Source organism: uncultured Williamsia sp. (assembly GCF_947494875.1).
Lineage (GTDB): Bacteria > Actinomycetota > Actinomycetes > Mycobacteriales > Mycobacteriaceae > Williamsia_A.
The window spans coordinates 1-57,131 of the sequence record NZ_CANLWM010000006.1; the positions used below are offsets into that span (position 1 = coordinate 1).

Annotated in this window: 52 protein-coding genes and 1 pseudogene (1 of these 53 running past the window's edge); 23 read left to right on the plus strand and 30 right to left on the minus strand. The window is 68.6% G+C overall.

Features of this window, described 5'->3' with window-relative positions; all coding sequences use genetic code 11:
- Together Q1A98_RS14275 and Q1A98_RS14280 are read left to right on the plus strand one after the other, a co-directional pair.
- A pseudogene (locus tag Q1A98_RS14275) lies at positions 1-968 on the plus strand (ferredoxin); the annotation flags it as partial.
- The gene (locus Q1A98_RS14280) at positions 965-2,074 is read left to right on the plus strand and encodes an NAD(P)-dependent oxidoreductase (protein ID WP_299574731.1); all 1,110 of its coding nucleotides are present in this window, start codon (positions 965-967) and stop codon (positions 2,072-2,074) included. The pseudogene Q1A98_RS14275 and the gene Q1A98_RS14280, both read left to right, overlap by 4 nt.
- On the opposite strand, the gene Q1A98_RS14285 is transcribed toward Q1A98_RS14280, so the two are convergent.
- The gene (locus Q1A98_RS14285; protein WP_299574734.1) at positions 2,050-2,631 is read right to left on the minus strand and encodes a TetR/AcrR family transcriptional regulator; all 582 of its coding nucleotides are present in this window, start codon (positions 2,629-2,631) and stop codon (positions 2,050-2,052) included. The two genes, Q1A98_RS14280 and Q1A98_RS14285, sit on opposite strands and share 25 nt — an antisense overlap.
- A gap of 212 nt (positions 2,632-2,843) precedes the next feature.
- Between Q1A98_RS14285 and Q1A98_RS14290 the strand changes: the two genes are divergently transcribed.
- Complete coding sequence (locus Q1A98_RS14290) at positions 2,844-4,145, plus strand: cytochrome P450 (RefSeq protein WP_299574737.1); 1,302 nt, start codon at positions 2,844-2,846, stop codon at positions 4,143-4,145.
- Positions 4,146-4,161: 16 nt separating this feature from the next.
- Here the strand turns inward: Q1A98_RS14290 and Q1A98_RS14295 are convergent, their stop codons facing one another.
- The 3 genes from Q1A98_RS14295 to Q1A98_RS14305 all read right to left on the minus strand — a co-directional run bounded on the left by Q1A98_RS14295 (position 4,162) and on the right by Q1A98_RS14305 (position 6,770).
- The gene (locus Q1A98_RS14295; protein WP_299575360.1) at positions 4,162-5,058 is read right to left on the minus strand and encodes an alpha/beta hydrolase; all 897 of its coding nucleotides are present in this window, start codon (positions 5,056-5,058) and stop codon (positions 4,162-4,164) included.
- The gene (locus Q1A98_RS14300) at positions 5,058-5,978 is read right to left on the minus strand and encodes an SDR family NAD(P)-dependent oxidoreductase (protein ID WP_299574739.1); all 921 of its coding nucleotides are present in this window, start codon (positions 5,976-5,978) and stop codon (positions 5,058-5,060) included. Before Q1A98_RS14300 ends, Q1A98_RS14295 begins: the two co-directional genes overlap by 1 nt.
- A gap of 216 nt (positions 5,979-6,194) precedes the next feature.
- Positions 6,195-6,770, minus strand: coding sequence for a DUF308 domain-containing protein (locus Q1A98_RS14305; protein WP_299574741.1), 576 nt, complete (start codon positions 6,768-6,770; stop codon positions 6,195-6,197).
- A gap of 193 nt (positions 6,771-6,963) precedes the next feature.
- Here Q1A98_RS14305 and Q1A98_RS14310 point away from each other — a divergent pair, with 193 nt between their 5' ends.
- Entirely contained in the window at positions 6,964-7,560 is a 597-nt protein-coding gene (locus Q1A98_RS14310) for a TetR/AcrR family transcriptional regulator (RefSeq protein WP_299574743.1), read from the plus strand.
- A gap of 24 nt (positions 7,561-7,584) precedes the next feature.
- Here Q1A98_RS14310 and Q1A98_RS14315 read toward each other — a convergent pair whose 3' ends face one another.
- Both Q1A98_RS14315 and Q1A98_RS14320 read right to left on the minus strand, forming a co-directional pair.
- Positions 7,585-9,570 (minus strand): OPT family oligopeptide transporter, encoded by a 1,986-nt coding sequence (locus Q1A98_RS14315; protein WP_299574746.1) that lies wholly within the window; start codon positions 9,568-9,570, stop codon positions 7,585-7,587.
- Positions 9,571-9,706: 136 nt separating this feature from the next.
- Positions 9,707-10,051, minus strand: a complete 345-nt coding sequence (locus Q1A98_RS14320) for a metalloregulator ArsR/SmtB family transcription factor (protein WP_299574748.1) — start codon at positions 10,049-10,051, stop codon at positions 9,707-9,709.
- Between the two features lie 177 nt (positions 10,052-10,228).
- On the opposite strand from Q1A98_RS14320, the gene Q1A98_RS14325 reads away from it, so the two are divergent.
- A complete protein-coding gene (locus Q1A98_RS14325) occupies positions 10,229-11,185 on the plus strand; it encodes an NmrA/HSCARG family protein (RefSeq protein WP_299574749.1) in 957 nt (318 codons plus the stop codon).
- A gap of 29 nt (positions 11,186-11,214) precedes the next feature.
- Here the strand turns inward: Q1A98_RS14325 and Q1A98_RS14330 are convergent, their stop codons facing one another.
- Positions 11,215-12,267 carry a low specificity L-threonine aldolase gene (locus Q1A98_RS14330; protein WP_299574750.1) on the minus strand — a complete coding sequence of 351 codons (1,053 nt, stop codon included), beginning with the start codon at positions 12,265-12,267 and terminating at the stop codon, positions 11,215-11,217.
- The gene (locus Q1A98_RS14335; protein WP_299574752.1) at positions 12,267-13,775 is read right to left on the minus strand and encodes a glutamate--cysteine ligase; all 1,509 of its coding nucleotides are present in this window, start codon (positions 13,773-13,775) and stop codon (positions 12,267-12,269) included. The genes Q1A98_RS14330 and Q1A98_RS14335 overlap by 1 nt, the downstream gene beginning before the upstream one ends.
- Positions 13,776-14,017: 242 nt before the next feature.
- On the opposite strand from Q1A98_RS14335, the gene Q1A98_RS14340 reads away from it, so the two are divergent.
- From Q1A98_RS14340 to purM, 3 genes are all read left to right on the plus strand, one after another.
- Positions 14,018-14,401, plus strand: coding sequence for a sterol carrier family protein (locus Q1A98_RS14340; protein ID WP_299574754.1), 384 nt, complete (start codon positions 14,018-14,020; stop codon positions 14,399-14,401).
- Between the two features lie 87 nt (positions 14,402-14,488).
- Entirely contained in the window at positions 14,489-16,066 is a 1,578-nt protein-coding gene (gene purF / locus Q1A98_RS14345) for an amidophosphoribosyltransferase (protein ID WP_299574755.1), read from the plus strand.
- A gap of 65 nt (positions 16,067-16,131) precedes the next feature.
- Positions 16,132-17,235 carry a phosphoribosylformylglycinamidine cyclo-ligase gene (purM, locus tag Q1A98_RS14350; RefSeq protein ID WP_299574757.1) on the plus strand — a complete coding sequence of 368 codons (1,104 nt, stop codon included), beginning with the start codon at positions 16,132-16,134 and terminating at the stop codon, positions 17,233-17,235.
- An 80-nt stretch (positions 17,236-17,315) separates the two neighbouring features.
- Here the strand turns inward: purM and Q1A98_RS14355 are convergent, their stop codons facing one another.
- From Q1A98_RS14355 to Q1A98_RS14365, 3 genes are all read right to left on the minus strand, one after another.
- Positions 17,316-17,495, minus strand: a complete 180-nt coding sequence (locus tag Q1A98_RS14355) for a DUF3073 domain-containing protein (RefSeq protein ID WP_299574760.1) — start codon at positions 17,493-17,495, stop codon at positions 17,316-17,318.
- Positions 17,496-17,645: 150 nt separating this feature from the next.
- A complete protein-coding gene (locus Q1A98_RS14360; protein WP_299574762.1) occupies positions 17,646-18,284 on the minus strand; it encodes an MOSC domain-containing protein in 639 nt (212 codons plus the stop codon).
- A complete protein-coding gene (locus Q1A98_RS14365) occupies positions 18,281-19,474 on the minus strand; it encodes a folate-binding protein (RefSeq protein WP_299574764.1) in 1,194 nt (397 codons plus the stop codon). Before Q1A98_RS14365 ends, Q1A98_RS14360 begins: the two co-directional genes overlap by 4 nt.
- Positions 19,475-19,511: 37 nt before the next feature.
- On the opposite strand from Q1A98_RS14365, the gene Q1A98_RS14370 reads away from it, so the two are divergent.
- The 5 genes from Q1A98_RS14370 to cydC all read left to right on the plus strand — a co-directional run bounded on the left by Q1A98_RS14370 (position 19,512) and on the right by cydC (position 27,454).
- Positions 19,512-20,429 (plus strand): aminodeoxychorismate lyase, encoded by a 918-nt coding sequence (locus tag Q1A98_RS14370; RefSeq protein WP_299574767.1) that lies wholly within the window; start codon positions 19,512-19,514, stop codon positions 20,427-20,429.
- A 974-nt stretch (positions 20,430-21,403) separates the two neighbouring features.
- Positions 21,404-22,909: a cytochrome ubiquinol oxidase subunit I gene (locus tag Q1A98_RS14375; protein ID WP_299574769.1), complete on the plus strand. Its 1,506-nt coding sequence runs from the start codon at positions 21,404-21,406 to the stop codon at positions 22,907-22,909.
- A 9-nt stretch (positions 22,910-22,918) separates the two neighbouring features.
- Entirely contained in the window at positions 22,919-23,998 is a 1,080-nt protein-coding gene (cydB, locus tag Q1A98_RS14380; protein ID WP_299574771.1) for a cytochrome d ubiquinol oxidase subunit II, read from the plus strand.
- Positions 23,995-25,683: a thiol reductant ABC exporter subunit CydD gene (cydD, locus tag Q1A98_RS14385; protein WP_299574774.1), complete on the plus strand. Its 1,689-nt coding sequence runs from the start codon at positions 23,995-23,997 to the stop codon at positions 25,681-25,683. Before cydB ends, cydD begins: the two co-directional genes overlap by 4 nt.
- A complete protein-coding gene (gene cydC / locus Q1A98_RS14390) occupies positions 25,676-27,454 on the plus strand; it encodes a thiol reductant ABC exporter subunit CydC (protein WP_299574777.1) in 1,779 nt (592 codons plus the stop codon). Before cydD ends, cydC begins: the two co-directional genes overlap by 8 nt.
- Before the next feature lie 212 nt (positions 27,455-27,666).
- Here the strand turns inward: cydC and Q1A98_RS14395 are convergent, their stop codons facing one another.
- Positions 27,667-28,212 carry a DinB family protein gene (locus tag Q1A98_RS14395; RefSeq protein WP_299574780.1) on the minus strand — a complete coding sequence of 182 codons (546 nt, stop codon included), beginning with the start codon at positions 28,210-28,212 and terminating at the stop codon, positions 27,667-27,669.
- Positions 28,213-28,270: 58 nt separating this feature from the next.
- Positions 28,271-28,933: an FABP family protein gene (locus Q1A98_RS14400; protein WP_299574782.1), complete on the minus strand. Its 663-nt coding sequence runs from the start codon at positions 28,931-28,933 to the stop codon at positions 28,271-28,273.
- A 155-nt stretch (positions 28,934-29,088) separates the two neighbouring features.
- Here Q1A98_RS14400 and Q1A98_RS14405 point away from each other — a divergent pair, with 155 nt between their 5' ends.
- Positions 29,089-29,466, plus strand: a complete 378-nt coding sequence (locus tag Q1A98_RS14405; RefSeq protein ID WP_299574784.1) for a nuclear transport factor 2 family protein — start codon at positions 29,089-29,091, stop codon at positions 29,464-29,466.
- Positions 29,467-29,535: 69 nt separating this feature from the next.
- Here the strand turns inward: Q1A98_RS14405 and Q1A98_RS14410 are convergent, their stop codons facing one another.
- The 3 genes from Q1A98_RS14410 to Q1A98_RS14420 all read right to left on the minus strand — a co-directional run bounded on the left by Q1A98_RS14410 (position 29,536) and on the right by Q1A98_RS14420 (position 31,874).
- A complete protein-coding gene (locus tag Q1A98_RS14410) occupies positions 29,536-29,847 on the minus strand; it encodes a DUF1416 domain-containing protein (RefSeq protein WP_299574785.1) in 312 nt (103 codons plus the stop codon).
- Positions 29,847-30,686 (minus strand): sulfurtransferase, encoded by an 840-nt coding sequence (locus Q1A98_RS14415; protein ID WP_299574788.1) that lies wholly within the window; start codon positions 30,684-30,686, stop codon positions 29,847-29,849. The genes Q1A98_RS14410 and Q1A98_RS14415 overlap by 1 nt, the downstream gene beginning before the upstream one ends.
- A 270-nt stretch (positions 30,687-30,956) precedes the next feature.
- On the minus strand, positions 30,957-31,874 hold the full coding sequence (locus Q1A98_RS14420) for a DUF2993 domain-containing protein (RefSeq protein ID WP_299574790.1): 918 nt from the start codon (positions 31,872-31,874) through the stop codon (positions 30,957-30,959).
- A 127-nt stretch (positions 31,875-32,001) separates the two neighbouring features.
- Here Q1A98_RS14420 and Q1A98_RS14425 point away from each other — a divergent pair, with 127 nt between their 5' ends.
- The 6 genes from Q1A98_RS14425 (at position 32,002) to pstB (ending at position 37,996) form a co-directional block, all read left to right on the plus strand.
- On the plus strand, positions 32,002-32,772 hold the full coding sequence (locus Q1A98_RS14425; protein WP_299574793.1) for a response regulator transcription factor: 771 nt from the start codon (positions 32,002-32,004) through the stop codon (positions 32,770-32,772).
- 25 nt (positions 32,773-32,797) lie between these two features.
- Complete coding sequence (gene mshD / locus Q1A98_RS14430) at positions 32,798-33,676, plus strand: mycothiol synthase (protein ID WP_299575362.1); 879 nt, start codon at positions 32,798-32,800, stop codon at positions 33,674-33,676.
- 293 nt (positions 33,677-33,969) lie between these two features.
- Positions 33,970-35,085 (plus strand): phosphate ABC transporter substrate-binding protein PstS, encoded by a 1,116-nt coding sequence (gene pstS, locus Q1A98_RS14435; protein WP_299574796.1) that lies wholly within the window; start codon positions 33,970-33,972, stop codon positions 35,083-35,085.
- Positions 35,086-35,174: 89 nt separating this feature from the next.
- Positions 35,175-36,263 (plus strand): phosphate ABC transporter permease subunit PstC, encoded by a 1,089-nt coding sequence (gene pstC / locus Q1A98_RS14440; protein WP_299574799.1) that lies wholly within the window; start codon positions 35,175-35,177, stop codon positions 36,261-36,263.
- The gene (gene pstA, locus Q1A98_RS14445; RefSeq protein WP_299574802.1) at positions 36,263-37,168 is read left to right on the plus strand and encodes a phosphate ABC transporter permease PstA; all 906 of its coding nucleotides are present in this window, start codon (positions 36,263-36,265) and stop codon (positions 37,166-37,168) included. Before pstC ends, pstA begins: the two co-directional genes overlap by 1 nt.
- 51 nt (positions 37,169-37,219) lie before the next feature.
- Positions 37,220-37,996: a phosphate ABC transporter ATP-binding protein PstB gene (pstB, locus tag Q1A98_RS14450; RefSeq protein WP_299574804.1), complete on the plus strand. Its 777-nt coding sequence runs from the start codon at positions 37,220-37,222 to the stop codon at positions 37,994-37,996.
- 206 nt (positions 37,997-38,202) lie between these two features.
- Here the strand turns inward: pstB and phoU are convergent, their stop codons facing one another.
- The 6 genes from phoU to Q1A98_RS14480 form a co-directional block, all read right to left on the minus strand.
- Positions 38,203-38,868 carry a phosphate signaling complex protein PhoU gene (gene phoU / locus Q1A98_RS14455; protein WP_299574806.1) on the minus strand — a complete coding sequence of 222 codons (666 nt, stop codon included), beginning with the start codon at positions 38,866-38,868 and terminating at the stop codon, positions 38,203-38,205.
- Between the two features lie 65 nt (positions 38,869-38,933).
- Positions 38,934-41,066, minus strand: coding sequence for an LCP family protein (locus tag Q1A98_RS14460; protein ID WP_299574808.1), 2,133 nt, complete (start codon positions 41,064-41,066; stop codon positions 38,934-38,936).
- A gap of 65 nt (positions 41,067-41,131) precedes the next feature.
- Positions 41,132-42,265 (minus strand): tRNA dihydrouridine synthase DusB, encoded by a 1,134-nt coding sequence (dusB, locus tag Q1A98_RS14465; protein WP_299575364.1) that lies wholly within the window; start codon positions 42,263-42,265, stop codon positions 41,132-41,134.
- Positions 42,266-42,353: 88 nt separating this feature from the next.
- Complete coding sequence (locus Q1A98_RS14470) at positions 42,354-43,346, minus strand: acyl-ACP desaturase (protein ID WP_299574811.1); 993 nt, start codon at positions 43,344-43,346, stop codon at positions 42,354-42,356.
- A gap of 132 nt (positions 43,347-43,478) precedes the next feature.
- Positions 43,479-43,982 carry a nuclear transport factor 2 family protein gene (locus Q1A98_RS14475; RefSeq protein ID WP_299574814.1) on the minus strand — a complete coding sequence of 168 codons (504 nt, stop codon included), beginning with the start codon at positions 43,980-43,982 and terminating at the stop codon, positions 43,479-43,481.
- 185 nt (positions 43,983-44,167) lie between these two features.
- Positions 44,168-45,598, minus strand: coding sequence for an ABC transporter substrate-binding protein/permease (locus Q1A98_RS14480; RefSeq protein WP_299574817.1), 1,431 nt, complete (start codon positions 45,596-45,598; stop codon positions 44,168-44,170).
- Between the two features lie 189 nt (positions 45,599-45,787).
- On the opposite strand from Q1A98_RS14480, the gene Q1A98_RS14485 reads away from it, so the two are divergent.
- Positions 45,788-46,948: an acyl-CoA dehydrogenase family protein gene (locus Q1A98_RS14485; RefSeq protein ID WP_299574820.1), complete on the plus strand. Its 1,161-nt coding sequence runs from the start codon at positions 45,788-45,790 to the stop codon at positions 46,946-46,948.
- 94 nt (positions 46,949-47,042) lie between these two features.
- Positions 47,043-48,356, plus strand: coding sequence for an FAD-dependent oxidoreductase (locus Q1A98_RS14490; RefSeq protein WP_299575365.1), 1,314 nt, complete (start codon positions 47,043-47,045; stop codon positions 48,354-48,356).
- 2 nt (positions 48,357-48,358) lie between these two features.
- Here Q1A98_RS14490 and Q1A98_RS14495 read toward each other — a convergent pair whose 3' ends face one another.
- Genes Q1A98_RS14495 through Q1A98_RS14530 form a run of 8 tightly spaced genes read right to left on the minus strand, consistent with a single transcriptional unit; the run spans position 48,359 to position 56,818 of the window.
- Positions 48,359-49,888 carry a carboxyl transferase domain-containing protein gene (locus Q1A98_RS14495; RefSeq protein ID WP_299574823.1) on the minus strand — a complete coding sequence of 510 codons (1,530 nt, stop codon included), beginning with the start codon at positions 49,886-49,888 and terminating at the stop codon, positions 48,359-48,361.
- A 17-nt stretch (positions 49,889-49,905) separates the two neighbouring features.
- A complete protein-coding gene (locus tag Q1A98_RS14500) occupies positions 49,906-51,063 on the minus strand; it encodes an acyl-CoA dehydrogenase family protein (protein ID WP_299574825.1) in 1,158 nt (385 codons plus the stop codon).
- A 34-nt stretch (positions 51,064-51,097) separates the two neighbouring features.
- A complete protein-coding gene (locus Q1A98_RS14505; protein ID WP_299574828.1) occupies positions 51,098-52,129 on the minus strand; it encodes an acyl dehydratase in 1,032 nt (343 codons plus the stop codon).
- Entirely contained in the window at positions 52,126-52,977 is an 852-nt protein-coding gene (locus Q1A98_RS14510; protein WP_299574831.1) for a CoA ester lyase, read from the minus strand. The genes Q1A98_RS14505 and Q1A98_RS14510 overlap by 4 nt, the downstream gene beginning before the upstream one ends.
- A 9-nt stretch (positions 52,978-52,986) precedes the next feature.
- Positions 52,987-54,135, minus strand: a complete 1,149-nt coding sequence (locus Q1A98_RS14515) for an acyl-CoA dehydrogenase family protein (RefSeq protein ID WP_299574834.1) — start codon at positions 54,133-54,135, stop codon at positions 52,987-52,989.
- The gene (locus tag Q1A98_RS14520) at positions 54,132-55,289 is read right to left on the minus strand and encodes an acetyl-CoA C-acetyltransferase (protein ID WP_299574837.1); all 1,158 of its coding nucleotides are present in this window, start codon (positions 55,287-55,289) and stop codon (positions 54,132-54,134) included. Before Q1A98_RS14520 ends, Q1A98_RS14515 begins: the two co-directional genes overlap by 4 nt.
- 46 nt (positions 55,290-55,335) lie before the next feature.
- Complete coding sequence (locus Q1A98_RS14525) at positions 55,336-56,004, minus strand: TetR/AcrR family transcriptional regulator (RefSeq protein WP_299574840.1); 669 nt, start codon at positions 56,002-56,004, stop codon at positions 55,336-55,338.
- A gap of 16 nt (positions 56,005-56,020) precedes the next feature.
- Entirely contained in the window at positions 56,021-56,818 is a 798-nt protein-coding gene (locus tag Q1A98_RS14530) for an SDR family oxidoreductase (protein ID WP_299574843.1), read from the minus strand.
- A gap of 146 nt (positions 56,819-56,964) precedes the next feature.
- On the opposite strand from Q1A98_RS14530, the gene fabG reads away from it, so the two are divergent.
- Positions 56,965-57,131, plus strand: partial view of a 3-oxoacyl-ACP reductase FabG gene (gene fabG / locus Q1A98_RS14535; RefSeq protein ID WP_299574846.1) — the 5' portion only. 595 nt of this gene lie beyond the right edge of the window; the window shows 167 of its 762 coding nt (coding positions 1-167); it begins with the start codon at positions 56,965-56,967; its stop codon lies beyond the right edge, outside the window.

The window sequence follows — 57,131 nt, forward strand, 5'->3', positions numbered from 1 at the left end:
ATGTGGATCTGACCGGTGAGCGGGCGGTGGTGGTGGGCAACGGCAACGTCGCCCTGGATGTGGCGCGGATCCTGCTCGCCGATCCCGACCACCTGGGAAAGACTGACATCGCCGATCATGCGATCGAGAAACTCCGCGCATCGAACGTCCGCGAGGTCGTGTTGCTGGGGCGCCGCGGCATCGCGCAGGCCGCCTACACCAATGGTGAGTTCCTCGCGATGGGCGACATCCCCGGGGTGGATGTGATCATCGATCCCGATGAGCTGATCCTGGATGCCGCCTCGGCCGAGGCCGAGTCGAGTGGGTCGTTGGATTCGACGGTCGCGACGAAGATCCGGATCGCGCGGGAGTTCGCCGAGCGCGGCGACACGGGCGCGGAGCGGCGGGTGGTGTTCCGCTACCTCGTCTCCCCGGTCGAACTGACCGGTGACGGCGCGGTGTCGTCGGTGACGTGTGTGCGCAACGAACTCGTCGACGGTGAGCGCGTCGCGGTCGCCCCGACCGGGGAGCGGTTCGAGATCGAGGCGTCGGTGGTGTTGCGGGCGATCGGGTACCGGGGTCTGCCGGTGAAGGATCTGCCGTTCGACGAGGGCCACGGGGTCATCCCCAACGAGGGGGGTCGTGTGTTGAGTGAACCGGGCGGGGAGCCGGTGGGCGGTGTATACGTCTCGGGGTGGATCAAGCGTGGCGCGACCGGTGGTATCGGCATGAATCGGCTCGATGGTCAGCAGACCGCGCAGGCCGTCCTCGCCGATTTCACCGAGGGTCGTCTGGGCGAGCCGGACAACTCCCGTGAGGCCATCGCCGACCTCGTCGCCGGTCGTGGCGCGACGCGCGTGGACAACACCGGGTGGAAGAGCATCGACACCGCGGAGAAACAGGCCGGCAAGGACGCCGGGCGACGCCGCGTGAAGATCACATCGATCCCCGAACTCGAATCCGTGGCAACGGGATTGGTCGACGCGTGACCGACGCGCAGCGCGCCACCGGGCCCGTCCTCGTGACCGGCGCGATGGGATTGGTGGGTTCCGCGGTCGTCCGGGAACTCTGCGGGCGCGGAATCACCGTCGTGGCGACCGATCTCGACACCCCCGGGAATCGGCAGACGCTCGAGCGACTGCAGGCGAGCCCCGGCGCATCCGGCCTCACGTCGCGGTGGGCGGACCTCTGCAACCACGATGACGTCGAGCACCTCGTGGCGTCGACCGCGCCGTCGGCGATCATCCACCTCGCAGCGCTCATCCCTCCGCGCTGCTACGCGAATCCAGACCTGTCCCATCGCATCAACGTCGGTGTCACACGCGATCTGGTGGCGACCGCGGAGCAGGCGACCGTGCCGCCGCGCTTCGTGCTGGCCTCGAGCATCGCCGTGTACGGTTCGCGCAACCCGCACACCGTCGACGAGCCGCTCACGCCGGACACGCCACGCCGCCCCTCGGACCTGTACGGGCACAACAAGGTCGAGGCGGAGGACGCCGCGATGGCCTCGTCCCTCGATTGGACCGTGCTGCGTCTCGGGGGCGTGATGGGCGTGGGAGCCTATGTCGCCGACCGCAGCCTGATCGCGTTCGAGAGCGTCCTCCCCGCCGACGGTCGCATCCAGACCGTCGACGTCCGTGATGTGGCACGGGCTTTCGCGACGGCGGCGACGAGCCCGCGACCGTCGGGACGGGTGTACCTGATCGGCGGAGACGACTCGCACCGTCTACTGCAGTCGGAGGTCGGGGAACGGTTGACCCGGGCGATGGGGATCCCGGGGATCCTGCCCACGGGCCGTCCGGGCGACCCGGACGACGACGCGGCGTGGTTCGCGACGGATTGGATGGACACGTCGACAGCCGCCGCGGAACTCGATTTCCAGCGTGTGAGCTTCCCTGCGTTCCTGGACGAGGTCCGACGGTCCTCGAGTCTGCTCCAGCGACTCCTGGGTCGCTTCATCGTGCCGTTCGGGTGGGTGTTCCTGCGGGCGACGTCATCTCAACGACACAACCCCGGCTCGTATGCCGATCCATGGCGCCTGATCCTCGACAGGTACGGTCCGCGAGCTGTTCACACGCCCACGTTCGACGGCTGACCTGTCGACGGCGATGAACTGGGAGTGAGGACCGGTCCCACGAACCGCTCGAGGATCTCCCGTTCGACGTCCTCGTCGCCGACCGGCCACTGGCACAACGCGAGAACCGAACGGATGAACCACTTCACGGCCACGTCCTCGGGTGCACACCCGATCATCTCGGCGGTGACCGCGGCGATCACCGACGAGTTCTCCACCCAGTGCGGCGGGGCGGTGGTCGTGGTCATCATCCGCTGGGTGATCGGCTCGGTGCGGATACGGTCGATCCCGATCCGCATGGCGGTCACGATGCGGTCGGCGCCGCTGAGGCCGTCGATGGCGGCGAACACGTCGCCGACGATGCGGGCCGACATCTGCGTGAGAACCGCTTCGCGGATCTGGTCCTTGCCGCCCGCGTGGCGATACACGGTGGCCGGCGAACAATGCACCATCGCCGCGATCTCGTTGATGGTGAAGTCGTCGGTACCGCGACGTGCGATGAGCGTCGCGGCCGCGCGGTGGATGCGCTGCGCCGCCGCCGACGCCCTCGTCTGTCCGACCAACCAGTCCGTCGCCATCCGGTCCCACGCCTCTCAGGTCGATCGCACGAACCTCGCCGTGAGAATTCGACGGGGATCCTTCCGGATCAAAGTACCTGATGAACGCACTGGCGTGAGAGAGTCGCCGAGTGTCGCGGGCAGACTGTCCTGTCGACTTCGTGTCGCACCTTGACCGCCGTCCGACCTCACGTCGACGCTGATCCCATGCACAACCCCGAGCGTGGTCGACGATGAGCACACAGTCCGTGATGGCGGCCGCCCGTGACATCGGGAGCCCACTCCTCGGTGCCGCGAAGATGAACCTGGAGATGACCGCGCGCACGAAATTGCGGGGCAGCCGTGCGTGGGCCGGTGCCACCAACACCGGGTACGACCCGCTCGACCCGGCCACCGCGGCGCAGCCGTTCGAGGCGTATCGGGGTCTCCACGAACACGGCGCCCGTGTGTTCTACAACCCACGCCGTGCGACGTGGATCATCCCGGGACACGAGGATGTCCGGACCGCGCTGCGCAGCACCGACTCCGTCACCAGCACGCAGGGTGTGACGCGGTTCAAGATCTCGGCACCCGTGCTCGTCCTGTCGGACGGGGCGGAGCACGTGCGACTTCGCAAGCAGGTGCAGCCCGCGTTCACCAAGGGCGCGATGAACGCCTGGCAGGAGACGGTCGACCGCATGGCCGAGGAGCTCGTGGCGGCCGTGCTCGCCGACCCCGGCTGCGACGTCGTGACAAAGCTCGCGATCCCGCTGCCGATCCGCGTGATCGCGAACATCCTCGGCATCCCCGAGAGCGACGGACCACAGTTCCGTCGGTGGTCGGAGGAGGGTGTCGGCTTCGTCAACGCGTCGGCGAGCCCAGCCGGGATGGCGCAGGCGTACACCGGGTTGACGGCGATCCTGGCCCTCCGTCGCTACTTCAAGGAGCAGTTCGCGAGCGGCAGGCTCACGGCCTCGGACACCGTCTTCGGGCGGCTCCTCGAGTACAACGAGGGCGGGGACCTCGACGAGAACGGTCTGTTCTTCATCGCGATGCTGCTGCTCTTCGCCGGCAACGAGACGACGACCAACTTGATCGGCGGGATGATGGACACGCTCGCCCACCGTCCCGACGACTTCGAGGCGATCCGTGCGGATCCGGACCTCATCCCTGCCGCGGTCGAGGAACAGTTGCGCTTCACATCGCCGATCCAGAACCTGTACCGCTACACGCGGGCACCGCACCAGGTGGGCGAGGTGACCATCCCCACCGGCTCGCGTCTCATGATGTCGTTCGGGGCCGCCAACCGCGACCCGTCGGTCTTCGACGACCCGGACACCTACCGCGTCGACCGGAATCCCCGTACCCACATCGCTTTCGGGTACGGACCGCACATGTGCATCGGGGCGATTCTCGCGCGGATGGAGGCTCAGGCCGTGCTGCGGGAACTGACCCGCCAGGCGTCCGCGATCACCGCGGACGGTCCGACGACGTGGTCGACCCACAGTTCGCTGCGCGGCCCGACCCGGCTCCCGATCCGCCTGACACCGGCCTGAGGCCGGTCGCCTCGGCTCAGCCGAGCGCCGCGCGGATCACCTCGCACTGACGCTCGAAGAAGGACACGGACACAGGCGCTTTCGGCGCCACCGCGTCGAAACCATGGAACGCACCGTCGACCACGTCCACGTCGCAGCTCACCCCGGCGGCGCGCAGCGCGTACGCGTAGGCGATGTCCTCGTCGTGCAGGGGGTCGAGGCTCCCCACGCCGATCCATGCGGGCGCCACACCGGCGAGATCGGTTCGGCGAGCCGGGGCGGCGACCGTCGGATCGGCGCCCCGGAGGTATGCCTTCCAGCCCAGGTCGTTGCTCCGCGGATTCCACATGCGGTAGCGCGGATCGTCCCGGCTCGCGCTGCCGGGCGCACGGTCGTCCACCATCGGGTAGACGAGTACCTGGAATCGCGGTGTCACCACACCGCGGTCCCGTGCCGCCAGCGCGAGCGCCGCGGTCAGGCCGCCACCTGCGCTGGCCCCCGCGATGACGATGTTCTCTGCGTCCACCCCGGGAAGCTCCGCGGCCCAGACCAATGCCTCATGGCAGTCGTCGAGCGCCGCGGGATACGGGTTCCTGGGCGCGAGCCGGTAGTCGACGGAGACGACCGTGATTCCCAGGGCCGCGGCGAATCGGGCGCAGAGACCGTCGTCCTGCGCGGCTGACCCGATGACATAGCCGCCGCCGTGCATCCACAGCAACGCTGGACCGTCGTCCGCGGAGCGAGCCGTCCGGTGCACACGAACAGCGCCTCCGCTCGGGAGCTTCACGCGCGTCACCGAATCGGGTACGCGCCGCTCCATCAGTCGTGTGACGCCGCGGAGCAGGGGGATCGTCGTCGCGGTGAACGCCCCTGACGGCAGGAACCGCGCCTGTCGACGGAGGTCGGGATGGATGCCGTCGAGTTGCCGTCCCATCAGATCGGGAAGGTGACGCCGGTCATTTCCTCGGAGACCGTCCACAGACGCTCCTGGACCTCCACGTCGTGCGAGCGCTTGTTCGACGACACGAGAACGGGTTTCCCGCGCATCTCGAGGAAGCCGTCCGGCCCCCAGTACTGACCGCCGTGGACCTCGGGATCGGTCGCGGCCCGGAGTTGCGGTAGCGCACCGACACTCGGGTCCTGCCCCACGATCGGTCCGGTCACCCGCATCAGGGGACGGGCGATGGGCCAGACGTGGCGCATGAGGTCCGAGTCGGTGAAGCCGGGGTGCGCGGCGACGGCGATGGTCGGAGCGCCCGCCGCCTCGAGACGTCGCTGCAATGCGTAGCAGAACATGAGATTGGCCAGCTTCGACTGAGCGTAGGCGCGGGACCTGCTGTAGCTCTTCGACCAGTTCAGATCGTCGAAGTGGATGTCCCCGCGCAGTTTGTGGCCGAGGCTGGCGACGACGACGACACGCGAACCCGCTGTCCCGGTGAGCGTCTCGAGCAGCAAGCCGGTCAGGACGAAGTGTCCGAGGTGATTCGTGCCGAACTGCAACTCGAACCCGTCCGGGGTGATCTCCTTCGGCGGGATCATGACGCCCGCGTTGTTGATCAGCAGATCGATGCGCGGGTGACGGCCCCGCAACTCGTCCGCCGCTTTCCGTACCGACTCCAGCGACCCGAGATCCAGCTGCTGCACGCTGACGTCGGCGTCGGGAACCGTGGAGCGGATCCGCTCCACGGCATCCTCACCCTTCGCAGGGTCCCGGACGGCGAGCACCACGTGCGCGCCTCGGTCGGCCAACACGCGTGCGGTGTCGAATCCCAGTCCCGTGTTGGACCCGGTCACGACGGCGACCTTGCCCGCCTGGGTGGGGACGTCCTGCTCGGTCCAACGCTGCGCGGTCACTCGCCGCTCGTCTCGGTGTGCACGGCATCAGCGTCGACCGAGCCGGGGGCCAGATCAAGCGCGCTCGCACAAGTCGATGGAGAGCGGTGTCACCGAGGCGTGTGGTCCTATCGCGTCAGGGCCCCCACCTGCACGGAGAACGGGTCGTGTCTTCGTGGGCCTCTCACGGTGAGAGCGTCAGAGGGCTCGAGGTGCCACCAGAGTCGGACGACACGGTCAGGAGCGTGCGCGCTCCGACGCGCGGAGGATCATCGTCAGCCGGCCGGCCGAGACCAGGAAGAAGAGTCCGCCCAGAAGCGCGTACCCGCCGACACCGGTGATGCTGTCGGAGCCCGCCACTGCCTGCGCGACGAACGACGTCCCGGCCGCCACCGAGATCGCGCCGCTGAGGATCTGCGGGGTCTGGCCCCCGGCGCGTCGACGCTGAACTGCGGTGATCAGCTGTGTGGCCCCCGACAGCACAGCCCAGGCGCCCCACACTCCGACGGCTGCTGCGATGGACATGGTCGACGCCACCCCGACCGCGATGGCCACGAGGCAGCTGACGACGATGTTGGCCTTCTCGGCGATCCGCGGCGACGACGCGCGGCCGTCGGATCGGGCGGCGACGACCACGGCGCCGGCGTCGACGACGGGGTAGACGACCAGGAGCGCCGTCAGCACCGGGCCGAGATCTGGCATGGCGACGACGACCGCCAGGGCCCACGCCACCGCGAAGACCGCACGAGCGAGGTAGACGCCGCGGAGTCCGGCGAGAGAGCGGGGGGACGGTCGGGTGGCGGAGATGGTCATGGCGGCTTCTTCCGTCGTGGGGTCGATGAGTGAGTAGAGTTACTAGTACGTCTACATCGAACGCTAGACCGAAGGAGTCGCGAACGCAATCGCAGGGAGGCTCTGCCGCATGGCTGGTCCGTAGGGTGACCGTGAGGCGCGCGGAGGTCCGGCAGGTGCCGTGTCCGCGACGAGGAGGAGACAGGAGCGAGGCATGTCCGGCGATTCGCCAGGGGGCACCGTCGGCACGCGGTCGGGGTCCGCCACCCGAGACCGCATCCTCGGTGTGGCGAATGAGCTGTTCTATGCCGACGGGATCCGTGCGACCAGTGCGGATCGGATCATCGAGCGGGTCGGCATCACGAAAGTCACCTTCTACCGCCACTTCCGGACCAAGAGCGATCTCGTCGTCGCCTACCTCGAGCAGCAGGCCGCGGGTGAACGTCGGTGGATGGAAGGGCTCCGCGACTCGGGCGACCCCCCGGGATCGCTGCGTGCTCTCGCCACCGACCTCGGCGCGGCGAGCTGCGGACCCGGTTTCCGGGGCTGTGCGTTCATCAACGCCGCGGCGGAGTTCGCCGACGGTGACGACCCGGTCCGCGTGGTGGTCGACGAGCACCGTCGGTGGACGCTCGGCTGGTTCGCCGGGATCGCCGCCGACGCCGGGGTCCGCGACATCGACTCCACCGCACGCCAGTTGATGCTCCTCCGCGACGGCGCGATGGTGAACGGTTACCTCGGCACGCCCTCCACGGTCGCGGACTCGGTGGCCGCGGCCTTCGTCTCCGTCATCGCCGCGAACAGGAGGTGAGCGCTGCGACCTCGCGTGGTGCGCTCAGGCCTTCGGGGCCGCGTCCGCCGGTGCCGGGGATGTCGCGGTGCGCGACGTCCAGCGGTACAGCCATCCGACGAGGGCCACGAACACTATCGCTCCGATGATCTGGGCGGGATTGTCGAAGCCGTCGCCGACGATCGCCAGCGGTGAATCGTCGCCCGTCGCCGCGACGATGGCGGCGAACACGACGCCGAACAGCGACTCCCCGACGATCAGACCGCATGCGAGCAGTGTGCCCATCCGCTTCGTGCGGCCCGGGTTGGCGCGGCCGTCGGCCCAGCGGTTGTAGAAGAACCCGAGGACCGCACCGATCGGGATGATGATCGTCAGCGAGATGGGCAGGTACATGCCGAGGCCCACGGCCAGCGGCGGCACGCGGAAACGGGTTGTCTTGCCGAGGATCTCGTCGACGATGATGACACCGATCCCGATCAACGCGCCGACGCCGATGAGCGCCCAGTCGATGGACCCACCGAACACGCCGTCGACCAGCGACGAGATGAGCGACGCCTGCGGCGCGGCGAGGGCGTCGTCACCCGCGCCGGGGGCACCGACGAACCCGAATGCGGTCTGCATCAGCTGCAGGATCGGCGGGATGACCGCCGAGCCGAACAGCACGCCGATGATCAACGCCACCTGCTGTTTCCACGGCGTCGAACCCACGAGCTGACCTGTCTTGAGGTCCTGCAGGTTGTCGTTGGAGATGGTCGCCACGCCGAACACGACCGCGGTGGTGAACAGCGTGAATGCGACGAGCGCTGTCGACTGCCCCGGGTCGGCGCTACCGAACGTCAGCTTGATCAGCAGGGCGGCACCGATCGCGACGAGGATGCCGACACCGGAGATGGGGCTGTTCGACGAGCCGATGAGGCCGGCCATGTAGCCGCACACCGCGGCGATCAGCAGGCCGAGGACAAGGACGAAGGCGAGGCTGACCGCGATGATTCCGCCCGCGTTCCCCTCGAGCTGTGTTCCGCTGACGAAGTCGTACAGCAGGAACGCGATGGGGATGAGCATGAGAACGGCGACGCCACCGACGATCTGAATCGGCATGTCCCGCTCGGTGATGTCGACGGTCTCGCCGCCGCGGCGCAGCCGCGCGGAACGCAGGGAGCCGACGATGCCGGTCGCGATGGGCCGCAGGATGCGGAGCAGGGTCCAGATGGCGGCGACGGCGATGGTGCCTGCGCCGATGAACCGGACGTCGGAGGAGAACACCGACGAGACCGCGTCGGACAGCGTCTCACCGGCAGGCAGATCGCCCCACGTCCGGATGGGGACGAGCACGCCGTAGGAGATGAGCAGGCCGATGAAGATCGCGATGCCGACGGTGAGACCCACCAGGTGCCCGACGCCGATGAGCGCCAGCGAGAGGCTGGCGCCGAACATCGTGCCGCCGGACCCCACCCGGAACGCCGCCGACACCGAGTTGCTGAGGACCTTGAGCGATGCGACGAGCGAGAACGCGGCCGCCGCGAGGCCCGCGACGGTGAGGATCCGCAGGCCACCACGGTTGTCCTCGGCGCCCGACGCCGAGTCGCCCACCTTGAGGACCTCTGCACCCGCGACACCCTCGGGATAGGGCAGGTCGGATCCGGTGACGAGTGCCCGTCGGAGCGGGATCGAGTACATCACGCCGAGGATCCCGCCGGTGGCGCAGACCGCCACGGTGGTCCAGTAGGGGAAGCCGGTCCACCACCCGACCATGATCAGGCCGGGGAGCACGAAGATGATGGCCGACAACGTGCCCGCCGCCGACGCGATGGTCTGCACGATGTTGTTCTCGACGATCGTGTGGTCGTGGAAGTAGCGCAGCACACTCATCGAGATGACCGCGGCGGGGATCGATGTCGCGAAGGTCAGACCGACCTTGAGGCCCAGGTAGACGTTGGCCGCCGTGAACACCAGCGTGATCAGCCCACCGAGGATCACCCCTCGGACGGTCAACTCCTTGATGCTGCTCCGGCTCTCGGTGCTCAACGCCATCGGTGACTCCTTCTCGTCGATGTGCCCGTCGAGTATGCGACGGTCGGCGTCGCCTCGTGTGGTTCCCGTGTGATCGTCGAGGCGGATGTTCCTCGAGATGGACACCTCGCCGCGCGCACGGGGTCGCGGGTGGCTGTCACCTACGCGCGGTCAGCAGCCCACCGAGTTCGGCGATCGCGGCATCGTCACGCCGGTAGTGGATCCACTTGCCGATCCTCGTGGAACGAACGAGACCCGCGCGCTCGAGGATCGCCATGTGCGACGAGATGGTCGACTGCGCCAGGCCCGACTTGGCCTGCAGGTGACTGACACAGACTCCGTATTCGGAACGGTCCGCGATGGGCTCCCAGGCGGCGAACTCGGTGTCGGGGTCGCGGAGCCAGTCCATGATCTGCAGCCTCGCGGGGTTCGCCAGGGCCTTGAACGCCGTCACCGCGCCATCCAACCGGGCCGACTCGTCGAACGGTTCCGTGGTGCTCATCCGACCCCCTCCGTCGCGTCCGGGTCGGACCACTGTAAGTCGAGACGACCGGCTCGCGGTCGCAGGTCACCACTCGCATCGACAAATCGCGATTCCGCGATATGATTTCCGCGTTCGCATCGCTCGGCACCCACCTGTGGCTCAGACGAGGACGCAGCTCGAGAGGAAGAAACCACCATGTCGGATCTCCGTGCACCGTTGGCCGTCGTCGCCGGGGCGACGAGCAAGCAGGGCAGAAGTGTGGTCGACTCGCTGCTCGCCAGTGGCGATTTCCGTGTGCGTGCACTCACGCGTGACCCCCACTCGGCCCAGGCCCGTCAGCTCTCCGCACGGGGCGCGGAGGTCGTCGCGGTCCCGCTCGCGCGGGGGCACCGGCGACAGCTGACGGATGCGTTCCGATCCGCTCAGGCTGCGTTCCTGATGACGCCTCCGGTCGCCCCGCCCTCGGACGACGAGTACGTCCTGGGCTGCGAACTCGCTGACGCGGCCGTCGAGGCAGGTGTCGAGCACGTGGTGTTCAGCACGTTGGAGAACGTCGACGAACGAACCGCGGGAAGGCACTATGCACCGCATTTCACCGACAAGGCCCGCGTCGCAGAACACATTCGGACGCTGCCCGTCACCCACACCTTCGTCATGCTGTCGTTCTTCTACACCAACGCTCTCGAGTACTACCCGCCTCACATGGAGGGCGACACGACCGTCTTACCCTTCTACCTGCCCGAGCATGTTCGTGCGCCGTTCGTGGATCCGACCACGGCCACGGGCCCGGCGGTGCTGGAAGTGCTGTCGCGTCCCGACAGCTATCGCGGTGTTTCCCTGCCGATCGTCGGCGAGTTCCTCTCTCCCGGCGAGATGATCGAGATCTACTCGCGCGTCACGGGTCAGCACGCGGAGTACCGTGACGCGACCTCGCGAGAGGGCCTCGTCGCGTGCTTTCCCGAGATGGACGTCAACCCCCTCCTCGTGGACGAGACCATCGGCATGGCGCACTATGCAGTTGAGTACGGCTACTTCGCGCCCGGCCGAGATGTGCAGTGGAGCAGGGCGATCGATCCCACGGCTCGCAGCTGGGAGCAGTTCCTGCGGGCAACCGACTGGCGCGGTGGCCGGATGTCCTTCGCACGGTCGTGACGCAGCACCGGACGGGCGGGTCGGTCGACTCAGCCGACGCCGGTCGCGGTGCGGACCGCGTCGAGGAGGTCGTCGATGTCGGCGTCGCGATGGACGAAGCTGGTCACGAGACGGACGACGCCGGGCTTCCAGCGGTCGGAGTAGAACGCATAGCCCTGCTGCCGCAGAGTGGTGGTGAGCCCGTCCGGGAACCGACAGAACAGGATGTTGGCACCCGGGTCGCCGAGCACGTCGACGCCGGGCATCTCGCTCAGGCCGTCGCGTAGTCGCCGGGCCATCGCATTCGCGTGCCGGGCTGTGGTCAGCCACAGGTCGTCGCGTAGGTGTGCGCCGAGTTGGGCGGTCTGGAACCGCATCTTGGCGGTCAGCTGACCGCCCCGCTTGTGCCGGTAGGAGAGTTCTGTCGCCAGGGACGGGTCGAACGAGACGATCGCGTCGGCGGTCATGGTGCCGTTCTTCGTCGCCCCGAACGAGAGGATGTCGATGCCGACGTGCCAGGTCATCTCGGCCGGCGAGACGTCCAGCGCCACCAGGGCGTTCGCGAACCGTGCGCCGTCCATGTGTACGCGTAGGCCGGCGTCGTGGGCGATGTCGGCGAGGGTGCGCAGGTGGTCGACGGTGTAGATGCTGCCGGTCTCGGTGGCCTGGGTGAGGCTGACGACGGACGGCTGCACGCTGTGGACGTCACCGCGACGACGAACCACCGCTGCGCCGAGGAGATCGGGATCGATCGTCGAGTCGGGGCCGTCGACATGGGCGAATTTCGCTCCAGCGGTGAAGAACTCGGGCGCACCGGCCTCGTCGGTGGTGATGTGGGCGTTCGGGTGCGCGAGTATCGCGCCCCACGGGGGAGTCAGTGCGGCCAGGGCGATCCCGTTCGCCGCTGACCCGGACCCGACGGGGAACACGTCGACGGGTCGTTCGAAGACCTCCGCGAACTGCGCGGTGACGGATCGGGACAGGTCGTCTCCGCCGTAGGGGGCGGCGAGTCCCGCCGACGCCTCCGCCACGGCGGCGAGGACCTCCGGGGTGGCGCCGGCGGTGTTGTCGCTGGCGTAGCCGCGGAGGATCGGGCGGGCCATCACAGGTCCCAGGTGTGCACGGGCTGACCGTCGTGCATGCGCTCGACGTAGTCGCGCAGCATCCCCGCCAGCGCCGACTCCCGTGATTCACCGGCGCGTTCGCGTGCCGCGACCGCGTCACGCTGCCACACCGATCCGGTCTGTCGACTCTGGCAGCGGCCCTCGATGATGCCGAGGTAGCGACGTCGCGCCTTGTCCCCGACGCCGTAGGCGGCCAGTCCGCGATCGGCCGCGGGGAGCAGTCGACGCAGGGTGAGCTCGTCGGGTCGGATCCATCCCACCGTGGGCCAATAGATTTGGGCCTCCAGCCCGTCGCGGGCACCCGCGGTGAGGTTCTCCGTCGCGGCGTCGAAGGACATCTGCGACCACAGCGGGCGGTCTGCGTCGACGAGGCCGCGCATCAACCCGTAGAAGAACGCGGCGTCGGCCATGGTGTCGACGACGCTGGGACCGGCGGGCAGCACACGGTTCTCGATGCGGACATGCGCATGGCCGTCGACGACGTCGTAGATGGGTCGGTTCCAGCGGTACACGGTGCCGTTGTGCAGGTTCAGCTCCGACAGCGCGGGGATGCGCCCGGCGTCGAGGGCCTCGAGTGGATCCTCGTCGTCGCAGACCGGCAGCAGGGCCGGGAAGTACCGGGTGTTCTCCTCGAACAGGTCGAAGATCGTGGTGATCCATCGTTCGCCGAACCAGACGCGCGGTCGGACGCCCTGATTCTTCAACTCCAGCGGTCGGGTGTCGGTGGCCTGGGCGAACACCGGGATGCGGGTCTCGTGCCACAATGCCTTGCCGGCGAAGAAGGGCGAGTTGCCCGCGACGGCCACCTGGATGCCTGCGATCGCCTGCGCCGCGTTCCAGTGGTCGGCGAAGTCCTCGGGGGCGACGCGCAGGTGCAGCTGCACCGACGTACACGCGGCCTCGGGGAGGATGGATTCAGTGGTGGCGCTGAGCCTCTCGCCGATCCGTGCGTCGCCGAGGGGGACGCCGTCGATGTCGAGCTCGATGTCCTCGCCCCGCGCGGCGACGATCTGATCGTTGAGCAGCTCATACCGCGGGTCGGCAGAGATCCACTCCGGGGTGAGGTGCTCGAGCCGGACGGTGGGGAGCATGCCGATCATCGCGAGCCGGTTGTCGGTGGCGGCGGCCTGGGCCTCTGCGCGGTTCAGCGAGGCACGCAGGGCGCTCTCCAGCGAGAGCATCTCGTCGTCGGCGAAGGGACGCGGTGCCACGTTGATCTCGACGTTGAACTGGCCCAGCTCGGTCTGGTAGTCGGGGTCGGCGATCGCCTGCAGGACAGTGTCGTTCGCCATCGCGGGGTTCATCGCGCGGTCGACGAGATTGAGCTCGATCTCCATGCCGAGCAGCGGTGCGGGGGCGCCGTCGGTGTCGACGAACGCGCCGTCGGCGAGCATTCGCGCGATCGCTTCGGTGCCGCGCGTCACCTGCGTCCGGAACCGTCGCCGGTCCTCCCGGGTGAACTCGCGTCTGCTGACCTCGGCGCCCATCGCTCGATCGTGTCACCGCGACGGGGGCTCGAGCCACCGAAACGGACATCGTGTCGCCCGTCGACCTCCCCGAGCGTGCAGAAAATCCCGGCGAGCGTGCGGAAAAGCCATGCCGAACGTGTACTCGAGTCCTGTTCGCTCGCAGAACTGCACGATCGCGGGCATCCGCCACACGGTCGACGAGATCTGGTGCACGGTCGAGGATCGGGCGCCGTCCTGTCGGGGGCTGGGATGATCGGGTGATGCCCTCGAAGTCCGTGGACCCCGCCGAGATGCGTACGGCCGTGCTCGCCGTCGGCCCGTGGCTGCGCGGCGAGACCGACGAGACCCCGGCCCGTCCGGAGCTCGCGCTGGCCGTCCGGACCACCGCCCGCACGCTCGCGCAGATCGCCCCGGGGTCGTCCGTCGAGGTGCGGGTGCCGCCGTTCGTCGCCGTGCAGTGCATCGAGGGCCCCCGCCACACCCGTGGGACCCCTCCGAACGTCGTCGAGACCGATGCCCGCACCTGGCTGCGCCTCGCAGCCGGGTTGACCGACCTCGCCGACGAGATCGCCGCGGCCACGGTGTCGGCCTCGGGGAGCCGCGCCCCGGAGGTCGGGGACCACCTGCCGCTGGTCCGGATCTGATCCCGCGCGCCGGATTCGCCGTCGCTGCACGTCGGCCCGTAAACTCACCTGCAGGTCCGACCGCCGCCCACCGCATCGGAGTGCCCTGTGACCGAGCTGTCCGTCCACAGCCCGAACCTCCTCGCCGACCATGCCTCCGCAGCCCCTCTCGACGACCGCGGCGAGAACGAGCCCCGCGAGGAATGTGGCGTCTTCGGGGTCTGGGCCCCAGGTGAGGACGTCGCGAAGCTGACCTACTACGGCCTGTACGCCCTGCAGCACCGCGGCCAGGAGGCCGCCGGGATCGCGGTCGGCGACGGCTCGCAGGTGCTCGTGTTCAAGGATCTCGGTCTCGTGTCCCAGGTCTTCGACGAGCAGACGTTGGCCTCCATGCCGGGCCACGTCGCCATCGGCCACTGCCGCTACAGCACCACCGGGTCGACGACGTGGGAGAACTCACAGCCGATCTTCCGGACCACCGCGGCCGGCACCGGTGTGGCGTTGGGCCACAACGGCAACCTCGTCAACACCGCCGATCTCGCGGCGATCGCCCGCGAGGCCGGGTTGATGGCCTCGCGGATCCACGGCGGCGCGACGTCGGATTCCGACGTCGTCGGCGCGCTGCTGGCGCACGGTGCCGCCGACAGCACCATCGAGCAGGCCGCGATGGAGCTGCTGCCCACCCTCGACGGCGCCTTCTGTCTCACCTTCATGGACGAGCACACTCTCTACGCCGCTCGTGACCCCTACGGTGTGCGGCCGCTCTGTCTCGGTCGTCTCGACCGCGGGTGGGTCGTCGCGTCGGAGACCGCCGCCCTCGACATCGTCGGCGCGTCCTACGTCCGTGAGATCGAGCCGGGAGAGCTCCTCGCGATCGATGCCGACGGCGTCCGCAGCTCCCGCTTCGCCCAGCCCACCCCCAAGGGCTGCGTCTTCGAGTACGTCTACCTCGCGCGTCCCGACAGCGTGATCAACGGCCGGTCGGTGCACTCGTCGCGGGTCGAGATCGGTCGTCGCCTCGCACGCGAGCATCCCACCGACGCCGACCTGGTGATCCCGGTTCCCGAGTCGGGCACCCCCGCAGCCACCGGGTACGCGCAGGAGTCCGGCATCCCCTACGGCCAGGGGTTGATGAAGAACGCCTACGTCGGCCGCACCTTCATCCAGCCGTCGCAGACCATCCGTCAGCTCGGCATCCGGCTCAAGCTCAACCCGCTGCGCGAGGTGATCCGCGGCAAGCGGCTCGTCGTGGTCGACGACTCGATCGTGCGCGGCAACACCCAGCGGGCGCTGATCCGCATGCTGCGTGAGGCGGGCGCCGCGGAGATCCACGTCCGCATCGCCTCCAGCCCCGTGCGGTGGCCGTGCTTCTACGGCATCGACTTCGCCTCACCCGCCGAGCTCATCGCCAACGGGATGGAGTCCGAGCAGGGGATGGTCGAGGGCGTCCGCCAGGCCATCGGCGCGGACTCGCTGGGCTACATCAGCATCGACGAGATGATCGCCGCGACCGAGCAGCCGGCCGGACAGCTCTGTGCGGCCTGTTTCGACGGCAAGTACCCGATCGACCTGCCGACCGAGACGCAGATGGGCAAGGCCGTCCTGGAGGCCATGCTGTCCTCGACCGCCGGCGACGATCCGCTGGTCGCCCACAACGACAACGTCAGCGCCCTGCGTCGTCCCTGAGGGGGCCCGACGGCGCCGGGTCCCGCCACCGTGCCCGTCGCGTGTGCTCCGGTAGCGTGACCCGCGTGCCGAACCAGGAGACCGCGCCCGACGACGGACAGTCCATCCGCGGCGCGTCCTACGCCGAAGCGGGCGTCGACATCGATGCCGGTGACCGCGCGGTCCGCCTCTTCAGCCCCCACGCCAAGCGTGCCTCCCGACCTGAGGTGCTCGGTGGACTGGGCGGCTTCGCAGGTCTGTTCTCGCTGCGCGGCACCTACCGCGAGCCCGTGCTCGCCTCCTCGACCGACGGCGTCGGAACCAAGCTCGCGGTCGCGCAGGCCATGGACAAGCACGACACCGTCGGCCGCGACCTGGTCGCGATGGTCGTCGACGATCTCGTCGTGTGCGGCGCGGAGCCGCTCTTCCTCCAGGACTACATCGCCGTCGGCAAGGTCGTGCCCGAGACGGTCGCCGAGCTGGTGAAGGGCATCGCCGACGGCTGCGTCGAGGCGGGTTGCGCCCTGCTGGGCGGCGAGACCGCCGAGCACCCGGGCCTGATGGAGCAGTCGCACTACGACCTCTCGGCCACCGGAGTCGGCGTGGTCGAGGCCGACGCGGTGCTCTCACCCGACCGCGTCCGCCCCGGGGACGTCGTCATCGCGATGGGCTCCTCGGGACTGCACTCCAACGGCTACTCGCTCGCCCGCAAGGTGCTGCTCGAGTGGGGTCACATGGACCTCGGCGGGCACGTCGAGGAGTTCGGTCGCACACTCGGCGAGGAACTGCTCGAGCCGACGCGGATCTACGCGAAGGACTGCCTCGCGCTGATCGCCGAGACCGATGTGCGGACGTTCGCGCACGTCACCGGTGGTGGGCTCGCCGAGAACCTGGCGCGCGTCATCCCCGACGGGCTGCGCGCCGAACTCGATCGTGGCACCTGGACGCCGGCGCCGGTGTTCGCCATGATCGCGCAGCGCGGCCGCGTCGAACGCCTCGAGATGGAACGCACCTTCAACATGGGCGTCGGGATGGTCGCGATCGTCGCGCCCGAGGACACCGACCGAGCCCTGGCGGTGCTGACGGCACGACACATCGACAGCTGGGTGCTGGGAGCGATCAAGAAGTCGCACGAGGGTCGCGACTCCGCGGGCGAGGTCGACCTGCACGGCGAGCACCCGCGGTTCTAGAAAAAAGATGTTCCCGACCGGGAGGCCACCGTCACCGCAGGTGGAGGGCGATCTTCCGGCCGGGAACGATCAGACGGCGCTCAGGCGCGGCGCCACTCGTCCTCGTCGGCCCACGCTTCCGCGGGGTCCGGGCGATCCGAGGGGCGTTCCGGCTCACCGGCCAGCTCTCGTTGGAGGCTGGTGAGGTCCATGTTCGGTGAGCTGTACTTCAACTCCCGAGCCACTTTCGTCTGCTTCGCTTTTGCTCTGCCGCGGCCCATAGGGGACCCCCTCGCACGATGACGGGGCGGCCAATCACGATTGGCGGCCCCGCTCTGAGTTAACAAATCTTGTCGTGTGCAACAGTCTAGCGCGGCCTGGGGCGGTCTGCGGACCAGCCTGGACAAGACCCGCCGGGGAAGATGCCGGTCTCAGCGGCGCGCGCGGCGTCGCGCGATCTTGCCGGCCTCGCGAGCGACCTTGCCGTCGTAGCGGGGATCGGTGGTGAGCAGCTCGACGCCGGCGTCGTCGACGTCTCCGGTGAGCAGCGCGCGGACCGTGATCCCGTGGTCGGGGCGGTCGGTGACGGTGATCGCGTCGCCCTGGGTGATGTGTCCCTCGCGGTGCACCCGCAGGTAGGCCCCCACGTCACCACGCTCGAGGAAGCGCGCGATCCACCGCGGCTCCTCGGCCCAGGCGACGAAGGTCTTGCAGGGGGTCCGGAAGATCGTGACCTCGAGGTGGACCTCGTCGCCGATGTGCCAGTGCTCACCGACGACCGCGTCGGTGACGTCGATCCCGTCGACGCGGAGGTTCTCGCCGAACCAGCCGTGCGGCAGCGACCGGCCCAGCTCGTCGGCCCACCGTCGGGCCTCGGCGTCGCTGTAGGCGTAGACCGCCTGGTCCCGACCGCCGTGGTGCTTGGTGTCGACGATGGTGTCGCCGTGCACGCCCTCGGTGGTCACGCGGACGGGGCCGGAGATCTCGGTCTTGCCGATGCCGCTGTCACCGATGCGGTCGAGGTGGACGGGCCGATCGGCCGCGCAGACCGCCAGGACGCGACCGGTCATCGCGAACGCAACCCCTCGACGGCGGCGCGGCCGGCGCGTACGCGGTCGTCGGCGCGCAGCGATGCGGGGTCGATGGCGACGGCGGCACCGCCCGCCTCCAGCGCGGTTCCCGGCTCGATCGAGCGCTTGACCAGGGCCAGCGCGATGGGTCCGTACTCGAAGTGCTCGACGACGGTCCCGACCCGGCCGACCGTGCGGCCGGCGGCGGTCACCGGGTCGCCGGTGGCGGGTCCGCCGTCGGCGCTGCCGTCGATCTGCAGCAGGACGAGCCGCCGGGGCGGACTGCCGAGGTTGTGCACCCGCGCGACCGTCTCCTGACCGCGGTAGCAGCCCTTCTCGAGGTGGACCGCGCCGAACGTCTCGGGCCCACCGATCCAGTCGACCTCGTGGGGGATCGTCCGCTCGTCGGTGTCGAGGCCCAGCCGGGGCGAGACCGCGGCCACGCGTAGCGCCTCGAAGGCCCAGGTGCCCGCCGGCCGCGCGCCGGCTTCGACGATCGCGTCCCACCACCGGTCGAACTGCGCCTCGGGGACGAGGACGTCGACGCGCGGGACGACGGGGTGGCCGTCGGCGCCGCGCTCACCCAGCGGCGGCATGATCCGCCAGAAGCCCGACGGCTCGTCGTCGTGGTGGAGTTCGGGGATCCGACCGGCGGCGTACACCGGCGCGTCCGGCGTGATCTCGAGGAGTTCGGCGACCGGGCCGCTGACGGCCGCGGGGCCCAGCAGGGTGAGCACGCGTAGGTCAGGGCGGTCGACGGGCTCGGCCTTGGCCCAGAAGACCATGCGCTGCAGGAACGTCAGCAGTTGCTGTGCGCGGTGGGGTTCGGTGTCGGCGATGGTCAGGCCATCGATGTCGGTGAGGACGAAGTGGTCCTCCACCCGACCGTTCGCGTCCAGGCTGAGGTTCTCCGCCGACGTGCGGTCGGCGAGGTTGGTGACGAACTGGCTGGAGATGGTGTGCAGCCAGCTGAGCCGTTCGTCGCCGCTGATCTCGAAGACACCGCGATGCGAGCGGTCGACGACGCCGACGGAGGTCGCGGCGGCACGCTGCTCGCCGAACGGGTCACCGTGATGCCAGGCGACACCCTGGTCGAGGGAGTCCTCCGGGGGTGGGACTGCGCCGGATTCACGCTGATGGCGTCGCAGTGCGGGCTGGTCGGGCTCGGGTTGTCCGATCGAGTCGGTCACGTCCTCATCGTACGAGCCCCCCGCTAGGGTGATCGCCATGCCGCAGTCGATCCTGGTGACCCACGACGGTGCAGTCCTCGACCCCGACGTCCCATTCCTCCACGCCGACGACCTCGCAGCGGTGCGCGGCGACGGTGTGTTCGAGACCCTGCTGGTGCGAGACGGGCGGGCGCGCAACGTGTCCCGCCATCTCGAGCGGCTCGAAACGAGCGCCAAGGCACTCGACCTCCCCGCGCCCGATCTCGACCGGTGGCGCACCGCGATCAGGACCGGACAGCGGACGTGGGCCGAGAAGAACGGCCGTGACACCGAGGGTCTGCTGCGCATCGTCTACTCGCGTGGCCGGGAGAGCGCGCCGGTCGGTCAGGCCGCACCCCGCGAGCACGCCGAGACCGGCATCACCCGGGAGTCCAACGAGGCGACGGCCTACCTGACCGTCGGCCCGGTCGCCGACCGCATCGCGACCGTGCGGACGGAGGGGACGTCGGTCATCACGCTGACGCGGGGCTACTCGGTCGACCTCGGGGCGTTGGCCCCGTGGCAGCTTCTGGGCGCGAAGACGCTCAGCTACGCGACGAACATGGCCGCGCAGCGGCACGCTGCCGCGCAGGGCGTCGACGACGTCATCTACACCTCGAGCGAGGGGCAGGTCCTCGAGAGCCCGCGGTCGACGGTGATCGTGCTGAACGGCGACACGCTGACCACGCCGCCCGTCGAGGACGGGATCCTCCCGGGGACCACGCAGCAGGCGCTGTTCGAGACGGCCGAGAAGGAGGGGCTGCGCACCGAGTACCGCTCGCTCCGTGTGGCCGACCTCGTCGTCGCCGACGGCGTGTGGCTGCTGTCGAGTGTCACCCTCGCCGCGCGCGTCCGAGAGCTGAACGGCTACGAGATGCCGGAGCCCGCACGCGCGGCGGAGTTCGCCCAGCTCGTCGAGAAGTCGATCGAGGACTGACCGGCCTTTACCCGTCGAGGCGGAGCTTTCGATCCAAATTTATACCGGGGGTTGTTCTGTCCAATCTCCTCCGATGCCAAGATAGGTTTGGACTATTCCCCGATAGCCGCGTGGGATGGTCGAACACCATTCTTCGGGTACTTTACGAACTACAATCTTTCCATCGATTAGAAAGTGCAGGCTCAGCCGCCAATTGGCCGCTACAGTGGTCGAAACGTTCGATACTCTAAGCTCCAACGGGTCTGCGAAGGTTACGTTAAAATCAATTGGCAAATAATGGGCGTCCGCCAAGTTTCGAGAGTCACGGCACCGGACTTCTCTAGCATCGAGGTCGACTTCAAGATTGAGCGCCTCAACCGGGCCTCCAATTGCGCGAGTTAAAGCAATCCCTGGCACCTGCTCAACCGGGGTCACGTCGACTGACACCTGCTTTAGAATGGCTGACGTCTGTTGGCGAGCCTGAATTGTAAGATTGAAAATAGTGAAGCCCAATGGTAACGCCCTGTTTCTCTGCACCCAGCCTGGCGGCGGAAAGTTCATGTCAGGTCCTGGAGCGACCGCGAGTTCGCGGATACTTCTCACACCCGGCACGAAGTAACTCGAAACCGGACTTCGAGGCTGGTCGAATGATATCGAGATTCTCCGACCTGGCGTGTAGTGCGAGAACAATTTGCCGATCCCCGAAGCAAATATTCGGCCTGTAGAAGCAAAAATCGATACTGGTTCCAAGGGGTTCCCCGTTTCTAGCAAAGTTGAAGGAACGATATACGAAATGCCAACACCTCAAACGGAGGTGGCGCCCGCAACAGTGCGCCGGGGTCGCAGTCCCCGGCGTGACCGGGGTCTCTGTGTCCTAGGGAACACCTAAACCGCTGGTCATCACGACCTGGCCGGTCTACGTTCATCGGTAGTACTACGTCTAGTAGTAGCTCTCGCGGATGACTCCGCGAGCCGTGTCGACGACGAGGTCGGCGATGAACGCACTCGACATCTCCCGATGGCAGTTCGGGATCACCACCGTCTACCACTTCATCCTGGTCCCGCTGACGATCGGCCTCGCGCCGATGATCGCGGTGATGCAGTCCGTGTGGACGGTCACCGGCAACGAGCAGTGGTACCGCGCGACCAAGTTCTTCGGGAAGCTCTTCCTGGTCAATTTCGCTCTCGGGGTCGCGACGGGGATCGTGCAGGAGTTCCAGTTCGGGATGAACTGGAGCGCCTACAGCCGGTTCGTCGGCGACGTGTTCGGCGCGCCACTCGCGCTCGAGGGGCTCGTCGCGTTCTTCCTCGAGTCGACCTTCCTCGGGCTGTGGATCTTCGGCTGGGGCCGGTTGCCGAAGAAGGTTCACCTCGCGTGCATCTGGCTCGTGGCGATCGCGGTGAACGCGTCGGCGTACTTCATCATCGCGGCCAACTCGTGGATGCAGCATCCCGTCGGGGCGCGGTTCAACCCGGAGACGAATCGGCCCGAGCTGACCGACTTCTGGGCCGTCATGACCAACAGCACGACGCTGGCGGCGTTCCCGCACGCGGTGGCCGGATCGTTTCTCACCGCAGGGACATTCGTCGCCGGGATCGGCCTCTGGTGGATGATCCGGGCGCGCCGCAAGGCCGACGTCGCGTCGTCGCCGGCGGACGCGGCCGTGCTGCGCCACGACGCCCGGACACTGCACCGGCCGATCACTCGGATGGCGCTGTGGATCATCGTCGCGTCGGGCATCGCGTTGGGGATCACCGGTGACATGCAGGGCAAGCTCATGTTCGAACAGCAGCCCATGAAGATGGCGTCCGCGGAGTCGCTGTGCCACACCGAGACCGGGGCGTCGTTCTCGGTGCTGACGATCGGTACGCACAACAACTGCGACTCGGTCACCCACCTCATCCAGATCCCCTACCTCACATCGTTCCTCGCGACGAACACCTTCGACGCCACGTTGCCCGGTGTCGCGGAGATGCAGCAGCACTACGCGCAGACGGTCGGGCCCGGCGACTACCGCCCGAACCTGTTCGTCACCTACTGGGCCTTTCGCGCGATGATCGGCTGGGCCGCGGGCTCGGCGCTGCTCGCGCTGGCCGGCCTCTGGTTCACCCGAGGCGGTCGCGTCCCCCAGGCACGCTGGCTGGGACGTCTGGCGCTGCTCGCGATCCCGACACCCTTCCTGGCGAACAGCTCCGGGTGGGTCTTCACCGAGATGGGCAGGCAACCGTGGATGGTCGCGCCCAACCCTGACGGTGACCCCGCCATCCATCTGACCGTCCAACAGGGGGTCTCGGCGACGTCCGTCGCCACCGTCGCCACGTCGCTCACCGTGTTCACGCTCGTCTACGGCGTCCTCGCCGTCGCCTGGTTCGTGCTCATCAAGCGCCACGCCGAGACCGGACCGTCCGCGGCGACGTCGCCGACCAGCGAGGACGAACCCGGCATGCACGACGACGCCGCGGACGACGAACCCGCCGAACACCTCTCGTTCGCCTACTAGGAGATCGCCATGTCACTGCCCGAGATCTGGTTCCTCGCCATCGCGGTACTCTTCGGCGGCTACTTCCTGCTCGAGGGGTTCGACTTCGGCGTCGGAATGCTGATGCCGTTCCTCGGCCGCCGTCGCGGGGAGACGTCCGCCGAGGCCGACACCCGACGCCGCGTGGTGCTCAACACCATCGGACCGGTGTGGGACGGCAACGAGGTGTGGGTGATCACCGCCGTCGGAGCGATGTTCGCGGCGTTCCCCGCCTGGTATGCGGGCATGCTCAGCGCCCTCTACCTCCCGATGTTGCTCGTACTGGTGGGCCTCATCCTGCGGGTGGTCGCGATCGAGTGGCGCGGCAAGATCGACGACCCGCGGTGGCGACGCTGGTGTGACGTCGGCATCGGCGCCGGGTCATGGATCCCCGCATTCGTCTGGGGACTGGCGTTCGCGAACCTGGTGCGCGGTATACCGATCGACGGCGACGGACGGTTCGTCGGCGGCATCGGTGATCTGCTGAGTCCGTACGCCCTGCTCGGCGGGCTCACGACCGTCGCACTGTTCGCGGTCCACGGCGCGGTCTTCCTCGCGCTCAAGACCGACGGCACCATGCGGGTCGCGGCGACACACATGGCACGACGGCTCGCACCGCCGGCGGCGGTCGTGGTCGCCGCGTTCGCCGGCTGGACCCAGGTCGACCACGGGGGCGGACCGACCGTCGCGGCTGCCGCGGTCTGCGTCGGCGCACTCGTCGCGACGACCGTCGCGGTCGCCGGTGGACACGGGCTGCCGAGTGTGCGACGCGAGGTGGTCGCATTCGCCACCACCGCCACCGCCATCGTCGCGATGACGGTGTTGCTGTTCGGGTCGCTCTGGTCCGCGGTCATCCCGTCGACGCTGGACCCCGCGTTCTCCCTGACGATCGCGGACGCCGCGTCCAGCGCGTACACACTGCGGATCATCTCCTGGGCGTCTCTGGTGGTGCTGCCCGTCGTGATCGGGTATCAAGCCTGGACGTACTGGGTTTTCCGACAGCGCATCTCACTGCAGCAGATCCCGGCCTCGGTCGGCATCCCCCTCCGTCGTGATGCGAGCGCGCGATGAGCGCGGCGCCGATCGACCCGCGGCTGCTGCGGACGTCACCCGCGGCCGTGCGCACGATCGTGGTCACGGCGGTCTGCGGCATCATCTCCGCCGCAACGGTCGTGGTGACCGCGGTGATGGTCGCCTCGATCCTGTCCGACCTCGTGAGCGACCCGGCCGCACGGACGGTCGCCGCGCAGCGGACACACCTGCTGGTGCTCGTCGCAGCGATCGCGGTGCGTGCGGCGACTGCGGTCGTCCACGACCGCCTGGCCACCCGCGCAGCCGGGCGGGTGATCGCCGACCTGCGTCGCCGGGCACTGGACTCGCTCACCGACCCGGCGCGCACCGCACCGCGAGACCTGCACCGCCGTCGCGCCGACGCGCTCATCACCCTCACCCGCGGACTCGACGCGCTGGAGCCGTATCTGACGTCGTTCGTCCCCACACTCGCTCTCACCGTGACCGTGACTCCGGCCGTGCTGGTGGTGATCGCGCTGGTGGATCCGCTCTCGGCGCTGATCATCGTCGTCACGCTGCCGCTGATTCCCGTGTTCATGGTGCTCATCGGGAAGCTCACCCGCGACCGCACCCGCGCCCGCCTGGACGCCATGAACCGTCAGGGCGCAGCGACTCTCGACCTGATGGCCGGTGCCCCGACGCTGCGGGCGTTGCACCGGGCACAGGCGCCCGCGGAGCGGATCACCGAGCTGGGGGAGCGGTCGCGTCGGACCACGATGAGCGCGCTCCGGCTGGCGTTCCTGTCGGGTGCGGTGCTCGAACTCCTGGCCACGCTGTGTGTCGCTCTGGTCGCCGTCGGGATCGGCCTGCGGCTGCTCTACGGCGAGATGTCGCTGTACGACGGTGTTCTCGCGCTCGTCCTCGCGCCGGAGGTCTACCTGCCGCTGCGAGCGGTGGGTGCACGGTTCCACGAGTCCGACGCCGGCCGCACGGCCGCCGCCGACGTCCTCGACCTCGTCGACACATCCCGGCCGACGTCCCGCCACGGCGTACAACCGTCACCGGTGGGGGAGATGACCGTCGTCCTCGACGGCGTCGGTGTCCGCGACCGGGACGGCTGGGCGCCGCGTGCTGTGACCGGGGTGCTGCGTCCGGGCACCCTGACCGTCGTCACGGGTGTGAACGGGGTCGGCAAGACCACCCTCCTGCACCTCATCGCCGGACTCGTCCGCCCGGACGCGGGCCGCGTGAGCATCGACGGCGTCACCGTCACCGACATTCCCCGGTCCGGGCTCGTGGGCCGGATCGCGATGACCGCGCAACCGCCGCTGCTCGTCCCGGGCACGGTCGACGCGAATCTCGCGGCGACCGGACCGCTCTCGTCGGCTGCGCTCGACGAGGCGGCCTCAGCGGTCGGATTCGACGCCGTGCTCGCAGAACTCCCCGACGGGCCCGCGACGTGGATCGGGGCCGGTGGGGTCGGACTCTCGAGCGGGCAGCGCCAACGCCTCGCCCTCACCCGTGCGATCGCCGCAGACGCCGACCTCCTGCTGCTCGACGAGCCGACCGCCCACCTCGACTCCGACGCCGAGGCCGACGTGATCGCCGCGCTCCGGGCACGCGCCCGCGCCGGGGCGACCGTCGTCGCGGTGAGCCACCGGCCCGCGGTCGTCGCAGCCGCCGACCAGGTGCTCGACGTCCGCCCATCGCGGAGCGCGGTCGAGGGGGTGACCGTCGATGCGTGACGACCCGCTCGTGCGCGCCGCACGGATCGTCGGCCTGCCGATCCGGCCGCTGGCGCGATCGCTCGCGCTGGGCGCTCTGGCCGCGCTGAGTGCGCTGGCGCTGGCGGGCTTCTCGGCCTGGCTGATCACCCGCGCCTGGCAGATGCCACCGGTCCTGTCGGTGGCGATCGCCGTGACGAGCGTTCGCGCGCTGGGAATCTCGCGCGCATTGCTCCGGTACCTCGAGCGGTTGTCCACGCATGATCTCGCGTTGCGGTCGATGGCGACAGCCCGTTCGCGCATCTACGCCGCGATCGCGGGAGGTGCAGGTTCCCTCGCTGCCCGGATCCGTCCCGCCGACGTCGTCGCGCGCACCGGACGCGACGTCGACGACATGGGCGAGTCGCTGGTGCGCGCCGTCGTGCCCATCGGTTCCGCCGCGGTGAGCGCGATCGCATCCGTCGTCGTCCTCGCGGTGGTGTCGCCGTGGGCCGGTGCCGCGATCGCGGTGGCCTGGGTGGTGGCCGCCGTCGTCGCACCCTGGTGTGCGGTGCGGGGCGCCGCGCTGGTGGAAAGGTCTGCTGCGCAGGCGCGCGACGAGGCAGCGGCACTCACGATGACGCTCCTCTGGCACGCCGCGGAACTCGAGGTGTCCGGGAGGCGTGCGGAACTCGCCGCCCGTGCCGCAGCGGCGGAAGACCGTGCCCGTCGAGCCGCCGACGCCGGCACCCGTGTGCGGTCGTGGGCCGCGGGCGTCCTGCCCACGGTCTCCGGTGCCTGCGTCCTCGTCGCGTGCATCGTGGGTCTGGTCACCGCGGGTTCGGTCGACGCGACCACCCTGGGAGTACTGATCCTGCTGCCGCTCAGCGCATTCGACACCGCCACGCCCCTCGTCGACGCTGCCCGGCAACTGCATCGCAGTCGGGACGCGGCGTCGCGGGTGCTCGCCGTCGTCGACGCCGCTGGCGAACCGACCGCGGACGGTGACGTCCGGCCTGTCGAGCAGTCGACACCCAACGTGGTCGTCGGCGAGGACGTGCGGTGGGGTCATGCCGGCCGACCGGCAGCCGGACCGATCGCCGGCGGACTCACTCTGGGTCCCGGGTCCCGCGTCGCCGTCGTGGGCCCCTCGGGATCAGGGAAGACGACGCTGCTCGCGACGATCGCAGGACTGGTGCCACCCGTCGACGGAGCTGTCACGGTCCACGACGAAGACGGTCCGGTCGATCCCGCGGAGACGATCCGCTGGTTCGCCTCCGACGCACACGTCTTCGCGACGACCATCCGCGAGAACCTCCTGGTCGCCCGCGGTGACGCCGACGACGCACGGCTGTGGGACGTCCTGGACCGCGTCGGCCTCGCCGGCTGGGTCCGGGGACTCGACGGCGGTCTCGACCACGTGCTCGCATCCGGTGCGGACGCGATGAGCACCGGTCAACGCCGACGACTGCTGCTCGCGCGGGCGCTGATCTGCCCGGTGCCGGTCCTGCTCCTCGACGAGCCCTGCGAGAACGTCGACGCCGACGAGGCCGACGCGCTCACCGCGGCCCTGCTCGACCCGAACGACGGTCTCGTCGAACCGGAACGGGCCGTCGTGGTGGTGACGCACCGACTGCCGCGGGACTGTGCGGCGACCGCTGTCATCGATCTCGGCGGTTCGCCCACAGCGAAGGACCCCACGCCGAAAAGCGATTGCCGACTCCACGATCCGCGCGTAACTTCGGGTGTACACGAGGAAGGAGGTGGTCTGAAGTTGCATGACTTATGGACACGTGAGGTGACCATCAGCTAGGTGGCGCCCAACGCCCGGGTTCTCCCGGTGCGGGTCGCCCGCCTCACGGCAGCGGCGCCGTCACCCGAGCGAATCCACGGTGGTCACCCGGCCCCCGCACCCCCACCCGTCCAGGTGGGTCCGGCCACGCAAGTGGCGGTGCGGGGGTCGTCCCATTTCTGCAGAACCCCCGCACCGACGATCGGTGCGGGGGTTCTCCTGTCCCGGGGGCGTCAGCCGCGCTCGTAGCTCCTGATCGCGTCGGCGGCCAGGGTCTTCGTGGTGCTCTGGCCGTCGAGGGACTCGCGGATGAGGTCGGCGTGGCCCGAGTGGTGCGCGGTCTCCCGAAACATGTGCAGCAGGATGCGGCGGACTGTGTGGTGCTGCCGGACCGGGGCCCACGGTGCGATCGGGATGGGGATGACGGCGTCGAGATCGGGCACGGTCGCGACGAACTCGTCGGTGAGCTGGGACTGCTTCGTGTACCTCTCCAGCCATCCCGCGAACGTCTCGTCCTCCGACATCCGATACCGCTCCTCGAGGTCGACGTCGAACTCGGCGTCGGGGTCGGCCGCGAGGATGGTGGCGATCCAGTACTCCTCGAACAGCGCGAGATGCTTGATCAGGCCGCCGAGCGTCAGCGTGCCGACCGGCCCGGGAGTGCGAGCCTGCTCCTCGGAGATCCCGTTCACGGTCACCAACAGGCTCCTGCGCTGGTCGCCCCAGATCTCGATGAGGGTCTCCCGTTCGCCGGGGATGCTGGCCGTCGCGATCATCATGCGAACAGCTTCTCACCACGCATGCGGTGGTGCATCAGCCCTCCGGCGGATGTGTGTATCAGCCGACGTGCCGTGACAGCTTCGCCGACAGGCGCGGTACGAGGTCGCCGTCGGCGTCGACGCGTTCCTCCACGTACGCGAGATCGCCGTCGTCGACGAGACCGTACAGTCGCTTCGCGCCACCCACCTTGCGCCCACCCGCGGAGCCCGACGCCGACGTGATGACGACGTCGGTCACCAGTTCCCAGGACGTCTGGGTGAGGGGCTTGCCGTAGAAGAGTTCGATCCAGCCCTCGGCGTGGGTGGCCAGGAACTCGATGGTCTCGTCCGAGTCGGGTCCGGAGATCCGCCAGTACCCGGTCTCACGGAGATCGGGGCCGACGAAGTGGGCGTCGTCGTCGATGCGCCACGAGCGCGACTCCCACATCAGGTAGGGCCCGCCGTCGTGGCTGATCACGATCTGCTGGCCGAAGGGGTAGTCGCCGGTCTCGGGGTCGTTGCCCTCACCGAGACCACGCCACACACCGACCAGGGGCAGCAGGCCGAGCAGTGCGGGATTCAGGTCGGGGCCCTGCCGCAGGTTCGCGGTGTCGTCGGGCGCGTCCAGGCCGGCGAGGGACGGGATGTTGCGGTCGGCGGTGATCTCCGCACGGCGCGCCGCATCGGCGATCGCCTCGTCGGCGCTGCCCGGGACGGGGCCGTCGGGGGAGGGGTCGCTCACGTCGGACGTGTCAGGACTCGTCGGTGATGAGGCGGTACAGCGTGTACAGCCCGAACCACACGATCGCGACCGTCGCAATCACCAGCAGGATCTCGAAGAAGATGACCACGTGACCAGTCTACGACTGCGCTGTGGGGTGGGTATCGTCGGCGTCCATGTCCGACGACGCGTCCCAGCCCGGTGCGATCGCAGAGGTGATGCGGCGCAACGTGGCGGAGGTGTTCTCGATCACCGACGACGTCGCCCGCCGGCGACTCGTCGAGGAGCTCTATCACCCCGACGCCGGATTCCATGACGAGGAGGGAACGGTGTCGGGGCATGACGCGATCGACGCCAAGATCCGGTCGTTGCAGCAGGACGCTCCGGGGCTGACGTTCTCCGTCACCGTGGAACCGAGCGTGGTCGCAGACCTGGGCCGGATCTCCTGGGCCCTGGGCCCGGCCGACGGACCGGCGGTGGTGTCCGGCATGGATGTCGGCCACGTGCGGGACGGGCGGATCACGGAGCTGTACACCTTCCTCGACCCGCGGTAGGTCCCGCGACGCGACATCGCCCTCACCGCGGGTGCGGTGAGGGCGACGGTGGTCGTGCGGGAGGCGCGGTCAGCTCGTCGTGGCCACGGTGACGTCCTGGTCGTAGACGCCGGTGCCGTCGGGGCTGACGGTCACGTCGCCGTTGCCGCGAGGCGACAGCGCGCGGATCGTCCAGGTGCCCGGCGCCGCGAAGAACCGGAAGTCGCCGGTGCCGCTCGCCACGACCTCGGCGGTGAACTCGCCGGAGCCGTCGAGCAGGCGCACGAACGCGCCGCCGACGGGCTGTCCGTCACCGTCGAGGACCTGGCCGGTGAGGACCGTCTCCTTCTCCACGTCGACGCCCGCGGGCAGCTTCTGACCCTGCTTCGGTGCTGCGCACATCACTTGCCCTCCCCCAGCTCGACGGGTACACCGACCAGCGAGCCGTACTCGGTCCAGCTGCCGTCGTAGTTCTTGACGTTCTGGTGGCCGAGGATCTCCTTGAGCACGAACCAGGTGTGGCTCGACCGCTCACCGATGCGGCAGTAGGCGATGGTGTCCTTCTCGCCGTCGAGACCTGCCTCCTTGTACAGCTCGGCCAAGTCCTCGTCGGACTTGAAGGTGCCGTCCTCGTTGGCCGCCTTGCTCCACGGCACGTTGATGGCACCGGGGATGTGGCCGGGACGCTGGCTCTGCTCCTGCGGCAGGTGGGCCGGCGCGAGGATCTTGCCGGTGAACTCGTCCGGGCTGCGGACGTCGACGAGGTTCTTGCTGCCGATCGCGTCGACGACCTCGTCGCGGAACGCGCGGATCGACAGGTCGGGGTCGGAGGCCTTGTAGCTCGCCGCCGGACGCGAGACGGCGTCGGTCGACAGCGGGCGGCCGTCGAGCTCCCACTTCTTGCGACCGCCGTCGAGCAGCTTCACGTCCTGGTGGCCGTAGAGCTTGAAGTACCAGTAGGCGTAGGCGGCGAACCAGTTGTTGTTGCCGCCGTACAGCACGACGGTGTCGTCGTTGCTGATCCCGCGCGAGCTCAGCAGGTCGCCGAACTGCTCGGCGTTGACGAAGTCGCGACGGACCTGATCCTGCAGGTCGGTCTTCCAGTCGAGCTTGACGGCGCCCTGGATGTGGCCGCCGTCGTAGGCGCTGGTGTCTTCGTCGACCTCGACGAAGACGACGGAGTCGGTGGTCAGGTTCTGCTCAGCCCAGTCTGCGCTGACCAGGACATCGGAGCGAGCCATGGTGGTCCTTTCGGGTGGAACGGATCGGTGGTGCGAGATGCCGAGACGACGACCGCGACGAGCGGCGCGAGAACGGGCGTGGACCGACACGGCGGACGGTGAGGAGATCAGACCGTCGGCACGGACGGTCACGAGACGACTGCGCGTCGCGGACCGGTGTCAGCGACAGCAGCAGGTGGCGAGTCGACAGAAATCGATCGCCCGGCGGCGGGTGAGCAAGTACTCACGACGCGACTGCATGGCGCCGACAGTAACAAAGGTCACTGATGGTCAGCGGGGGAGGGCGTCGGTGTACATCATGTAGATCTCCGTGCTCTGCGCGGTCAGGAAGAGCCCGGGATCCCAGGTCCGGCTGTGCGGAGTCCCTTCGATCATGATGTCGCTCCCGCTGCTCCGGGCGGATGTCGCCGTCGCCCCCCATGCCATCGGCAGGCCGGGGACCGTGGCGGAGAAGCGCTTGAGCACCGCTGCCCGGTCCGCCTCGGCGACCGTGGTGTCGGAGTGTTCCTCGGGGCCGTCGTAGAAGCCGGTGGCGGAGAGGCGGAGGGCGCCACCGACGGTCGAGAGGTCGACGGTGACGCTGACCTTCTCGTCGGGTCGACCGGGACCCGGCGACACGCTGCCGGTGAGCAGTACGCCAGACGTGCGACTCAGCAGACCGTCCTGCGGGCCGCCACCTCCGGCGGCGCCCTCGGGTGCAGGTGTGTTCACCGTGAGGTCGTCGATCCCCAGCAGACGTCCCATCGCCACGGAGTCGAGGGTCGTCGACGCGGTCGCGGATCCGACCTCCATGAAGACCGCGCCCTGGGGGAACGGGTTCGAGATCGACGCCGCCGGGACGCGGACGTCGCGGAGGCGGGTGCGGAGGTCGGCGTGGCAGGGGTCCTTCACGGTGCAGCTGTCGCCTGCGTACACCGGCACCGCGCGCGCGGTGATCCCGATCGATGAATACCGGCCGTCGGCAACCGAGCGGAACGCGGGAAAGCCCGAGATCGTGACCTCCGGCTCGAAGGGCAGTCCGCGATTGCCGTTCGTCGGCTCCACGAACGCTCGCGCGAGGCTGCGCTCGGCGTTGATCGCGATGGCGGTGTCGGTGCCGAGGGCCCCGAGAACGGCGACGACGACCACGATCACGAGGCCCCAGACAACGCGGCGGAGGCGGGGCCGACTGCGCAGGCTGCCGACCACTCCAGGCTCCTCACCGCGCCGCCGATACGGGCTCGTCCAGGGTGAAGCGCTATCCTTTCCCTCACCCTGCATCGTCGTCGCTGCAGCGTACACACGTGAGAGACCGCCGCCGGAGATCGGAGCTCGCATGGATCTCTTGTTGCTGACGGCAGATCCCGCCCCCGAATCGGTCGTCCCGTCGCTCGCACTCCTCGCCCACACGGTCCGCGTCGCGCCGACCGAGGTGTCGTCGTTGATGGAGGCGGGCAATGCGGACGTCGCGATCGTCGACGCCCGCACCGACCTCGCCGCGGCACGCGGACTGTGCCGGCTCCTCGGGAGCACCGGGGCATCGGTTCCCGTCGTCGCCGTCCTCACCGAGGGCGGTCTCGTCGCGGTGAACGCCGAGTGGGGTCTCGACGACTTCCTGCTCCCGACCATCGGTCCGGCCGAGCTCGACGCCCGCCTGCGACTGCTCGTCGTCCGCACCCGTGGCGGCGAGAGCGAGGAGGCCGCGGGCAGGGTGTCGCTGGGGGAGTTGATCATCGACGAGGGGACGTACACCGCGCGCCTGCGCGGCCGTCCCCTGGATCTCACCTACAAGGAGTTCGAGCTCCTGAAGTACCTCGCCCAGAACGCAGGCCGCGTGTTCACCAGAGCGCAACTGCTGCAGGAGGTCTGGGGGTACGACTTCTTCGGCGGTACCCGTACCGTCGACGTGCACGTGCGGCGTCTGCGCGCGAAGCTCGGCGCCGAGCACGAGTCGCTCATCGGCACCGTCCGCAACGTCGGGTACAAGGCCGTCCGTCCGGCTCGTGGTCGAGACGCCGACGGTCGCGACGACGACCTCGACGCCGACTACGACGACACCACCGAAGATCTCGACGACGAGTTGCGATCGATGAGCAACGGTGGCTGAGGCCGGCCAGAAGGTCCTGGCTTCGCTGGACGCCGAGACCGCCCGCGCCGCACATGCTCTGGCCGAAAGGGCAGAACGTGTCGACGGGGTGGCGCCGCTCTCCGAGCAGGCCGTCGTCGGCATCGACACCGACCGGGTGACACATGTCGTGTTCCGTTCCGACGCCGGTGATCTGCTGGGGTACGCCAACATCACCCCCGGCCGCGACGGCGAGCCCGCGATGATCGAGGCGGCCGTCGACCCCGACCATCGGGGGTCCGGCCACGGGAAGTCGTTGCTGCACGCAGCATTCGACGCCGCGTCACCGCCCACGCGGGTCTGGGCACACGGTGACCTGCCGGCGGCCTCGGCACTCGCGACCTCCCTGGGCCTGAAGCCGCTGCGAGAGCTGTTGTCGATGCGACGGCCGCTGAACGACGCCGATCTGCCGCTGCCCGCTCTCGAGGTCCCCGACGACCTGGTGCTGCGCACCTATGTGGGACCGCAGGACGACGCGGAGATCCTGCGCGTCAACAATGCCGCCTTCGCGTGGCACCCGGAGCAGGGTGGCTGGACGCAGGACGACATCGACGCGCGCACCTCGTCGGGATGGTTCGACCCCGAGGGACTGTTCCTGGTGTTCGACCGATCCGACCCGGACACCCTGCTCGGTTTCCACTGGACGAAGGTGCATCCCGCGACCGACGACGAGCCCGAGATCGGCGAGGTCTACGTCGTCGGCGTCGACACGGGCACGCAGGGCAGGGGATTGGGTCGTCTGCTCACCCTCGCCGGCATCGCCCACCTCGAACGGTCGGGTCTGACCACCGTCGAGCTGTACGTCGAAGGCGACAACACGGCCGCCCTGCACACCTATGACCGCCTCGGTTTCACCCGCCACTCGGTGGACGTCGCCTACGGCTGACCGCCGCAGTAAGTGGTCCACCTCACGTCGTTGGACCGCAGTCCGGATCGTTGCGCGAAACACGTCGTCACCTCGGGTAACGACCTCGCGGCTGCGTTCGCCGCCGCGTCGTGTGCAGGCGAGATCAATTCACCCTCCGTTCACCGAGCGTCGGTCGACCGTCCACCACCGGCCCATAGCTTTCAACCGACCACACGGCACCGGGGCGGTGGTCCCCTGCCCGCGTCATCGCGAGGCGACACGGGGCAGGTGCTCGACTGCTCCCCGGCACACACTCATCGGAGGACTCTGGCGTGAATCTCAACAGGGGCTCGGCGACCCGGACCGGCGCGATCGCCGTCGGCATCGTCGCCGCAGCAACTCTCACCCTCTCGGCCTGCAGCGGCGGGGCGGACTCGAGCAGCTCGTCGGGCGGTTCGAGCGCCGACAACAGCTTCAGCGGCCAGTCGATCAGCGGCGAGGGCTCCACCGCGCAGCAGAAGGCGGTCCAGAAGTTCCAGGACGTCCTCTCCAGCAACGGTGGGATCGTCCTCAACTACACCGGCAGTGGGTCCGGCGACGGCGTGAAGAAGTTCCTCGCCGGTGACGTCGACTTCGCCGGGTCCGACTCGGCGCTGAAGACCGACGAGGCCGCGCAGGCCAAGACCCGCTGCGCCGGCAACGACGCCTGGCACATCCCGCTGGTCGCGGGCCCCGTCGCCATCGCCTACAACCTGAGCGGTGTCGAGGGCCTGACGCTCAACCCGAGCGTGCTGGCCAAGATCTTCGACTCGAAGATCACCACCTGGAACGACCCGGCGATCGCCGCGCTGAACCCGGGCAAGAACCTCCCGTCGGAGAAGATCGTCCCGGTCCACCGCAGCGACAGCTCCGGCACCACCGACAACTTCCAGCGGTTCCTGCAGGACACGGCGAAGAGCGACTGGCCCTACGAGCACGACAAGACGTTCAAGGGTCAGGGCGGCTCGGCCGCTGCCAAGTCGACCGGCGTCGGTGACACCGTGAAGAAGACCGCCGGCTCGATCACCTACGTCGAGTGGGGCTTCGCCGAGCAGAACAACCTCGGCCTGGCCCAGATGGACTTCGGCTCGGGTGCCACACAGCTGACCGGGGACACCGCGTCGAAGGCCCTGTCCGAGGTGCAGTTCAAGACCCCGGGCAGCAAGGACCTCCAGGTCGACACGGACAAGCTGTTCGAGACCAAGACCACCGGTGCGTGGCCGCTCATGCTCACGACCTACGAGGTCGTGTGCTCGAAGGGCTACACCGGCGACAAGGGTGCGGTGCTGAAGTCGGCGCTGTCCACCATTGTCGAGAAGGGTCAGAGCGGTCTGTCCGACATCGGATACGTCGCCCTGCCCGACTCGTACAAGCAGACGCTGATGGGCACCATCAACGCCCTCGGCTGATCTTCGGCTGACCCCGCCGCGGGTCTGTGATCTCACAAGTGAGATTGCGGACCCGCGGCACCGGTTGAGAGACTTGGGAGACCCCCGACATGACCGAACTGCACGGCGACGACCTGCGCGCCGGTCGTACGGCCGACCTCGAAGGATCCATGACGACATCCTCGCTCAGCGGACCCGACCCGATGGACGGGGTGATCCCCGGTCCCACCCCGACCGGTGACAACGCCGATCGCCCCGAGGACGGATCCGGCTCCGTCACCCGGCTGGGCGATCGCATCTTCCGCACTCTCTCGGTCGGATCCGGCCTTCTGGTCTCGCTGCTCATCGGCCTGATCGCACTGTTCCTGATCATCCAGGCCGTGCCGGCCCTGATGAAGAACTCCGAGAACTTCTTCACCTACACCGGCACCTGGGTGACCGACGGTGACAACCTGCAGTTCGGCATCCTCAACCTGCTCTACGCGACCGTCGTCGTCTCGGTCATCGCGCTGATCCTCGCGATGCCCGTCGCCCTCGGTATCTCGATCTTCCTGACGCAGTACGCGCCCAAGCGGCTCATCGGTCCGATCACCTACCTGGTCGACCTGCTGGCCGCGGTGCCGTCGATCGTCTACGGCCTCTGGGGCATCCTCGTCCTCGGCCCGGCGCTTGTGCCGGTCAACACGTGGCTCGTCGGCAACCTGTCGTTCCTGCCGTTCTTCAACGAGCCGACCCAGGTCGCCAACATGTCCACCGGCGGCACCATGCTCACCGGTGGCATCGTGCTGGCCGTCATGATCCTGCCGATCATCACCGCGGTGACCCGCGAGGTGTTCGTGCAGACGCCCGTCGGTCATCGCGAGGCGGCCCTCGCGCTGGGCGCGACGAAGTGGGAGGTCGTGCGGGTCGCGATCCTGCCGTTCGGGTTCTCCGGCTACATCAGCGGATCGATGCTCGGCCTCGGGCGCGCGCTCGGCGAGACGATGGCCCTGCTGCTCATCATCTCGACGGCCGGCCCGCTCGACTTCAACCTCATGGAGAGCGGCGAGACCTTCGCCACCAAGATCGCCAACAACGCGGCGGAGTTCGACTCGCCGCTGAAGACCGGTGCGTACATCTCCGCGGGCCTGTCGCTGTTCGTCCTGACGTTCGTCGTGAACGCCGCCGCCCGCTCGGTCGTGACACGGAAGGCCAAGTGATGACCGCCACCACCACCGAACGTCCCGACCTCGGACCGGTCAAACGGACCCCTGCCGGGTTCACGCAGGTCACGCTGCGCCGCAAGGTCACCGACAACGTCGCGCTCGTGCTCGTCAGCCTGGCGCTGCTGATCGCCCTCGCCCCGCTGGTGTGGCTCCTCGTGACGCTCGTCGCCCGCGGGATCGAGCCGATCCTGTCGGTGAACTGGTGGCAGTTCGACGAGCTGCACGGCGGCGCGTTCAACGCCATCATCGGCACCCTGCAGCAGACGCTGCTCGCAGCGGTCATCTCCATCCCGATCGGCATCTTCGTCGCGATCTACCTCGTCGAGTACGCCACCGGGAAGTCGGTGCTCGCGCGGGTGACCACGTTCATGGTCGACATCCTCTCGGGTGTCCCGTCGATCGTCGCCGCACTGTTCGTCTACGCCGTGTGGCGGACGACGTTGGGCCTGCCCCGTTCTGGCTTCGTCGTGGCCCTGGCCCTTGTGTTGCTGATGGTCCCGATCGTCGTGCGCTCCACCGAGGAGATGCTGAAGATCGTCCCGCAGGACCTGAGGGAGGCGTCGTACGCGCTGGGTGTCCCCAAGTGGCGGACGATCGCGTCCATCGTGCTGCCGACCGCACTGTCGGGGATCGTCACCGGTGTCATGCTCGCCGTGGCCCGCGTCATGGGTGAATCCGCGCCGGTGCTGATCCTCGTCGGCTCGACGAGAGCGATCAACAACAACCCGTTCGAGGGCAACCAGCAGTCGCTGCCGCTGATGATGGTGCAGCAGTACAACAACGGCTCCGACTCCTTCGACCAGGTGTGGGGTGCCGCGCTGACGCTCGTCATCCTCGTCGCCGTCGTCTACTTCGGCGCAAAGCTGGTGTCCAAGCTGTTCGCTCCCAAAAAGGCCTAGCGGGAACCGCTTCCCGCCCACGACCACCACCGATCGAAACGGACCGAAGACATGGCCAAGCGTCTCGACGTCAAAGACCTGAACATCTACTACAGCGCGTTCCACGCGGTGAAGAACGTGTCGCTCGAGGTGGCGCCGCGCAGCATCACCGCCTTCATCGGCCCGTCGGGCTGCGGCAAGTCGACCGTGCTGCGGACCCTGAATCGGATGCACGAGGTGACACCGGGCGCTCGCGTCGAGGGCAAGGTGCTCCTCGACGGCGAGGACATCTACGGCCGCGGGGTCGATCCGGTGAGCGTGCGCTCCACCATCGGCATGGTGTTCCAGCGCCCGAACCCGTTCCCCACCATGTCGATCCGCGACAACGTCGTGGCCGGACTGAAGCTGCAGGGCGTCCGGAACAAGAAGGAGCTCGACGAGGTCGCCGAGCGCAGCCTGCGGGGCGCGAACCTGTGGGAAGAGGTGAAGGACCGTCTGGGCAAGCCCGGTGGCGGCCTGTCGGGTGGTCAGCAGCAGCGTCTGTGCATCGCCCGTGCGATCGCCGTCTCGCCGGAGGTTCTCCTCATGGACGAGCCGTGTTCTGCGCTCGACCCGATCTCGACCCTCGCCATCGAGGACCTGATCACCGAGCTGAAGAAGGACTACACGATCGTCATCGTCACCCACAACATGCAGCAGGCTGCGCGCGTGAGTGACAAGACGGCGTTCTTCAACCTCGCCGGCGTCGGCCAGCCGGGTCAGCTCATCGAGATCAACGACACCGAGACCATGTTCTCCAACCCGGAGCAGAAGGCCACGGAAGACTACATCTCCGGCCGCTTCGGCTGATCGACTCAACTACGACGAAGGCCCCCACCGGATTCGGTGGGGGCCTTTGTCATGCCGTGACCCCGTCGACTGGGCGGTTGGCGACGTCGACTGGGCGCTCGGAGATGTTCAGTGTGCGCAACCGCCCACTCGACGCGTCCTGCCGCCCACTCGACGCGTCCTGCCGCCCACTCGACGCGGTGGTCTCGCGCGCGGCAGGTGGGGTGTCAGGCGCCGAGGTCGGCGAACTGCTCGGGGGTCTTTCCCGTCGCCTGGAAGACCACGCGCCGACCGATGAGGACGGCGTGGTCGGAGAAGCGCTCGTAGTAGCGGCCGAGCAGTGTCACGTCGACGGCGGCGGCCACGCCGTGGCTCCACTCGCGGTCCATGAGGACCGTGAAGAGGTGACGGTGCAGGTCGTCCATCGCGTCGTCGTCGCTCTGCAGGCGCAGTGCGGCGGTCGGGTCCTGGTTGTTGAGCACCTCACGGGCGTTCAGCGCCATCTGCACGGCGAGCCGGCCCATCTCGGCGAAGTAGCCGTTGACCTCTTCGGGCAGAGCCTTGTTCGGGTGCCGGCGTCGGGCGACCTTGGCGACGTGCAGAGCCAGCGCGCCCATCCGGTCCACGTCGGCGACGATCTGGAAGCCGCTGACGATGGCGCGCAGATCGCCCGCGACGGGGGCCTGCAGGGCGAGGAGTGCGAACGCGCGTTCCTCGGCGGCCGCCGACAGACGGACGATCTCCTCGTGGTCGGTGATGACGGACTCGGCGACGGCGAGATCGGCCTGCAGCAGGGCCTGGGTCGACCGTTCCATGGCCTTGCCCGCCAGCTCGGACATCTGGCCCAGGACGGCGTTCAACTCCGCCATCTGCTCGTGGTACGCAGTACGCATACGCCGAGACTACTCACACCCGGCGAGCAGCCGGTTGTGCCGCGGTGAACGGGGGGTGAACCGGGTCACGTGTTGCAGGAGGTGTCCGCCCCGTTGGTGACGCTCAGGTCGTTGGGCAGTTCCACGGTCTCGTTCGACTGCGGGTTCTGCGTGACACGCAGCGGCGACCCCTGTGTGGGGACGTCGCCGATCGAGCCGGCGAACTGGCTGCCGAGCAACACCTCGATTCCCGACTTGACCGTGCGGTCGGGTTGGATGACAGCGCCGGGGATCATCGAGGCGACGGTGGCCGCAGCCGCCTGCTCGCCGGGACCGTAGCGGACGACGGTCTGATCCTGGTTCTGCGACGCGTCGGCGACGCCGCGGACATCGAACCCCTTGGTCGACATCTCGTCGGACACCCGCGTCGCGAGTCCCGAGGTCCCGGTCGCGTTGAGCACACGCACACCGATGCTCTCCGGCGACTGTGCGGAGGCGGTGACCTCGGTCGGTGCCTCGCTGGTGGTCGGCGACGGTGTCGACGACTCCGCCCGCGACGACGACGGCGGGGCCGCAGCCTTCTGCTCGCCGGGCAGCGGGTCGTCGTTGATGATCGCGTCGAAGATGGCGTTGATATCGTCGGTGCGCGGGATCTCGTTGTTCGAACCGTCGGTGGTGGTGCCGGCGGTCGGCACCGTGAGGAACGTGACGCGCCCTGCCTGCAGGCCGTCCAGCGACTGCGCGAGGTTCAGCAGGCTGTCGGTGTCGATCCCGTCGACGAGGCTGTACTTAATGAACGTGTTGATGATCCCGTTGAGCCGCGCCGGGTTCGACAGCACCTGGCCGGACAACATGCCACGCAGCAACGACGACATGAAGAGCTGCTGTCGCTTGATGCGGCCGTAGTCGCCGTTGCCCTCGCTCTCGACGGTCCGCGCGCGCACGTAGTTCAGCGCCCGCGACCCGCGGACGATCTGCTTCCCCGGCCGCGACAGGATCTGGCCGAGTTCGTAGTCGTACAACGGCGTCGGCGAACACACCTGTACGCCGCCGAGCTTGTTCACGACCTGTTCGAAGCCGAAGAAGTCCATGGCGATGAAGTGGTTGATGTTCAGGCCGGAGAGCTGCTGGATCACCTTCACCGCGCACTCGGGGCCGCCGTCGCCATAGGCGGTGTTCAGTTTCGCGCCGGTCTCCGCCGGGACCATGTCGGTGCCGTAGGTGCCGGTGTTGTTGTCCCAGCTGCGGCACTCGGGTCGGTCGACGGCCAGGTCGCGGGGGAACGAGACCGCCACCACGCGACTGCGATTCGCCGGGACGTTCACCAGGATGACGGTGTCGGAGCGGGCTCCGTCGGCCTCGGCCGTGGTACCCGCGCCCACGCGACCGTTCTGTCCCGCACGGGTGTCGGTGCCCACGATCAGATAGGTCTGGTCACCGGTCTGCGCGCCCTTGTTGCGAATGTTCTTGTCGTCGGCGTTCACTGCGGTGATGGTGCGGAAGCCGCCGTTGGTGGTGCGCAGATAGCCCCACACGAACCCGGTGCCCACCAGCGACAGGACGCACGCGAGGGCGACGACGACGCGACCGCCGGTGGTCGCTGTGCGACGGCGTCGTGCCCGGCGGTTCGCCTCGGCCAGGCGGGATCCGCTGGCGGGCAACACCGCAGGACGGGCGGACCGTCGACGTCGTCCGCCGCCGGTGTCCGCGTTCTCCGCTACCGGGGTGTCGACGACCGGCGGGATCGTCGTCGTGGGGTCATCGGGAGAGACGGTCGACGGTCGGACGGAGCCGCTCGAAGGGGGCTGCGGCCGATCGACGACCGGCGGGATGGTCTCCGTGCGATCGGCGTCCTCGGGCGGGCGGGGGGTCGCCGGACGGTCCGCGCTCGGTGCGGTCGGACCGGGCGCGGGCGGTGCCGGTGTGGGCCGGGGAGTCGGTGCGGGTCGCGGAGTCGCCGCGGGAGGCGGGGCGGGTGCGGAGGGCGATGACCCGCCGTCACGCTGCTCGATCTCGCGGAGCAGGTCGGCGACGGTCCGACGACGCCCGTCCGCGGGGATGCGCCCGCGGTCGGTGGGTTCGCGCAGCACCTCGTCGGAGGGCTGCTCGAGGCGACGGAGGATCTCGTCGCGACTCAGTCGCCCGGAGGGTCGAGAGGGGTCGTCAGAGCGCGAGGTGTCGCCCGGACCCGGGGATCCGGGTGGTCGCTCGTCGCTCACTGAACTCCTCTAGCAGGTGCTGGGGTCACGCCATGGTACGGGCGGAACCTGGCAAGGCAGGCATGTCATCCGCCCGAGTGCATGACCTCCGCGCCGTCGGGCACACAGTCGTCGTCGGGGTCGTCGAGCCAGCCGTCGGGCAGCGCCACCGCCGCCGGCGAGCCCTGGCGTCCGCGGGGGCCGTGGCCGTCCTGCGGGAACGGCGCGTCGGCATCGAGACGTCCGACGAGGTCACGCAGCTGCTCGACGGTGGTGACCAGCGCGAGGTCACGCCGGAGGTCGGACCCCACGGGGAATCCGCGCAGATACCAGGCGACGTGCTTGCGGATCTCCCGCATGCCCTTGTCCTCGCCGTGGTGGTCGGCGAGCAGACGCCCGTGGCGGACGATGATGTCGGCGACCTCACCCAGCGTCGGCGGGGTGGGCGTGGGCAGGCCGTTGAGGTGCGCGCTGAGCTCGGCGAAGAGCCATGGGCGACCGAGGCATCCACGGCCGATCACGACTCCGTCGCATCCGGTCTGCTCCATCATCGCGACAGCGTCGGTCGGCTCGAAGATGTCGCCGTTGCCCAGCACGGGCACGTCGGTGACGTGCTCCTTCAGCGCCGCGATCTGCGACCAGTCGGCCTCGCCGGAGTACCGCTGCGATGCGGTGCGCGCATGCAGCGCAACGGCTTTGGCGCCCTCGCCGGCTGCGATGCGCCCGGCGTCGAGGTGGGTGTGGTGGTCGTCGTCGATGCCGATCCGGAACTTGACCGTGACGGGGATGTCGGTGCCCTCCACCGCGCGCACCGCCGCGGCGACGATGTTCTGGAACAGACGCCGCTTGTAGGGGATCGCCGAGCCGCCGCCCTTGCGGGTCACCTTGGGGACCGGGCAGCCGAAGTTCATGTCGATGTGGTCGGCGAGGTCCTCGTCGACGATCATCTTGGCCGCGGCGTAGGTGTACTCGGGGTCCACGGTGTACAGCTGCATCGACCGCGGGTTCTCGGTCGGGCCGAACGTCGTCATGTGCATCGTCGTCGGGTGGCGCTCGACGAGCGCACGCGCGGTTACCATTTCGCACACGTACAGACCGGACACCGTTCCGGTGCGCTCCATCTCGAGCTCGCGGCACAGCGTGCGGAAGGCGACGTTGGTGACGCCGGCCATCGGGGCGAGCACGACGGGGCTCGCGAGGTCGAACGGGCCTATCCGCAGCGCCGGACGGGTGGATGCCGAAACCGCCGCGCCCGAGGTGTCGGGTGCGGCGGTCGCGGAGTCGAGAAGTGTTGTCACACGGTTCCTGTCAGGACGCGCGGGCCTCGCGCTTGGCCGCCTCGCGGGCCAGGGCGCGGTCACGCATCTCCTCGAACTTCAGGGTGTCCTCGCCGAGCTTCTCGGTGAACGCGTGCAGACGCTCGCGGTCCTTCTCGCCCTCGGGTCCGAAGTCGTCGCGGTCGAAGACGTTGAGCTTGCGGAGGATCGGCATGACGACCTCCTCGTGGTGCTGGCGCAGGTCGTAGATGCCGTGCTTGGCCATCAGCACACCGTGGCGACGGAAGTTCGGCATGCCTGCGCCGGGCATCTGGAAGTTGCAGATGACGTCGGTGATCGCGCGCAGCGTCTGGTCCGGCGTCAGGTCCATCGCCGCACCGACGATGTTGCGGTAGAAGATCATGTGCAGGTTCTCGTCGGCCGCGATGCGCTGCAGCAGCTTGTCGGCGATCGGGTCGTTGCAGGCCCGGCCGGTGTTGCGGTGGCTGACGCGGGTCGCGAGCTCCTGGAACGTCACGTACGCGACCGTGTAGAGGAGGCCGAGCTCGCCGCCGTGGGCCTCGACCTCGTCGGCGCGATCGCCGCCGACGCCGACGGAGGTGAAGCCGTTGGTCATGTGGATCATGCGCGCCTCTTCGAGCGCAACGGGATCGACGCCACGGGTCACCACGAGGTAGTCGCGCATGGCGAGGCCGTGGCGGTTCTCCTCGGCGGTCCAGCGACCGACCCAGTGACCCCATGCGTCGTCGGTGGAGAAGTTGTTCGCGATCTCGCGGTGGTACGAGGGGAGGTTGTCCTCGGTCAGCAGGTTGGTGATCATCGCGGCCTTGGCCACGTCACCGAGCTCCGACTGCTCTTCGCTCCAGTCCTGCCCGCCGAGGGCAGCGAAGTTCTGACCCTCGTCCCAGGGGATGTAGTCGTGCGGGTTCCAGTCCTTGGCCACCGAGAGGTGACGGTTGACGTTCTCCTCCGCGGCAGGCGACAGCTCCTTCAGGAGCTCGAGCTGGGTCATCTCGCGTGCCATGGGTCCACCCTCCTCGACGACGTGCGCGAACAGTGGTCCAGCCTACGGGAGGCGACAGCGGCGACCCAAGTCGTCGACGCGGTGTCGTGACCCCTCCCAAACCGGGCACGCCGGGCTCGGTCCGGGGGCGTCTCAGCCGAAGAACTTGCCCGTGGTCTCCATCCAGCGACGCGCCTCGTCGGTGAGCGCTCCCGACGCCTCGGCGCGAACGCACCAGGTCATCGCGGCCTGGCCGAACTCGAGCGGGTTGTAGACGTCCTCCTCGCACGACCACAGCCCGTCACCGGCGTAGGTGAGGATCGTGATGTTGGTGGCCGAGACCCGCGAGCCGTCACCCGGGTCGCGCATGGGGTTGTCGATCTCACAGATCACGCGTGCGGTTGCGGGGTCGCAGACGTGCCACAGCGACGGGAACGCGACCATGTGATTGCCCGGGAACGTCCCCATGGTCTTGGCGATCCAGGGGCGGATCTCCTCGCGGCCCTTCATCGTGCCCATCGCGTGCTCGATGTAGTCGGCGTCGACGGTGAACTGCTCGGCCCACGGGTTCCAATCGCCGGATGCCGCGCAGGACTCCGTCGTCGCCTCGAACCGTGCGAACGCCGCGGACAACTCCTCGGCCGTGAAACCGGACATGCGTCGATACTAAGCAAACGCTTGGTCAAATCGGCCCCGAGCGTCCCGAAACCACCCGTCGAGCGTGCAGTCGATCCCCGCGAGAGTGCAGTCGATCCGCTTCAGCGTGCACTCGTGACCGGTCGGCGGGATCTGCCGCACGCTGGGCGGGATCTACTGCACGGTCGGAGCTGGGGGAGTGGCGGTCAGCGGGCGACGAAACGGCTGAGGCGGGTCTCGGTGCGGTCCTGGACGAACGACAGAGCCAGGCAGATCACCCAGTAGTACAGCGCCGCCGTGCTGTAGAGCGCGAGGTAGTCGAAGCTCGAGGCCGCCGCGTTCTGGGCCTGGCGGAACAGCTCGGTCACCAGGATCGTCGATGCCAACGACGTGTCCTTGACCAGAGAGATCAACTCGTTCGACAGCGGCGGCACGGCCGTGCGGGCCGCCTGGGGGAGGATCACCGATCGCAACGTCTCCCACTGCGACAGCCCCAACGACTGCGACGCCTCCCACTGCCCGCGGTTGATGGAGCCGATGGCCGCGCGGATGACCTCCGCCGCATAGCCGCCGACATTGAGGCTGAACGCGACGATCGCGGCCGGAAACGGGCTCACGACGATCCCGAGTTCCGGCAGTGCGAAGAAGATGATGAACAGCTGCACCAGCAGTGGCGTGCCGCGGATGATCGAGATGTAGAGCCGGGCGATCGACGAGATGACTCGTCGCGGTGACATCCGCGCCAGGGCGACGCCCAAGGCGATCGCGAGACCGATCACGAAACTGATCGCGGTGAGCGGGATCGTCCCGGTGACCGTCGACTTGAGCAGCGGCACGAGGTTGCTGCGCACCACATCCCACGCGCTGGGGGCTCTGGCGGAGGCGTCGAAGTACTTGGCGTAGGTCTTGTCCAGGGTGCCGTCGGCGCGCAACGCGTCGATCTGGGTGTTGATGGCCGCGATCAATCCGGAGTTCTTCCGCGCGGCGAAGACCTGCCTGCTGACATCCGGTGTCGTCGCGGCGATCTTGACCGTCTTGTCACCGGTGGTGGTGAAGTAGTTCTTCGCGGTCAGTTCGTCGTTGACGGTCGCCTGGACGCGGCCCTGTTTGAGCAGCTGGATCGCGGTGTCGAAACCGCTGACCGGCTCGACGACTGCACCCGCAGACTTCGCGATCTCCGCGTAGTTGCTCGTCAACGACTGCGCCGCGGTCTTCCCGCGGAGGTCGCCGACCGACCGGATCGAGTCGTCGTTCGACCGCGCCAGGATCACGCTGGCGGTCTGCACATACGGCTGCGACAGGTCGTACTTCGCGGCGCGCTCGGCCGAGTATGAGATCTGGTTGGCGATGACGTCGAAGCGACCGGCCTCCAACGCGGGGAACAGGCTGTCGAAGTTCGCCTCCACGAACCTCACCCGCAGGCCGAGCTTCTCGGCGATGTCGGTGATGATGTCGACGTCGAAACCGGTGATCGGACCCGTGCCGTTCTGGTGGTAGGTGAAGGGTGCGTACGTGCCCTCGGTCCCGACGGTGAGGACACCCGGCTCGACGGTCGGGAGTGACGGGGCGGCGTGGGCCGGCGACGCCGACACCGTTCCGAGCGACAGACTCGCGGCCGCCGCCACGACGATCAGCATGAGCCCGAGGGTTCGGTCGACGGCTGACGATCTCCAGGTCATGACTCATCCAACCAGGCATGCCCGTCGTCTGGCGGGTACGGGACAGATCGATCTGTCCCATGTGGAGGGCTGGTGTTTTACAAATTTTTATCTATATTCAATTAAACGAGAACGAACACCGTCGATCCCCACCCGGAGGTTCACACGATGCCCGGCTTGATCCACGACAGCGACGAACACGCCTTGATCCGCGAGAGCGTCGCCAAGATCGCCCAGCGCTATGGCGCTGCGTATTTCCTGGATCGCGCCCGCGAGAACGAGTCGATCCACGAGATCTGGACGGAACTCGGCGACTCCGGACTCCTCGGGGTTCATCTGCCCGAGGAGTACGGCGGCGGTGGCGGGGGCATGGCCGAGGCCGTGGTCGTGGTGGAAGAGCTGGCGGCCAACGGCTTCCCGATGCTCATCTGGGTCATCTCACCGGCGATCTGTGGTTGCATCATCGACGCCCACGGGTCCGAGGCAATGAAGCAGGCGTGGCTGCCGGGACTCGCCGACGGCACCAGGAAGATGGCGTTCGGCCTCACCGAACCCGACGCCGGATCCAACAGCCACGCCCTCTCGACGACTGCGCGTCGTGACGGCGACGGTTGGGTCATCTCGGGCGGCAAGTACTACATCTCGGCGGTTGACGAGGCCGACGCACTGCTGCTCGTGACCAAGGACGCCGACGCCTCGACTCCCGAGCGCAATGCGCTGTCGCTGTTCGTCATCCCAACCGATTCGCCCGGGCTCACCCTGCAGAAGATCGACACGACCATCGTCTCCACCGACAAGCAGTTCACGGTGTTCCTCGACGACGTCCGTGTCGGACCCGAGGCGCTCATCGGCGAGGCGGGCAATGGCCTCCGACAGGTCTTCGCCGGGCTCAACCCCGAGCGCATCCTCGTCGGCGCACTGAGCAGCGGTATCGGTCGCTACGCGATCGCGAAGGCCGCCGAGTACGCAGGCACCCGTCAGGTGTGGTCGGAGCCGATCGGTGCCCACCAGGGTGTCGCGCACCCACTCGCGGCCGCGCACATCGACGTCGAGCTCGGTCGGCTCGCCACCGCGCGCAGCGCCGAACTGTTCGACGCCGGCCAGAACGCCGGGGAGGCCGCGAACATCGCTAAGTACGCCGCTTCCGAAGCCTCGCTGAAGGCTCTTGACCAAGCAATACAGACCCACGGCGGCAACGGTCTCACCCGGGAGTACGGCCTCGCCGAACTCTGGTTCGTCGCGCGTCTCATGCGCACCGCACCGGTCAGCCGCGAGATGGTGCTCAACTTCGTCGCCCAGACGTCGCTGGGTCTGCCCCGGTCCTATTGAACCGATCCGATTCATACGCCCCGACCACCCTGCAGAGGAGTCACCCCGCATGACCACCACGGAGAAGACCGGCACCGCCACACCCGCCCCTGATATCGAAGCGACACACTTCGACGTCGTCGTCGTCGGCGCGGGTGCGGGCGGGATGTTCGCCGCCGCGCGACTGGCGCACAAGGGATACCGGACGTTGGTCGTCGAGGCCCTCGACAAGATCGGCGGGCGAGCGTCGACCGACGAGATCGACGGCTTCAAGGTCAACAACGGGGCCATCGTGATCGAGGTCGGCGGCATCACCGAGGAGACTTTCGCCGAGGTCGAGGCGCCGTTCGACATTCGGATGCCGTCGCCCCCGATCCTGTACTCCATCAAGGGCAAGACCGTCGACGTGACCGGTGGTGGCTGGGGATTCCTGCTGTCGAAGCTCACGCGTCAGGGTGCCAAGCTCGTGTCCGGGCTGGGGGCTGCGCGCAACGACAGCGGGCTGCCGGAGGACGAGATGTCGACCGCCGAATGGGTGTCGAAGTACACCACCAACGAGGGCGTTCACGGGATCTTCCGCAACATGTGCGCATCGGTGTTCGCCGTCAGCTCCACGGAACTCCCCGCGAAGGTCTTCCTCACCTATTTCACGCGGAAGAGCGCGTTCAAGAAGTTCGGCTTCCACCCTGGTGGCACGATCGGGGTCTGGCAGGCGCTGGCCGCCGCCGTCGAGCGCGACGGCGGGGAGATCTGGATGTCGAGCCCGGTGCGCGCCATCACCACGGAGAACGGTGCGGTGACCGGGATCCGCGTGCATCACGACGGTCGCGACATCGACGTCACGTCCCCTGTCGTCATCAGTGACGTCGGTCCGGCCGCCACAGTCGACCTCGTGGGATCCGAGGCGCTGCCGGAGGCGTACGTCGACGAGGTCCGTACGGCCGACCGTCCCTGCTCGATGATCGCGGTCAACTTCGCCAGTCGCGAACGTCTCGTCGACGTCCCCGGGATGCTGAGCTTCGCGTCCTCGAGGCGTCTGGCCTACATCGCAGCCTTCACCGAGACCTGCCCCGAGATGGCTCCGGCAGGCTGGAATCTCTATGTGGGCGGGGCGATCCCGGAACCGTCGGTGGGTGATTTCGACTCTGACGCCGAAGTGGCCCTCGTCCTCGAGGATCTGCGCGAGAAGATCCACGGGTTCGACGACCGGGCGACGATCCTGTCGATCGCCGTGACCCGTGACGAATGGCCCCCTCAGCGCGCGGTGTCCGGATTCGACCTGTCGAACACGACACCGATCGAGGGGTTGTGGAACGTCGGGGACGCGGTGAAGGAATATGCCAACGGCGGCACCACAGCGTGTGCCGAGACCGCGAAGATCGTCGTCGACGCCGTCGCTGCGTCGTATCCGGTTCCCGCCGCGCGCTGAGGTCAGATCGGCGAGATCGCCCGGAATCTGTGCACGGGGCGAGCCGGGTGCCGGTCCGGCACCCGGCTCATCGCCTCGATGAGCAGGTTGCGCGTCTGTGAAGGGACCACGACGTCGTCGATCCCGAAGCCCTCGGCCGCTCGGAGGGCTCCGGTTCTCGACCGCAACTCGGTGATCAGCTCACTCCGCCGCGTCTCGGGATCGTCGGCGGTCGACCAGTCCGCCCGATAGGCGATGTCGACCGCTCCCTCGACGGGCATCGCACAGATCTCCGCGGTCGGCCAGGCGATCGCCAGGTCGGCGTCGTTGCTGCGCCCGCCGCCCATCGCGACGTAGGCGGCCCCGTAGGCCTTGCGCAGCACCACGCTGAACCGGGGCACGGTCGCCTGCCCGAGCTCGAAGGCGAGACGACCGCTGCGGCGTGCCAACTGCGATGATTCCGCGGCCGATCCGATGAGGAAACCGGGGAGGTCGATCAACGTCAGGATCGGGAGGCCGAAGGCGTCGCAGACCGCGATGAAATGCGCCGCCTTCTCGCACGCCGCGCTGTCGAGAGCGCCACCCTGGTGCAGCGACTGGTTCGCCACCACACCGATCGGCCGACCGGCGATCCGGGTCAACGCGGTGACCACGTTGGGCGCGTGGAGTTCACGGAGCTCGAGCACCGACTCGGCATCGCACAGACCGTCGATCACGTCTCGGACATCGTAGGGACGGCGCCCGTCCTCAGGCACGATCGCGTCGAGATCGACGTCGGCCGGGACGTGCGGACCGTCGGTGCGCGGCGGCGTCCGATCGCAGCTCGAGGGCAGGAACCCGAGGAACGCGCGCACCGCGTCGAGGGCTTCGTCCTCGGTGTCCGCAGCGAGGTCGGCGACGCCGTTGCCGGCCTGCACGTCGGCGCCACCGATCTCCTCGTTGGTCATCTGCTCGCCTGTCGCCGCCGCCACGAACGGCGACGACGACATCCCCAGCGTGGAGATCCCCCGCACCATCACGACGAAGTCGCTCAGCGCAGCCAGGTTGGTCCCGACACCGAACCCCGGACCCATCATCACCGACACGACGGGCACGGCTCCGGACAGTTCGACGAGTTGCATCAAGAGGGGGGATCCGGCCGCGGCCGCGCGGGCGTCGAGTCCCTCCTGCATCCGGTGACCGCCCCCGTCGCTGAGCAACACCAGAGGGATCCGGTCGATGCGGGCCCGATGGACGCAGCGTTCCATCTTGGCCATCCCGACTGCACCGTTGCTCCCGCCGAGCACCGTGAAGTCGACAGCGGCGACGGCGACCGGGCGACCGTCGACGTACGCGACACCGGTGACGACACCGTCGGCGACAGCGGCCCCGGGGTCACGCCCGCCGGGGAGCTCCGCGGGGAGAGCGAGGGCGCCGAACTCGTGGAAGCGACCGCCCGACAGGCGGGCGATGCGCTCGCGCGCAGTGTGGCGTCCCCGTCTGTGTTGTCGCGCGACGGCGTCCGGTCGGGCGCCGTCGGACACCGCGTCGTGCGCCGCGAGCACGTCGGCCACGGTGGGTCGCGGTGTCCTCACCTGTCGATGCCGCCCCGCGCCACGAGCTGCGAGACGATGACGTTCTTCTGGATCTCGTTGGTGCCCTCGCCGACGATCATCAGCGGGGCGTCGCGGAAGTAGCGCTCCACGTCGTACTCGGTCGAGTAGCCGTAGCCGCCGTGGACGCGGACCGCGTTCATGGCGATCTCCATGGCGGCCTCCGACGCGAACAGTTTCGCCATGCCCGCCTCCATGTCGCATCGGTCGCCGGCCTCGAACTTCTCGGCCGCGTACAGCACCAGTTGTCGAGCGGCGGTCAGCTTCGTCGCCATGTCCGCCAGATGATTTCCCACCGACTGGTGCTGCCAGATCGGCTTGCCGAAGCTCTGCCGGTCCTGGGCGTACGACAGCGCCGCCTCCAGCGCGGCCCTGCCCACCCCGAGCGCGCGCGCGGCCACCTGGATCCGCCCGGTCTCGAGGCCCTTCATCATCTGCGCGAAACCCTTGCCCTCGACGCCACCCAGCACGGAGGAGCCGGCGGTCCGGTAGTCGTCGAAGGACAACTCGCAGCTCTCGACGCCCTTGTAACCCAGCTTGGGCAGGTCACGGGACACGGTCAGCCCTGGGCCGTGCTCGACCAGCAGGATGCTGATGCCCTTGTGCTTGGGGGTGGCCGCGGGATCGGTCTTGCACAGAAGGGCGATCACCTGCGAGCGACGCGCATTGCTGATCCAGGTCTTGGCCCCGTTGATCACGAAATCGTCCCCCTCACGCCGGGCGACGGTCGTCATCGCCTGCAGGTCGGAGCCGCCGCCGGGCTCGGTCAGTGCCATCGTGGCCCGGATCTCACCGGTGGCCATCCGCGGGAGGTAGTGCTGCTTCTGCTCGTCGGTACCGAAGGCCAGCAACAGTTTCGCGACGACGGTGTGGCCGCCCATCGCCCCGGACAGGCTCATCCAGCCACGCGCCAGCTCCTCGGTCACCATCGCGTAGCAGGGCATGCTCACCGGCGCCTCGCCGTACGGCTCGGGGATGGCGAGGCCGTAGATCCCCATCTCCTTCATCTGTTCGATGAGGTCCTCGGGATAGGTGTTGGACTGCTCGAGGTCGTGGACGACCGGCAGCACCTCCTTGTCGACCCAGTCGCGTACCGCGTCGACGATCTGACGTTCGTCCTCGCTCAATGTGGTCATGGTGTGTCCTCTCTGGTGTCGACGGCCGGTGGGGTCAGGCGAGCAGCACGGTGAACGACCAGTCGAGAACCGCTCGCGGGGAATCGGATCCCGCGTCGTGGGCGTGGACGATCGACCGGAGGTCGGCGGTGCCGCCGCCCTGTGGCTCGGGTGAGCATGCGGTGACGGTCAGCTCGCTGCTGAGGGTGTCGCCCTCGCGCACGGGCCCCAGGTGCTCGCAGGACTCCCATCGGGTGACGGTGACGATGTCGGGGAGTGCGCGTGTGGCCTGAGCGAGCGCGACACCGATGGTGTGTCCGCCGTAGACCAGACGGTGCCCTGTCGCGCGCGCATCATGGTGCGTCGCCGCGATGTTCAGTGTTGCGCGGGCGAGTTCGGGTGCGCCGGAGACGACGTCGCCACTGCTCCGGAACACCCGACCGAGCAGGTCGGATCGGAAGTGGTCACCGGGAGCGGCGGCGCGGAAGGCCGCCAGGTCGTAGTCCGTCAGGTCGGGCCGCGTATCGGTCTCGCGATCACGTCCGATCACCGAGAGGTCGTCGTCGTGACGATGGCCCTGCGGTCCGGTTCCGCCGTGATCGGGAGAGAACGGCAACATCGCGCACCGGTGGAAGTCGAGGATGCGGCGCCCGGATTGGTCGTGCGACTCGATGTGCAGCGCGGCGAGACCGGTCGGGGCTCGGCCGGCCTTCGCCGAGTTCTCCCGCAGTCCGACCACCGTGGTGACCGTGGTGAGTGTGTCGCCGATCCTCGGCGCGCCCAGCATCCGTAGACCGCGGTAGAACAGGTTGGCGCGCACGTGGTGTGTCGCCAGGGTCGACTGTCCGATCGCCATGTCGCACACGAGTCCTGGGTGCACGAACGCCGCCCCGCCGCCGACACGTCGTGAGAGATGCGCATCGACTGGCAGTCGCATCCGGTCACCGAGGATCGACTGGTGCACGGCGGCCAGTCCGTCGGTGAACGTGACCGACGGCGCGGCATCGAACCGGTGGCCCACCTCGAAGTCGTCGAAGTACGGCCCCCCGACGTCGGTCGGTCCGCTCCCGGTCGCGGAGGCTGTCACGAGCGACCCGCCCGGGTCAGGACACGCCGGGCGGCGACGGCCACGGCCTCGTCGAGCATCATCCCGTCCATCGCGACCGCACCGGCCCCGACGCCCTCCGAGTCGGCGAGCGCGGCGAGGACCCGCTCGGCGCGCGACACCGCGTCGTCGTCAGGGGTGAAGGCGGCCGTGACGGTGGCGATCTGGGCGGGATGGATGACCCACTTCCCGTCGAAACCGAGATCGCGCACCCATGCGGTCGATCGGCGGAAGTCGCCGTCATCGGTGACGCCGAGGTATGGACCGTCGATCACCGCGACACCCGCGGCGCGCGCTGCCAGGAGCACCGAATCCTGTACGCGCAGCCAGACTTCGGGTGGTGCGGTGGGGGAGCGGCCGATCTCGGCGCCGAGATCGGCGTAGCCGATCACGACAGCGTCGAGTCGGGGTGACGCCGCGCAGATGGCTCCGACGTTCTCGATCCCACGGGCCGTCTCCACCAGCGCCGTGACCCCGATGTCCGGATCATCGAGGCGGGCCGCGACGGCGAGTACGTCGTCGGCTGATTCGACCTTCGGTACCACCACCCCCGACAGCCCCCTGAGGGATCCGACGGTCGACATGTCGTCGTCGTGCCATCGTGTGGTCCGCGCGTTGACGCGGATATTGATCGTCGCGCTGCGGTGGGGATCGGCGATCCCCGCGGAGACCAGGCCGGCCAGCGCTGCGCGCGCCTCGTCCTTGCCGGCCGGCGTGACCGCGTCCTCGAGGTCGAGGACCACCTCGTCGACCACGGTCGACAGTGCCCTGCGCGCCATGCGCTCGCTGGATACCGGTGCGACGAGCACGGCGCGGCGTGGACGGGACATGGACGTTTCCTATCCGATCAGGTCGCGGCCGATGATCTGTTTCATGATCGCCGTCGTCCCGCCGTAGATGGTCTGGACGCGGGTGTCGAGGTAGGCGCGTCCGACCGCGTACTCGGCCATGAAGCCATAACCGCCGTGCAGCTGCAGGCACCGATCGACGACACGCTTTTGCAGCTCGCTGACGTACCACTTTCCCTTGGCGGCGTCGACCGCGGTCAACTGGCCGGCGTTGTACGCCAGCACCGACCGGTCGACGTAGGCGCGGGCGACGTCGACCTCCGTGGCCATCTCCGCGAGTTCGAACGAGACGTGCTGGAAATCGGCGATCGGCTGCCCGAATGCCCTTCGGGTCTTGCAGTACTCGATGGTCGTGTCGAGCATCGCGGCGGACGTCGCGATGGCCATCGCACTGACCCCGAGGCGTTCCCGCGGGAGGTGTCCCATGAGGTAGTGCATCCCACGGCCCTCCTCACCGAGCATGTTCGCGGCGGGCACGACGGCGTCGTCGAAGAAGAGTTCGGCGGTGTCCTGGCCCGGCAGGCCGATCTTGTCGAGCTTGCGTCCTCGCTCGAAACCCGGTGTGTCCCGTTCCACCACGAAGAGACTCAGTCCGTGTGAGCCGGCGTCCGCGCGGGTGCGCACGGCCAGGACCACGAGATCGGCCATGATCCCGCTGGAGATGAAGGTCTTCTGCCCGTTGATGATCCAGTTGTCACCGTCGCGGACCGCGGTGGTGGCGATGCTCTTCAGGTCGCTTCCGGTACCGGGCTCGGTCATCGCCAACGCACCGATCAGCTCACCGGCGGTGAAGCCCGGCAACCACCGCTTCTTCTGCTCCTCGTTGGTGAGACCCAACAGGTAGGCCAGGACGAGATCGTCCTGCAGGGCGACGGTGAGGCCGAACGACAGGGCGTTGACACGGGCGATCTCCTCGCACACGACCATGCGGTAGCGGTAATCGGGTTCGCCGCTGCCCCCGTACTCCTCGGGTACCTGGATCGCGTAGAGGCCCTGGGCGGCCGCGCGGGCGAACACCTCGCGGTCGATCCACCGCGCCTCGTCCCACTTGTCCTTGTTCGGCGCCACCTCATGGGCGAGGAAGTCGCGTACCGACTCGCGATAGAGCTCATGGTCCTCGGTGTACAGGTCGCGGATCACGCGTCGAGCCTCTCGATGATGGTGACGTTGGCCTGTCCGCCGCCCTCGCACATCGTCTGCAGTCCGTAGCGTCCGCCGGTGCGCTCGAGTTCGTGCAGGAGCGAGGTCATCAGGCGAGCCCCGGTGCACCCGATCGGGTGGCCGAGGGCGATGGCGCCGCCGTTGGGGTTCACCCGCGCGTCGTCGGCGCCGATGTCGGCCAGCCATGCGAGGACCACGGGAGCGAACGCCTCGTTGATCTCGACCACGTCGATCTGGTCGATGGTCATCCCGGTCTTCTTCAGCGCGTGCTGGGTTGCCGGGATCGGAGCGGTCAGCATCATGACCGGATCGGAGCCGAGCACCGACATGTGGTGGATCCGGGCGCGGGGAACGAACCCGAAGCGCTCGACGGCCGACTCCGAGGCGATCAGCAGTGTGGCGGCGCCGTCGGAGATCTGGCTGGCTGCCGCGGCGGTGAGTGTGCCGCCGGGGGTGAGGGTTTTCAGTCCCGCCATCTTCTCGGGCGTCGTGTCGGCGCGGGGACCCTCGTCGGTGTCGATGCCCGCGAACGGCGTGATCTCACGGTCGAAGCGGCCCGCGGCGATGGCGTCGAGGGCGCGACGGTGGCTGCGATAGGCGAACGCCTCGCTGTCGGCCCGGGTGATCCCCCACCGTTCGGCGATGAGCTCGGCACCGCGGAACTGGGAGATCTCCTCGTCCCCGTACCGCTCCGCCCATCCGGTCGATCCCGTCCAGGGATCCACGGAGTCGTAGGGCGCACCGGCGCCGAACGCGGAGAGGATGGGGAACTGGCTCATCTTCTGCACGCCGCCGGCGACGATCAGGTCCGCGGTACCGCTCATCACGCCCTGAGCGGCGAAATGCACCGCCTGCTGGGCCGAACCGCACTGGCGATCGATGGTCACCCCGGGCACGGTCTCCGGCAGGCCCGCGGCGAGGGCGGCGGTGCGCGCGATGTCGCCCGCCTGCGCACCGATGTTGTCGAGACACCCGAGTATGACGTCGTCGATCGCGGCCGGATCGAACGGATTGCGCTCGGTCAGCGTGGAGATCACATGCGCCGCCATGTCCGCGGGGTGAACGTCGGAGAACCCGCCACCTCGACGTCCGACAGGGGTGCGCGTGGCGTCGACGATGTATGCCTCGGGCATGGACTGGACCTCCTCGAATGAATGTGGATTAGAATTTAACACAGATTCAAACTCGGGTCACGCCCGTCTCCTGGCCTCCGGCGAGGCCGTGGCAGACGAATGATCGCGCAGTCCGCATCAAGGTCTCCATGTCGTCCGTCGCGGCGGATCCCCACCACTCCGTGGTCCAGTTCAACGCGCCCACGACGAGCATGCGGGCCACTCCGAGGTCGAGATCGTCGCCGACCTGCCCGGATTCCGCGGCGGCGTCGAGCAGTTCCCGCCACAGGTGGTGGTATGCCTCGCTCCCGTCGTGTGCGGCGGAGGCGACGACATCCGGGACCTGTCCGGCATTGCGGGTCACGGCCCGCGCGAAATCGGACAGTTCGAGTTCCACGCGAAGGTGTGCCTCGACCGCGGTCGCGATCCGATCCATCGCATCGGCGGCCGGACCGGCACGGCGGAGTTCGTCGGTCACGTGGTCGAGGACGACGCGCTGGCCGGTGCCGATCACCTCGGCGATCAATTCCTCGCGGGACGAGAAGTAGTGATATAGCCCCGGCGGGTTGATTCCGGCGACGCGCGCGATGCAACCCAGGGTGGTCGCCGCGTAACCGCGCTCACTCAGCGACGCGGCGGTCGCGGCGAGTATCCGTGCCCGGGTTCCGCGGCCGCGCCCCTGGGCACCGTCGTCTGGATCCTCGGGCCCGGCGAGGTCGTCGGGGACATGCGACATCGTCACGGTGGCCGACTCAGGGCATCGTGTAGCCACCGCTGACCGAGAACATCTGTCCGGTCACCTGGCGTGCGGCCCGATCGGAGGAGATCCACAGCACCGAGGACGCCACGTCCTCGGCGGTGGTGAGGCGCCGCAGCGGTGTGTCCTTCTGCAGGAAGGCGATCTGGTTGTCGTCGAACACCGCGTCCTGACCCACCGACCAGAGGCTCGCGGCGCCGACCGCCTCTGGCCCCTCGGGGATCACCAGGCCCGGGCAGATGATGTTCGAGCGGATCCCGTTGCGCCCCTGTTCCTTGGCGGTCGTCCGCGCGAGGGCGACGACGGCGGCCTTGGTGGCGCCGTAGACGGCCTGGCGGATCTGGCCGAACGCGGAGTCGCTCGCGATGAAGACGATGGATCCCTTCTTCGCCGTGATCATCGGTGTCAGCGCAGCCTGCGTCGCGGCGATGGCGGTGAAGAAGTTGATCTCGACCGTCTTCTGCCAGCGATCGCGGTCCACGTCGTCGGTGAGGAATCCGGGGACACTCCACCCCGCGTTGTTGACCAGGACGTCGAGGCCGCCCCAGGACACCGCGGCCGCGGCGACCGCGGACTCGGCCACCCCGGCGACGGTGAGGTCGCCGGCGACGACCTCGACCTGGGACGCGCCCAACGCGAGGGCCTCGTCGCGGACCTTCTCGGCTTGCGGTCCGTCGATGTCGGAGATGACGATCCGGCTGCCCTCACGGGCGTAGCCGTGCACGATCCCGCGCCCGATGTTCGACCCGCCGCCGGTGACGAGCACCCGTGCGTCGGTGAGTCCGAGATCCATCCTGTGGTCCTTCCCTGGGAGGTCGGGGGTGTTGACTCGATGAAAAATCTAATCTACTTTCGATTCGAAACCTACACCGTGTCGACGGGAGTTCGAGTGAAAATGTCCGATGATCGTGGCGCCGGGGCCGTCACCCGGCTCCTCGCGTGAGCACCGTGGACACCGTGCCGCCCACGACGCTCCTCGCCGGTCGAACCGCCGTGGTCACCGGCGCGGGACAGGGCATCGGTCGTGAGATCGCGCGAACACTGCACGCACACGGGGCATCGGTGGTCGTGTCCGACATCGATCCCGACGCCGCTGCTGCCGCGGC

Bases quoted from the DNA above. Each gene is read 5' to 3' on its own strand.
- Q1A98_RS14310 (WP_299574743.1), top strand. From the start codon at position 6,964: ATGTCCGGCGATTCGCCAGGGGGCACCGTCGGCACGCGGTCGGGGTCC.
- cydD (WP_299574774.1), top strand. From the start codon at position 23,995: ATGAGCGCGGCGCCGATCGACCCGCGGCTGCTGCGGACGTCACCCGCG.
- cydB (WP_299574771.1), top strand. From the start codon at position 22,919: ATGTCACTGCCCGAGATCTGGTTCCTCGCCATCGCGGTACTCTTCGGC.
- Q1A98_RS14360 (WP_299574762.1), bottom strand. From the start codon at position 18,284: ATGACCGGTCGCGTCCTGGCGGTCTGCGCGGCCGATCGGCCCGTCCAC.
- pstA (WP_299574802.1), top strand. From the start codon at position 36,263: ATGACCGCCACCACCACCGAACGTCCCGACCTCGGACCGGTCAAACGG.
- Q1A98_RS14415 (WP_299574788.1), bottom strand. From the start codon at position 30,686: ATGGCTCGCTCCGATGTCCTGGTCAGCGCAGACTGGGCTGAGCAGAAC.
- Q1A98_RS14475 (WP_299574814.1), bottom strand. From the start codon at position 43,982: ATGTCCGGTTTCACGGCCGAGGAGTTGTCCGCGGCGTTCGCACGGTTC.
- pstB (WP_299574804.1), top strand. From the start codon at position 37,220: ATGGCCAAGCGTCTCGACGTCAAAGACCTGAACATCTACTACAGCGCG.
- Q1A98_RS14340 (WP_299574754.1), top strand. From the start codon at position 14,018: ATGCCCTCGAAGTCCGTGGACCCCGCCGAGATGCGTACGGCCGTGCTC.
- Q1A98_RS14525 (WP_299574840.1), bottom strand. From the start codon at position 56,004: ATGTCGCATGTCCCCGACGACCTCGCCGGGCCCGAGGATCCAGACGAC.
- Q1A98_RS14480 (WP_299574817.1), bottom strand. From the start codon at position 45,598: ATGCTGATCGTCGTGGCGGCGGCCGCGAGTCTGTCGCTCGGAACGGTG.
- Q1A98_RS14485 (WP_299574820.1), top strand. From the start codon at position 45,788: ATGCCCGGCTTGATCCACGACAGCGACGAACACGCCTTGATCCGCGAG.
- Q1A98_RS14285 (WP_299574734.1), bottom strand. From the start codon at position 2,631: ATGGCGACGGACTGGTTGGTCGGACAGACGAGGGCGTCGGCGGCGGCG.
- cydC (WP_299574777.1), top strand. From the start codon at position 25,676: ATGCGTGACGACCCGCTCGTGCGCGCCGCACGGATCGTCGGCCTGCCG.
- Q1A98_RS14320 (WP_299574748.1), bottom strand. From the start codon at position 10,051: ATGAGCACCACGGAACCGTTCGACGAGTCGGCCCGGTTGGATGGCGCG.
- Q1A98_RS14405 (WP_299574784.1), top strand. From the start codon at position 29,089: ATGTCCGACGACGCGTCCCAGCCCGGTGCGATCGCAGAGGTGATGCGG.
- Q1A98_RS14355 (WP_299574760.1), bottom strand. From the start codon at position 17,495: ATGGGCCGCGGCAGAGCAAAAGCGAAGCAGACGAAAGTGGCTCGGGAG.
- Q1A98_RS14335 (WP_299574752.1), bottom strand. From the start codon at position 13,775: ATGGGCGCCGAGGTCAGCAGACGCGAGTTCACCCGGGAGGACCGGCGA.
- Q1A98_RS14520 (WP_299574837.1), bottom strand. From the start codon at position 55,289: ATGCCCGAGGCATACATCGTCGACGCCACGCGCACCCCTGTCGGACGT.
- Q1A98_RS14510 (WP_299574831.1), bottom strand. From the start codon at position 52,977: ATGTCCCGTCCACGCCGCGCCGTGCTCGTCGCACCGGTATCCAGCGAG.
- Q1A98_RS14530 (WP_299574843.1), bottom strand. From the start codon at position 56,818: ATGGATCTCGGACTCACCGACGCACGGGTGCTCGTCACCGGCGGCGGG.
- Q1A98_RS14290 (WP_299574737.1), top strand. From the start codon at position 2,844: ATGAGCACACAGTCCGTGATGGCGGCCGCCCGTGACATCGGGAGCCCA.
- Q1A98_RS14295 (WP_299575360.1), bottom strand. From the start codon at position 5,058: ATGGGACGGCAACTCGACGGCATCCATCCCGACCTCCGTCGACAGGCG.
- Q1A98_RS14325 (WP_299574749.1), top strand. From the start codon at position 10,229: ATGTCGGATCTCCGTGCACCGTTGGCCGTCGTCGCCGGGGCGACGAGC.
- Q1A98_RS14315 (WP_299574746.1), bottom strand. From the start codon at position 9,570: ATGGCGTTGAGCACCGAGAGCCGGAGCAGCATCAAGGAGTTGACCGTC.
- Q1A98_RS14370 (WP_299574767.1), top strand. From the start codon at position 19,512: ATGCCGCAGTCGATCCTGGTGACCCACGACGGTGCAGTCCTCGACCCC.
- Q1A98_RS14330 (WP_299574750.1), bottom strand. From the start codon at position 12,267: ATGGCCCGCCCGATCCTCCGCGGCTACGCCAGCGACAACACCGCCGGC.
- Q1A98_RS14375 (WP_299574769.1), top strand. From the start codon at position 21,404: ATGAACGCACTCGACATCTCCCGATGGCAGTTCGGGATCACCACCGTC.
- Q1A98_RS14470 (WP_299574811.1), bottom strand. From the start codon at position 43,346: ATGGCACGCGAGATGACCCAGCTCGAGCTCCTGAAGGAGCTGTCGCCT.
- phoU (WP_299574806.1), bottom strand. From the start codon at position 38,868: ATGCGTACTGCGTACCACGAGCAGATGGCGGAGTTGAACGCCGTCCTG.
- Q1A98_RS14410 (WP_299574785.1), bottom strand. From the start codon at position 29,847: ATGTGCGCAGCACCGAAGCAGGGTCAGAAGCTGCCCGCGGGCGTCGAC.
- Q1A98_RS14395 (WP_299574780.1), bottom strand. From the start codon at position 28,212: ATGATGATCGCGACGGCCAGCATCCCCGGCGAACGGGAGACCCTCATC.
- Q1A98_RS14305 (WP_299574741.1), bottom strand. From the start codon at position 6,770: ATGACCATCTCCGCCACCCGACCGTCCCCCCGCTCTCTCGCCGGACTC.
- pstC (WP_299574799.1), top strand. From the start codon at position 35,175: ATGACCGAACTGCACGGCGACGACCTGCGCGCCGGTCGTACGGCCGAC.
- Q1A98_RS14500 (WP_299574825.1), bottom strand. From the start codon at position 51,063: ATGACCACATTGAGCGAGGACGAACGTCAGATCGTCGACGCGGTACGC.
- Q1A98_RS14425 (WP_299574793.1), top strand. From the start codon at position 32,002: ATGGATCTCTTGTTGCTGACGGCAGATCCCGCCCCCGAATCGGTCGTC.